Here is a 57,671-nt window from a genome sequence, read left to right as displayed (position 1 = left end):
GCTGCTCTGCCAACGCACTGGTGCGACACTGCGTTGGATCGGCATCACCGATGAAGGCCGCCTCGCCATTGAAGAGCTGGGCGCCGTCGTCACCGATCGAACCAAGCTGGTTGCAGTCACGCATCAGTCCAATGTGCTCGGCACGGTGAACGACGTGGCAACGATCGCACGCCGGGCACGTCAGGTGGGAGCTCTTCTGCTGGTGGACGGTGCACAGTCCGTTCCGCACCAACCGGTGGACGTCCGGATGCTCAATGCCGACTTCGTGGTCTTCTCCGGGCACAAGATGCTCGGGCCGGCCGGCATCGGTGTGCTGTGGGCCCGGCAGGGCCTGCTCGACGCGATGCCACCGTTCCTGGCCGGTGGCTCGATGATCGAGAGCGTGTCCATGTCAAGCTCGTCGTTCCGGTCACCGCCACACCGGTTCGAGGCGGGCGTACCGATGACCGCACAGGCGGTCGGCCTTGCCGCCGCGGTCGGTTATCTTTCGGAAATCGGGATGGCGAACGTGGCGGCGCACGAGAGCGAGCTCACCGCTGTCGCCCTCACCGGTCTTTCGGCGATCGGCGGTGTGAGGATCATCGGGCCGAGGACGACCGATGAGCGTGGAGGATGCGTCTCGTTCACGGTCGACGGGGTGCACGCTCATGACGTCGGGCAGGTACTGGATTCTCTCGGCGTCGCGGTCCGCGTGGGCAACCACTGCGCACGGCCCGCCTGTCAGCGGTTCGGCGTCACTGCGGCCACCAGGGCGAGCTTCTACTTGTACAACGACAGCGATGAGGTGGAACGCATGGTGGACGGTGTCAGGCGTGCCCAGCAACTGTTCGGCGCGGGAGGCAGGCGATGACCGATATCGATCCAATCATCACCAGCTCGGAGCACACGGGATTGCTCCACCATGCCGATCGGCACAAGTGGAACGAAAAACATCGGGCGGCAGCCCCTTCCTACGAACCCCATCCACTCGTCGGACAGAGCATCACCGCAGGGCTCGACAGTGGTCCAGTTCTCGAACTGGCTTGCGGGATTTCGGGCAGCGCCCTGTACCTAGCCGGACTCGGCTTCGACGTCACGGTGGTCGATGTGTCGGACATCGCGCTGCTGCGCCTCATGGCCGAGGCGCGACGCCGAGGGATCGAGCAACGGATCACCCCCGTGTTCGAGGATCTCACCACCTTCACTCCGCCCGTCGACGCCTTCTCGCTGGTTCTCTGCACCTGCTACTGGAACTCAGACCTGTTCGCGCGCGCGTGCGCAGCCGTAGCGGTCGGAGACGGACTTTTGGCATGGGAGGCCGTATCCGATGCAGAACATGGGTTTCGGCGGTCATGGTGCGTAGGTCCCGGGGAACCCGCTGCGCTTCTGCCCAACGGGTACGTCGTGGTGCAGGAAGAAGATGTGCCCAGCGGCAAACATGACTCACGTCGGGTGCTCGCGCGTCGCGAAGTCGGTTGATCAAGGAGCGCGGGTGCGTGCCGACGGCGCGGCCAGCCGCACGGCCTGGTCCAGCGAGCAGGCCGTGTCCGCGCCACACTCGGCAAGCCCTGCCCAGTCGACGGGATCAACGAACGATGCCGTAGCACAGATGATCTTGACTACCGAATCCTTGGCGCCATGCTTCAACACGCTGCGTCGTCGACCGGGCTCAGCTCCTCGTACGCCGCCGTCCACCCGAAACCGGCGACCGTCAAGGTCGCGGCATGGGCAGCGGCGCGCAGCTCTTGGATCACACAGTCGGGCTTGAAGCGCCGTGCCGGACCAGCGACCGTGATCGCCGCCACGATCTGCCTGCCGGGCCCGAAGACAGGTGCTGCGACGGCTGCCACTCCGGCGGTCAGCTCCTCCTGTTCGAAGGCCAGTCCGTACCGCCTCACGCACGCGAGTTCAGCGGCCAGCTCAGAACGGCTGGTGATCGTCTGGCTGGTGACAGGTCTCAGTTCACCGTCGTTCGTGTAACCGGCGAAGGCGAGCAAGATCTTGCCTGCGGCACATGCATGCGCGGGCAGCACCGATTCCGGGCAGGCGTTGAGCAGCGCTTGCCTGCTGCTGTGCAACCGCTCGAGGACGCGGACACAACCACGATCGAGTACTGCCAGGTGCACGGCCTCCCGCACGCCCGTGTAGAGGTCGAGCAGGCACGGGAGGAGCCGTCGCCGCAATGCGTCGACATCGTGACGGACGCTCAACCGGGCCAGATGAGCATAACGACTTCCGGGCTCGTAATATGCGCCTTGACGATGAACGAAACCGGCCGCCACGAGGATGCTGACAATTCGATGAGCAGTCGATTTGGGCAGCCCTGACCTCCGCGCCAGTTCTGACAAGTTGACCACACATCTATCCTCGTCGAACACGTTCAACACGGCGAGCGCCTTCTCGACAGCACCTAATGCCGAATCTGCGGCACGTATCACATCGATCTCCAGCGGTCGACTCAACTGAACCAATACTGGCAGAGCGTCAGGGTCGCATTCCGATCCATTCGTGTCCGTCCGGAGAGAACTCTTTCTTCCAGATAGGTGTTTCTTGCTTCAACAAGTCGATGCAGGTGCGGGCGGCTTCAAAAGCCTCCGCGCGATGGGGTGCTGAGGCTGCGATGATGACGGCGGCTTCACCGATCTGAAGGCTACCGGTCCGGTGGGCGATCCCGACGCGCACGCCGTCGGCGATCGCCTCACATCGTTTGATGATCTCCAGAAAGGTCCTGATGACCATGCTCGGATATGCCTCGTATTCGAGCTCCGTGACCGACCGCCCATCGTTCGTGTCGCGCACGAGTCCAAGGAAGACGACTACGCCACCCTGACCTGGTCCGGCGACCGCAGCCAGAGCCTCGTTGAGGTCCAGTGGCTGTTCGGTCAGCCTGCAGTACGGATCCGACCCGCCGGCGACAGGAGGGATCATCGCCACCACATCACCGTCTGACAGGCGCTGTGAGGGTGAGGCCATCTCCTCGTTGACGGCAATTTTGACGATGTGACGGACAGCGTCAAGGCCGGCGTACTTTCCGCACAGCTGATCCATGAAGTCACCGACAGTCGTTCCGTTTGTTGCGCCGACTGTTTCTTGACGGGTTCCGGTGAACTTCTCCCGCAGTGCACCGAAGTACAGAACCTGGATCTCGATGTCGTCCACGACGTCTCCTGTCATCACTGGGTGATGCCGCAACACGGGCAAGTTTCGGACTCGGGAAGGCGGACGAAGTGACCGCTGCGTCCCCCGGTCTTCTCCTCGAGCTGAATCGCCGTGATGACCATCGATCGGTCGACTGCCTTGCACATGTCGTACACGGTCAACGCGGCAGCGGCGACGGCGGTCAGAGCTTCCATCTCAATACCGGTACGGCCGGTAACCGTCGCTGTTGCGCTGATCGCCAGCCGACCTGGAGCGGCAACGTGGAAGTGAACATTGACAGCGTCGAGCCCAAGCGGATGGCACATCGGAATTATTTCACCCGTCTTCTTGGCCGCCATGATTCCGGCGACCCGTGCGACCGCAAGCACATCACCTTTGGCCGCGCGACCGGATGTGATGAGCTCAAGCGTTTCCTGCTTCATGATGACGGCTCCGGACGCCGTCGCGGTCCGCAAAGTCACCGGTTTCGCGGAAACATCCACCATGCGTGCGGCGCCGGTCGCGTCCAGGTGTGTCAGACCACCGTTTGCAACCTCTGATGCTTTGTTTTCATTCGACATGGACGGCTCCGGTGGCCGTCTGGAACAGCTGCTCCAGGCGGTCAGCGAGTGCTGCGTCGCGCACAGTTATGCAGTCCATCTTGTGCGTCCAGAGATCCACCCGGACCAACCGCTTGTTCTCGATCGCAATGTTTGGGTGGTGGTGCGCTTCTTCAGCGAGTTCCGCGATCTGGTTGACGAACTGGACGGAGTCCGGGAACCGTTCGAACCGGAACACCCGCCGTAGTCTCTCCTCGTCCAGCTGCCACAGCGGGTAGTGCTGAAGCAGGGCTGTGATCTCCTGCTTGCTCAACGCGGTGGCCGTGCCACAACAAGCGGAATGGTCCACACCGACAGTCATTCGCCGCTCCGGGGCTCATCCAGGCCGGTACCTTGATCTCCGGCACCCCCGAACCGGCCGTTACGGGAGTTACAGATCATCATCGGGGTACAAGGGGCTCGGGCAGCTAGGGATTCTCCCTAATAAAGCTCGTCCGGGCGGTAAAAGGCCTCGATTGGACACCATGAGCTCACCGTTTGGGCAAGATCGCTGACCTTTGGGGCACAACCTGCTTCATGCTGTTGGCAACGCCTTGAGGCGCTGGTGAGCAGTTGCTGTTCAGTTCGCAGGATCGATAAACGCAGGCCGGAGTTGCTGTTCCACTCGTTGGAACGCTCGGCCGTTCGTTCCCTGACAGTTGTCATCGTGTGGACGAAGTATCGAAGGATGAGCATTGCCACCATGCGTGCAATGCCGTCCTTCCGACCCGTCGATGGCGTGGCGTTGATCGTGCTGGACCAACCGCAGGTGGAGAGCACCCGCGCCAGCTCGTCAGTCGGTCTCGGGACTCTTCGTGGCGGGCGGGATGGTTCAACAACCGGCAGATTCCACACACCCCCCGGCTGCCGGAGCGGCGAAGGAGGATTCCATGACCAGGGATTCAATGCTCGTCCGGGAGCGAGCTGGCCACCGCGAGCGGCGGACCGCGGACGCCCGGTGCCGGAACCAGGTTCTCAGGTGCTCGCTGAGCTTGTCCTTCCCTTCCAGCACGCGTTTGACCCTCAGTTCTGTTCTGGCTGGGTTAAACGCCGCCGGCGCTCGTTGTGCACTGACGCATGGAGTCGTGTCGTGATAAGCGTGGCAGACCTCACGAAGACGATCTCGACCAACGCTGGGCCCGTGCGAGTGCTCGACGGCGTCAACCTCGAGGTGGGTGTCGGGACCGTGGTCGGTGTCGTCGGCCCCAAGGACGGAGGCAAGTTGGCGCTCGCGCGGTGCATCGCGCTGCTGGAGCGTCCGGACAGCGGCGCGATCTACCTCGATGGCACTGATCTGGTTCCACTACGTGGCACCGCCTTGCTCACAGCCCGTCGACGGATCGGCGTTGTACCCAAGAGAGAGTCTCTGCTCCGACACCGTTCCGTTGCGGGCAATGTGGCCTTCCTGCTGGAGCACCCGGAGATGCCACGACGGCAACTGCACTCGCGCGTGACGGCGTTGCTCGACCTCGTCGAGTTGAGTGACAAGGCCGACTGGCGCATCGACAAACTTTCCGCAGCCGAACTGCAGGCTGTCGCGTTGGCGCGCGCTGGCGCCGGGTCCGTCTGTGCTGCTGATCGACGAGCCGACTTCCGCACTGAGCGCGGAGTGCGCCGCCTCCGTGATGACCACGTTGGACCGGGTACGTGCCGAACACGGCGTGACCGTCGTGGTCGTCACGCAAGACGCGTCGGTTGTTCGCTCGATCTGTGACGACGTGGCACTGTTGGAGAGTGGCAAGGTGGTGGAGCACGGCAAGGTGCTCGACCTTGCCATAGATCCTGACAGTCGCATCGCTTCGTCCCTGTTGCCCACTGTGCGCAGGACGACTGCCGCTGACGGCGCGTTCGATCGTGTGGCCGAGGTGCTGCTGGTGGGGTTCGCGGCAGTGGGTTCGTTGCTGCCTGAGGTCGGCACTCGGTTTGGAGTGAGAGCTGAGGTGATCAGTGGTGGCTTCACCCGGCTCGGAGACACGCCGGTGGCGCGGTCCCTCATCGGTTTCACCGGCGATCGCATCGACGCTGCTCTCGAATGGTTGCGTCGGGCCGGTGTGCCGATCCGCGTCGCCCCCTCGGTATCACAGAAGGTGCTCGTGGCATGAATCCGCCGCAGTTGCGTGCTGCCGCACAGGACACCCGCTGAGCGTCGGATGACGCCTACAGACCGGCGGTCAGCAAGAGCCGATGTACGACGTAAGGCAGTAGCAATGCTTTTCTAAATCCGTTTGCCTCGAGCCACACCCGGCTGCACACCAGTGATTTTCGACAAACGACTGTAGCTCCACAATAGCGCGCAGCTGCGCCGAAGTCACCTCAGATCACGTTCTTGCGTTTGCGCCTCCCGCTTGGACTGGCTCGTGTTCCGCCTGACGGGATGGTGGCGCTGTCGTTGACCGTTGAGCGTCAGGGTAAGTGGCGTGGCAGGCCTCTGACGACGGTCGCCCGTGACGTACGGCCACAGAGCCGTGAGGATTGGAAGGTGCGGTCCGATGCAGCCTGCGAGCAAGGGATCCGGAAACGGAGCAGTCACCGCCGGCGACGTGCGCGACGCCTACTCTAGGCCGCTGCGCAACCTTCGCATCTCGGTGACCGACAAATGCAACCTCCGATGTCAGTACTGCATGCCGGAGGAGGAATACACGTGGCTTCCCCGGCAAGACCTGCTGACGTTCGAGGAGATAAGCAGGCTGGCCGACGTGTTCATGGCGCTTGGCGTTGACAAACTGCGGATCACGGGCGGTGAACCGCTGTTGCGCCGTGAACTACCGGAGCTGATCCGCTTGCTCTCCGCCAAACAGCGGCTGCGCGATCTGGCAATCACCACCAATGGCGTGAAGCTGGTCGATCACGTGGAATCGCTGCGCGATGCCGGAATGCGTCGCTTCACGATCAGTTTGGACACGTTGCGCCCCGACCGCTTCGAGAAGCTCTCTCGCCGCACAACACATTCCGCAGTGATCGAAGGCATTCGGTCGGTGCCGGCCGCTGGGCTCACCGATACGAAGCTCGACACCGTCGTCATGAAGGGGATCAACCACGACGAGCTCGTCGACCTGATCGAGTTCGGGAAGACCGTCCCAGCCGAAGTGAGGTTCATCGAGTACATGGACGTTGGCGGAGCGACGGGATGGAACAAGAACCTCGTCTACTCCCGGCGTGAGATGCTGGGCGATCTGCAAGCGCACTACGGCCAGGTCGATGAAATCAGGGAGAACGAGTGGGCACCGGCCGACAGGTTTGCTCTGCCGGACGGCACGACGTTCGGCATCATCTCGTCGACTACCCAGCCGTTCTGCTCGACCTGTGACCGCAGCCGGCTCACGGCTGACGGCCAGTTGCTGACGTGCCTCTACGCGATCACGGGTACCGACCTGAGGACGCCGATGAGGGATGGGGCCAGCCACGAGGAGTTGTGCGCGCTGGTAGGTGGGCTCTGGTCTGGCAGACGCGATCGCGGTGCGGTCGACAGGTTGACGAAGAAGGACGAGCGATCTGTGTTCGTCGCTGTCGGTGAGCTGAAGAAGAACCCTCATCTGGAGATGCACACAAGAGGCGGCTGATTGAAGGTCGCCGCTCACGCACGCGTCCAGCGGAGTTGCCGCACTGGGTGAGTACGAGAACGGCCGGTCGCACGTGATCACAAGACTGCCATCGGACTGGAGGAATGATGATCGAGCGAGCAGGCGGAGCTCGATTTCCGGGGACACATGGGGGAGACAGCGACGCCGTGTCCCGCGCCAGAAGGATCTCGGTCGAGGTGTCCCACTCTCTGCAGCGAACCACGACGCGTCCTTCGGTCAGGCGGGACATCGGCGGCGTTGAGGCCAGCCTCTGCATCGACCGCGGCGTAGGCCCCAACAACTACTTCAGCGGCGGGACCGGTGATCACTGATGAGGCACGCGGAAGCGACGTATGACAACATCGTTGTCGGCGCTGGCTCGGCCGGCGCGCCGCTGGTTCGCAGGTTGGTGAACGCGGGACGGCGGGTGTTGTTGATCGAGGCGGGCGAACCGGTCACCCGAAGCGGGTTCGACAAGATCGAGCTCTCCCTGCGATCGTTGTGGCGTACTGAGGTGGATTGGGGCTATGACACCGAACCTCAGCAACACGCCGATGGCCAGCGACTGCATTGGCCCAGAGGCAAGACCCTCGGCGGAAGCAGCGCCATCTGCGGCCTGGTCTACACCCGCGGGCTCGCCAGCGACTACGACGGCTGGGCGGCGGCAGGATGTGACGGCTGGGACTACGCCTCCGTGGTCCGCTCGTTCGTCGCTTCGGAGGACTTCAGCGGGCCGAGATCGGCACACAGAGGTGTGGGTGGCTTGCTGCCGGTGTCGACCAACCAGAGCTCGAGCCCGGTGAGTCGTGCGTTCATCGCAGCGGCGAAAGAATGGGGCGTGCCAGAGATCGACGACTACAACACAGCTGAACCGCTTGGTGCGAGCATGTGTCAGCACACCGTCCGCGACGGTCGGCGCATGCACGCGTGGGAGGTCTTCGGCAAGGATGTCGAGAGTGAACCGGGACTCACCATCCACACTGGAGCGTTCGTCACGAAGCTTCTCTTTGCCGGCGAAAAGTGCATCGGAGTGTCCTACCAGGTCGGCGGTCAGGAGCGACGGGCCTACGCGGACGATGACATCGTGCTCAGCGCCGGTGTGGTCGGCTCGCCGCGGATCCTGCTCGCGTCAGGGATCGGCCCTGCCGACGACCTGAGCTCCCTCGGGATCGACGTGCGGGTGGATCTTCCCTCAGTGGGGGCGAATCTGCACGATCACGTCAGGTGCTCCGTGGTGTGGAGCGCGAAGAAGCCTGTACAAGCGGTGCCGGGTCTTGTCGCGGAGGCTCATGTTTTCTGGCGCAGCAAACCAGCTCTTGCTGCGCCGGACCTTCTTCCGCTCCTCCTCACCATCCCCGTACCAGTTGACGGATACCCGTTGGTGAACCAGGGATTTAGCTGCTCTCCGATCGTCGTAGGAGTGCACAGCCGGGGACGCCTTCGGCTGCGTAGTGCCGACCCCGCCGTCCCTCCCGCCATCGACCCGGCGATCTTCTCGGACACCCGTGACCTCGACGCAATGGTCGCCTGTCTCGAGATGGTGCGAGAAATCGGTGCCCAGCAAGCGTTCGACGAGTGGCGAGCGGAGGAAATCGCCCCTGGACGCGGTGTCCGCGATCGCTCACAGCTGCGCGCCTATGCCAAACGCGTCGCCGACACTCCTCACCACCCCGCAGGGACCTGTCGGATGGGGAACGACCCCGACGCCGTGGTGGACCCACAGCTGCGCGTACAAGGCGTGGGAGGTTTACGCGTCGCCGACGTGTCCATCATGCCGTCTGTGACGAGTGGTAACACCAATGCTCCGGCAATCATGATTGGGGAGCGGGCGGCCGAATTCCTTCTCAACAGTGATCTGCGCCAACGCCGCTGAACGCGAGTCCCAGCAGTGCCGGCTGCTCAACCGATGCTGTCACGGCCCGAACACCTCAGCGCATCGTTCGCCTACGAACGCGTGGTCTCCGCACTCGGCTTCCTCGCCGACGCCGACCGCTACGCCGAGAACAACAACCCAGAGGACGGCGAAAAGTTGCTGGCGTCCGCCGCGGACTTCGCCGCACAGGCAGTGACGGCCTACGGGACCGCCCGGCCTCGCCTGCAGTGACATTCGCACGCTGCCTGGTGCACTACGAGCTCCACTTCCGGTCGGTGTCCCAACGTCATCTGCATCTACGGACTCCGGATGCTGTCCGGCCGTACAGCCCGTCGAAGCCTAAGCCGGCCGCAAGCAGGCATGGTCGCGGTGAGCACCAGCACGACGTAGCCCGCACGCCTCTCCTGTCAGCGCGCCATGCCGCCCGCCCCGCAGACGGCGGCATGGCCACTCCGCTACGTCACCAGGCCACCTTCGGCGCTGGGCCGTCGCCTGACAGCTCTTCACCCCAGCGCAGCGATCAGCATCCGCTGAGCCCTCCGCCGAAACGCAAGGTGAGCCTCTATCAGTTGACCGGCCGTGGCGATCTCGGCGAGCGCGTGGCGCTGAAAGCCCGCGAGGAGGACCACGAGTTCAACATCGACGGGGGTGTGCGGGTCGACGACCGACCGGCTTGCTGGTGCACGGCTGGTCCCAGCCGGAGGAGATCGGCTGGAACTCAGTGGTCCGGACGCTCATCCGAGTTGATCCCGCCTACGAGCGCAGGGGCGGCGGCCGCGATGGCCGTCGACATCGACGAGGTGATCTACGTGGTCACCTTCAACGTTCGTTCAGGCGCTGAGGTTCAGCCGATCGTGTCGACGGTCTTTCACTGAACTGTTGTTCGAGCGGGACCAGAGGCCGTTATACCAACGTCCGCAGGCGGCGCTTCAGATACCGCTTCGCCGGAGAACACAGACGACCGTCCCTTCGGCTGCCTCTGTGCCGCCACCTAGGTGGCTGGTGTCGAACAGGGCTCTGACGGGTGTTGACCTGGTCAATGCCGGCTGACCTGCTCTGTAGTGGCGGTGGCATCCGCCTCCTCCGACTCGATCGCGTCGGCGAGTTCGTCCGGCGTCAACCGGTGCGGGTTTCCTGCGGCGGAAAGGGATCTTTGCGGAAGCTGCCGACCAGCGGACCGGGCGACAACGAAGTTGCCGTTCGCACGTCGTCATACCTGAGCCCAACGCGCCCCGTCATACTTTGGCCCAGACGCGTCTTGCGGCAAGATGCTCACGTGCCAGCCTACCTAACTCTCCCCTAGTCGCCATCTGATGACTGACTGGATCTCAGAATGTCCATAGTTGACGAAATGTCAATGGCCAATTTGCATGTCAACATCGCTATACATGAACGATCTTGACCACTTTATTGGCGCCTAAACAACGCATTCGTGGTGATCACATTCTCACCACCAAATTCACACTTCACCCGAGCGGTGGAAGGCCAGCGGGCCGCAGATGATGTACAGCAAAGCCGACATCGCCCCGTGCCTGCCAGCGGTGGCCGGAGGCGCGGTCGACACCCCCTGTCCTCAGCCGACCGAGCTCTACCGGCTACCTGGGCGCCGGCTAGGTCTGCGAGTAGTACGAGCCGCGGTACGTGCCGTCAGCCAGGCGGAAGCAGACCCGGAACTTGCCGAAGCTAGACCAGGTACCGGTGTTGACCCCGATCTCGCCTGCCGGGACAGTCGCCGATGACACGACGTTGCTGAACCAGTTCTCAGCCCAGACTTTTGAACCTGGTGCGGCGTTGTGGAGGTTGGCATGCCATCTCCATGCGCCCGCCGGTTCGATGATCCGCCACAACGTGCCGGTCGTCCCGCCCGCCCTGACGATGGCCATGCGCTCGTAGCCTGCAGCTCGCAACTGCTGGTCGCTCACCGCTTCGCCCGATGACGAAGCCTGCGACCTAACTGCAAGCGCTGAGGCCACCGACGCGATCGGATCGGCCGTGGCGGCGTCCGCCGACGCCACGGCGACCGTGGCGGAAAGGGCGAGCAACGCTCCCGGCGCTGCTGCTGTGACTCTGCAGGACATGATCGCTCCCCTGATCGACATTGAGAACCGCGGCTGGCGCCAGCCCCGGAACGAGCTGGCCCGGCCCTCTGCCTCGACCACGCGGCCACCACTTCGAGGCAGCGGTCGAGGCTTGCCAACAAAGCTGGACTGGAGGGCCAAACGGCCTAACGACATCCAGCACTCGGCTGAACACAGGTTGTAGTTGATCAGTTCCGGTGCGCAAGCGTGTCCCGGTTGCTTCAGCTCATTTGGGACCGCTAGGTTCCTGACCTGCTGGGACATGCCCGTCCCGGGACAGGTGCCGTCGGTCGAAGCATGCCGTCGGCCCGGCGTGAACGAGGTCTCGATGGCTGGTGGCCCGCAGAACGAATCCGATCCGGTGCGCAGCCTGGCCAACGCGCTCAGCACTCTGCAGCGGAACTCCGGACGTCCGCTGCGGTCGCTGGAATCCGAGATCCACGTGAGCGACTCGTCGCTGTCGCGATACCTGCGCGGGCACTGTGTCCCGCCATGGGACGTCGTGCGCGCCCTGTGCATGGCCCTGGGCGCGGACCCCGCCGAGTATCGGGCGCGCTGGGAAGCGGCCGAGGCGGTTCAGCCCCGCACAGCACCGGAGCCCTCATCGGAGAAGCCGGACACAGCGCCCACCAGAACGGGCCGCGGGTGGTTGTGGGCGTTGGCCGGTGCCGGCGTTGGCACGGTGCTGGGCAGCGTGATCACCCTGGCGTTCGTCTCGACGGCCACCGCTCCAACACCGACGCCCTCGGGCATGGACGGTTCGGCGGGCCTGGTCTCCGCACCTGGGGGGAATCGCATCTTCGTCAGCAGGGCCACCGGCGCTTGCCTGGATGACAGCCTGGACGGCGGGCTCAGAACTTATCGCTGCAACGGTATGAGCTACCAGCGGTGGACACCGCAAGACGCCGGGGATGGCACCTATCGGCTAAGCAATCACGCGACGGGCGCGTGCCTGGACCTCAGCTCCACAGGGCTCCGCAGCGCCGCATGTGCCGAAATAGATTCGCAGCGGTGGAAAATCACGGTCTCGCAGGACGCCGCCGAAGTCCGCAGCACGGTCAATGATGCGTGCCTGCACGACAGCAGCGCAGGCCTACAGCTGGCTCCATGCGATCGGTCCCGCAACCAGCAGTGGGGATGAGCAGCGACGAAAGCCAAGCGCCGATGCCTGAGGCAACCGGCGACATCCCACCCCGAACACCCGTACCACCTGCATAAACCACTACAACGTCGAGCACTACGCGGCGTAAACCCGCATGGCCGGTACGGGAGCGCGGTGTGGGGACGGTCGCAGTCGCCGGGCACGACGCCGCGGTCGATCAGATCGGCGCTCAGGCTGGGCAGGTACAGCGCCGCGATCGTCTGGACGGCTTGGACGACGACGACCGCGCCGACGACTCGCCGGTACGGCCGCAAAGTGACCTGGAGCAGGCGAAACAGCACGGCAGCTCACACGGGTAGGAGTGGAGGGATGTCCGCTCACCAAAACCGAATTGATCTTCGGTTTTAGCGTCGAGCGAACGCTAACACAGCGCCCCGGACGCCAGATAGCCGCGATGAGGTGGCCTCTGTCGCCGCCGAGACCACGAGCGGACCCCAAAGACCGGGTCGCCGAGCTCAGCTGTCGTCAACGGCTGCCCAGACCACGAAGGACGATCGCCGCGGTACCCGCACATCGACCGGCGTACCGCACCTGCGGTACGCCGGATGACCGCACCAGGCCGACGTTCGGAGCAACCGCGCCGAGGAGTCTTGTCGGCGTTGGTGATTGCCGAGGAAAGGCTCGTGTCGTGAATTCTCTGGCCCGTTGGTGTTACCGGTGGCGGGGCACCGTCCTGGGTGGGTGGCTCGTCGGTCTTGTGGCGTTGGCCGCCCTGACCGTGGTGTTGGGCACGGGATTCACCGACGAGGTGGAACTCCCCGACAGCGAGTCCTCCACCGCCTACAGCTTGATGGAGGAAGCCGGTGGGCCTTCGTCCGCCACACCGGTCACCAGGGGCACGATCGTCTGGCACACCGACTCCGATGTGGACTCACCGCAGGTTCGCGAGCGGTTCACCGACGCGCTTGCGGAGATCACCGCGATCCCAGGCGTGAAGCAGGTGGTCAGCCCCTACGCCCCGGCGGGTAGTGCCCAGCTGAACACCTCTGCGGACACCGCGTACGCGACGGTCGTGCTCGACAAGGACGCCGACACCGAACCGGTCACGCAGGCCGCGCAGGCGTTGCGCGGCAACGGGGTGCAGGTCGAACTGGGAGGGCAGGCGTTCACCGAGCAACCTGGTGGATCACGCGGTGGCGAAGCCGCCGGGATCCTGGCCGCGCTCGTGCTGATGCTGCTGGTCTTCCGCTCGCTCTGGGCGTCGCTCCTCCCGATCATCACCGGTCTGATGGGCGTGGGTGTCTCACTGCTCGTCGTGCTCCTCGGCTCACACGTGGTGGACGTGGCCGCCACGAGCTTGACCATGGGTGCGCTCATCGGCTTGGGCGTGGGCATCGACTACGCGTTGTTCATCGTCAACCGGCACCGCAAGTCGCTGCTCGCCGGTGAGACGGTCCCGCACTCCATCGCTCGAGCGGTCGACACCTCGGGACGCGCCGTCGTGTTCGCCGGCATCACCGTCATCATCGCCCTTCTCGGCATGTTCGTCGTCGACCTGGGCATCCTGACGAGCATGGCGCAGGCCGCCGCCGTGACCGTGCTGTTCACCATCGCCTCGGCGATCACGCTTCTTCCCGCACTGCTCGGCATGGTGGGTCTGCGGGTGTTGTCACGAAAGCACCGCAAGGCCATCGCAGCGGGCCGCTTCCCGATCGCGGAGAGCAAGGACGGCGGCAACGGGTGGACCAATCGCTGGAAGGCGCTGGTTCAGCGCTTCCCGCTGCGCGCCGGCGGCATCGCGCTAACCTTGGTCGTGCTGTTGGCCTCGCCGGTGCTCGGCATGCGGGTCGGCGACTCGGACGCGAGCAGCGAACCGGTCGGTTCACCCGCTCGCGCCTACTACGACACGATGTCCGATGCGTTCGGCGAGGGGTTCGACGCTTCACTGCTCCTGGTGGCGCGCACACCGGACAACGCCTCGTCCGCCGCCTTCACCGACCTCGTGAACAAGCTCGGATCCACGCCGGGAGTCGCCTCGGTCGCAGCCGCTCCCGTGAAGGCCGGTCAGCAGGTCGCCAGTGCCACCGTGGTGCCGACCAGCAGCGCTCAAGCAGAACAAACCGCCGATCTGGTGGAGACCTTGCGGACGCAGGTCATCCCCGCCGCCCGGTCCGGTTCGGCTCTCGAGGTCTACGTCGGCGGCAGCACCGCCAGCAGCATCGACCTCTCCACCGCGCTGATGGACAAGCTGCCGCTCTACCTGGGGCTGATCGCCCTGCTCGGTTTCCTGCTGCTGGCTGTGGCGTTCCGCAGCATCCTGGTCCCCCTGGTGGGCGCGGTCAGCAACATCGCCACCATCGCCGTCGGATTGGGTGCGGTCACCGCCGTCTTCCAGCACGGCTGGGGCTTGTCGCTGTTCGGCATCGGCGGCAGCGCACCGGTGATGTACCTCGTCCCAGTGCTGATCGTGGGCGTGGTGTTCGGCCTGTCCATGGACTACCAGGTGTTCCTCGTGAGCCGAATGCACGAGGAGTGGAACCGGACAGGCGACAACGACCGCGCCGTCGGCACCGGCATGGCCGAGACGGCCAAGGTCATCGCCGTCGCGGCCACGATCATGCTCTGCGTGTTCGCCTCGTTCGGGTTCAGCGGTCAGCGCATCGTGGCGATGATCGGAATCGGCATGGCCATCGCCGTCGTGGTCGACGCCTTCGTGGTCCGGCTGACCCTGGTGCCGGCCATCATGACGCTCATCGGTCGCGCCAACTGGGCTTACCCCCGCTGGGCTGACCGGATCACGCCGAACCTGTCGGTCGAGGGCCCCGCGAAGCACGCAACCGCCACGCCTGCGGCAACCGACGTGCCCGGCACCGAGGTCAGGCCGTTCTCGGACTCTGATCACGCTCGCCTCGGTTAGGCGCCGGGGTGGTGCCACCGCTGGACCAGATACGACTGCAAGCGGTGGCACCGCCCGAAAACCTAACTCTGTTTCTATTTTCGCCACGATCAGGATAGGGTGCCCGCTGTGACGACCTCGTCCCACCGACGCGGCCCCTACGCCAAGACCGCCGCCCGGATCAACGGCATCCTCGACGCGGCCGTGGAACTGTTCGCGACGAACGGCTACCGGTCAGCGACGATGAAGGACATCGCCGAGAAGGCCGGCATCAGCCAGCCCGGTCTGCTGCACCACTTCCCCGGCAAAGCGGACGTGCTCATCGCGTTGCTGCGGCGGCGGGAGGAGCGCGCTCTCATCCGGGCCGCCGAGAGCGACGACCTGCCGGCCGTCGATCGCATCCTCACCATCGTCCGGGACCTCGAGGACAACCGGACGCTGATCGCTCTGCACTGCGTTCTCGCCGCGGAGGCGACCTCACCAGAGCACCCGGCCCACGAGTTCTTCAAGCTGCGTTACCACCGCATTCAGGAACGCGCGACGTCGAGCTTCCAGCACCTGCTGGAACAGGGCCTCCTCCAGCCCGGCACGGACCCTGCCCGGCTGGCCCGCACCATGGTCGCCGTGCTCGACGGGCTGCAGCTCCAGTGGCTGCTGGCACCGGAGTCGGTCGACATCACGGCTGAACTCCGCGCGTTCCTCTCCAGCCACATCGTCAACGCCTGACACGCGTCCTTCCCGAACCGTCCCGGAGAACCGGGACGGTCGGCGAGTGACGTCCTCCTCATGATCAGATCAGGAGCTTCACGAGCATGTTCGACAACCTCAGTGTCATCGTCACCGGCGGTGGCGCCGGCATCGGCCGGGCCGCCGGCCTCAAGTTCGCCGGCCAGGGCGCGCGGGTCGTCATCGCCGACATCGACGCGACTGGTGCGGAGTCCGCCGTGCGAGAGATCGAGGCCGCCGGTGGCGTCGCTGTAGCCGTAATCGGCGATCTGAGCGACCAGCAGGTGGTCGACCGCGTCGTCGCCACCGCCGTCGAGCAGTTCGGCGGAATCGACGTGCTGGCCAACGTCGCGGGAGTCATGGACGCCATGACCGCCACCGCCGACGTCACCGACGCCGAGTGGGAGCGGGTCATCCGGATCAACCTCACCGCCCCGTTCCTGCTCAGCCGCGCCGTACTGCCGCACATGCTGGCCAAGGGCAAGGGCGCCATCGTCAACACCGCCTCGCAGGCGGCTTTGCGCGGCAGCGCCGCCGGTACCGCCTACACCGTTTCCAAGCACGGCATCGTCGGCCTCACCAAGTCGCTCGCGGTCATGTACCGCGCCCAAGGCATCCGCACCAACGCCGTCGCACCCGGCGCCACCCGTACCGCCATCACCAGTGGTCTCACCATCGAGGGCCACGGCCCCGGCGCACTGCGTCCCTACATGGCGGGCATGGGCCGGGTCTCGGAAGCCGACGAGCAGGCCGCGGCGATCGTGTTCCTGGCCTCCGACGCGGCGAGCAACATCAACGGCGTCGTGCTGCCCGTCGACAACGGGTGGGCGGCGGTCTGATCAGGCCGACGAGCGCTCGACGATCTCGGTCGCGGCGGATTCCGCCACGAGCCCGGATTCCTGGCCGGACAGGCCGTTGATCACGGCGGTGGCCCGGCGACGGGCCACCTCGTGCAAGCCGAAGCGGATCGTGGTCAACGGCGGGTGGATGAGACCAGCGGTGGGGATGTCGTCGACCCCGATGACAGCGAGGTCGTCGGGAACGGTGAGTCCGCGGGCACGAGCGCCGGCCAGGACCGCGATGGCCACGTCATCGTTGAACGCGCAGATCGCCGTCACCGACCGCCCGATCCACATGTCCACGGCGAGGGCGGCCTGCTCGGTGTCCAAGGGGGCGTCCAAGGCGAGGGGAGGATCGATCCCGGCTTCGGCGCAGGCGTCGGCGACGCCGCGCAGGCGTTCCTGCGCCATGGGCTCCAGACCGGAGGGTCCGGGCAGAGCGACGCCGAGGTTCCGGTGGCCCTTGCCGATGAGGTACCGGGCCTGCATGAGGCCGATCGGGCGCGCCGCGGGCGACTCTTCCACAGCGGACGGCAGCACGACGGCCGCGCCAGCCCGCCGCAGGTCCTCGGCGGTCTCTTCATCGAACGGGTCGAACCCGACGACGGCCGAGGCACCGACGGTCGCGCACACGTCGGCTACCGACCGCCCGTTCGCCCCAGCGAGGTGGGTCACCAGCGTGAGCCCGTGCTCGGCGAGCGCCGAGGCCAACTCCTCGACGAACCGACTGATGTTCGTGCCGATCGGCAGGTCCGGGATGGACAGCAGGACGATGTCGCTGCGCCCCGCGGCCAGTGCGCGCGCCGAGGCGTGCGGCCGGTAGTCGAGGCGCCGGGCGGCCTCCAGCACCCGCAGCCGGGTCGCCTCGGGGATCGACTGCTCGGCGCGGTTGTTGAGCACGAAGCTGACCGTGGTCCGGGAAACGCCTGCGGCGCGTGCGACGTCTGAACTGGTAACACGCTTGGCGGATGGCGTCATGATCTCCTCATCACACGGTGCTGCCCACTGGCAGCACCCCATCGTAATGCCGTTCATAACTCGCGTTAGCCCACCTCGGCACGATCACAACTAAAGCGCGTTACTGGTTTGTTACAGCCCTTCGTATTGCCGTTCCGGCGACACCTGCCGTTAACTCACTAACGCGCGTTATCTACAGAGTCAGTCCTCACTTCGGCGCCCGGTCTCCACCACGCGTCAGGCGAGTGCCCGTGGAGGTCCCGATGAACGGTGAGCACAACAGAACCGAAGTCCTGGCGTCCCTGACGCTCCGGGAGAAGGCCAGCCTGCTGTCCGGGGGATCGGCATGGGCAACCACCTCCGTGGACCGCGTCGGCATCCCGTCGACCATCCTGACCGACGGCCCCCACGGCGTGCGCCTGCACGACCCGGAAGCGCCGCACTTCGACTTCAGCCGGAACCTGCCCGCCACCTGCTTCCCCACTGCCGCGGCGCTGGGCTCCAGCTGGGACGTCGACCTGCTCACCGAGATCGGCGAGGCGCTGGGGACCGAGAGCCGCGCCGCGGGTGTCGGAGTCCTGCTCGGCCCTGGGGTCAACATCAAGCGATCCCCGTTGTGCGGCCGCAACTTCGAGTACCTGTCCGAGGACCCCCTGCTGGCCGGCCACCTGGGCGCAGCGCTCGTGCGCGGCATCCAGCACAGGGGTGTCGGCGCGTCGGTGAAGCACTTCGCGGCCAACAACCAGGAAACAGATCGGATGCGGGTCGACTCGGTGGTCGACGAGCGCACCCTTCGGGAGATCTACCTCGCGGCGTTCGAGCACATCATCACCACTGCCGCGCCCTGGACGGTGATGGCCGCCTACAACAAGGTCAACGGCACCCATGCCGCCGAACACCCCTGGCTGTTGACCAGCGTGCTGCGGGAGGAGTGGGGCTTCGACGGCGTGGTGGTGTCGGACTGGGGCGCGGTGGCCGACCCGGTGGCCGCTGTCGCCGCCGGGCTGGATCTGGAGATGCCCTCCACCGGCGGTCTCAGCGCGCGACGGATCGTCGAGGCGGTGGAGTCCGGGCAACTGGACGAAGCAGTGGTCGACCGCGCGGTGACCCGTCTGCTGGGCCTGCTCGACCGCGTGGCGGAGGGCGCCCGCGAACCCGCGCCGAACGTCGATGTCGAGCAGCACCACGCGCTGGCCCGCCGCGCCGCCGCCGAATCGGCCGTGCTGCTCAAGAACGACGACGCCATCCTGCCGCTGGACCCCGACGCGCACCTGGACATCGCCGTGGTCGGGGAGTTCGCGCGGACGCTGCGCTTCCAGGGCGGGGGCAGCTCGCACGTCAACCCGACCAGGACCGAGAACGCCCTGGACGCCCTGCGATCGGTCGCCGGTGAGCACGTGACCCTGTCGTTCGCCCCCGGCTTCCCTTCCTCCGGAGAACAGGACCGGAGCCTGCTCGCTGAAGCCGTGGCCGCTGCCGCGTCCGCCGACATCGTGCTGATGTTCCTCGGCCTGCCCGAAGAGGCCGAGTCGGAGGGCTGGGACCGCGCGGATCTGGACCTGCCGGCGGTGCAGCTCCAGGCACTGCGGGCTGTGGCGCAGGTCAACGACAACATCGTGGTCGTGCTGGCCAACGGCGGCGTCGTCCGAGTCTCGCCCTGGGCGGAGCACGCCAAGGCCGTGCTGGAGACCTGGCTGGGTGGCCAGGCAGGCGGCGCGGCAGTCGCCGACCTGCTGTTCGGCCGCACCAGCCCATCGGGCCGGCTGGCCGAGACGATCCCACTGCGACTCGAGGACACGCCGTCCTACCTCGACTTCCCCGGCACTGCTGGAACCGCGCACTACGGCGAGCGCCAGTTCGTGGGCTACCGCTACTACGACCGGCGCGACATGGCGGTCGACTTCGGCTTCGGGCACGGACTGTCCTACACCACCTTCGGTTACTCCGACCTGCACACCGAAGTCATGAACGACTCCCCGGCGTGGCTGCGGCTCACCGCCGCCGTCACCAACACCGGAGCGAGACCGGGCAAGGAGGTCGTGCAGGTCTACATCGGTGCGATCGACTCACCGGTGGAGCGTGCGGTGCGCGAGCTGAAGGCGTTCGCGAAGGTCGATCTCCGCCCCGGCGAGTCGACCACTGTCGAGTTCGCCCTGACCATCCGCGACTTCTCCTACTACAGCACCGCGCACGGCGACTGGGTGTGCGAGGGCGGTGAGTTCGAGATCGCCGTCGGTGCCTCGTCGCGCGACCTGCGCCTGACCACCGCCGTCACGGCACCCGACACCCGACCGGTCGCTGCCCTGCGGTCCGACTCCACCGTCGGCGAGTGGATGGCCCATCCGATCGGCGGCCCGCTGCTCAAGCAGGTGCTGAGTGCGGGCTCCGGCTCGGGCGTGGCCTCGGACCCGGACATCGCCCGCATGGTCGGGTCGCTACCGCTGAACCGCCTGCTCGCGATGAGCGGCGGCCGGCTGGTGATCGACGTCGACCAGCTCGTCGCCCGAGCCAACGGCCATTCCGCCTGACCTCCACATTCACCAGGAGCAGATCTTGTCCTTTCCCGACGGCTTCCTCTGGGGTGCGGCTACCGCCGCCCACCAGGTCGAAGGCAACAACACCACCAGCGACTTCTGGGTGCTGGAACACACGCCGGAGTCGATGTTCGCCGAACCCAGCGGGGACGCCTGCGACCACTACCGGCGCTACCGCGAGGACATCACCCTGCTCAGGGACCTCGGATTCACCAGCTACCGGTTCTCGATCGAGTGGGCACGGGTGGAGCCGGAGGACGGGCACTTCTCGCGCGCCGCGATCGAGCACTACCGCGACGTGCTGAAGACCTGCCACGAGCTGGGCGTCACCCCGGTGGTGACGCTGCACCACTTCAGCAGCCCGCGCTGGCTGATCACGCTCGGCGGCTGGGAGTACGACGGCACGCCGGAGCGGTTCGCCGCCTACTGCCGCGTGGTCATGGCCGAGCTCGGCCCGCTCATCCCCTGGGTGACGACGATCAACGAGGCCAACATCGCCCCGCTGGTGCGGATGCTCATGGGCGGCTCGACGGGCGACGAGGCGGTCCAGGCACCGGTGGGCGTGCAGGACGACCCGCTGGAAGCACTGCGGCGCAGCCGGAAGTCGGCCGCCGAGGCGTTGGGCACCGCACCGGACGAGCCTCACCTGTTCCTGTTCACCTTCAGCACCAAGGGTCAGGACGTGGTCAAGCGCGCTCACGTCGCAGCTCGCCAGGTCATCCGCGAGGTCAGTCCGGACACGAAGGTCGGAATCACCCTGGCGCTGCAGGACTTCCAGCCGCGGGACGGCGGCGAGGCCGCGGCGGACGCGCGGTGGGCCGAGACCTTCGACGACTTCCTGTCCTCGATGGAGGGTGACGACTTCCTCGGCGTGCAGAACTACAGCCGGGCGCTCGTCGGCCCGGACGGCGGACTGCCCGCGCCGGAAGGCGCCGAGATGACGCAGATGGGGTACGAGTTCTACCCCGAGGCGCTGGAGAACGTCCTTCGGCGCGCGGCATCGGCCGGCTTGCCGCTGATGGTCACCGAGAACGGCGTCGCCACCGACGACGACACCCGCCGCGTCGAGTTCATCACCAGGGCCGTGGCCGGCGTGGAGCGTTGCCTGGCCGACGGCATCGACGTGCGCGGCTACTTCTACTGGTCCGCCTTGGACAACTTCGAGTGGATGCTCGGCTACCGGCCCACGTTCGGCCTGGTGGCCGTGGACCGCGAAACCCAGCAGCGCACCGTCAAGGACAGCGCCCGCCACCTGGGCGCCATCGCACGGCGCAACTCCCCGGCCTGACGACAGCGGGCCACGCAACAGGCACACCTCTCCTCTCCCGAATGCCTCACCAGAATTCGACAGCGAGGTCACCATGGCATTCACACCAGCTGAACCGCCGCCCACCACCGACCCGCGGGTCGACCCAGTGGCTCCCCACGTCGGTAATCGGGGGCACGGGGACGAGCCGCCCAAGGCACCCGCCGCGTACGTCTGGATGATCGTCGCCGCCACGTTCGGCGTCTACATGGCCTTCGTGACTCCCATCGCGTACTCGTTGGCGGTCAAGGTCTCGCAGTTGGCGCCGGACAACGAGGAGTACCTCGGCTACGTCACCGGAGCCGGAGGTGTGGCCGCTGTGCTGGCCGCCCCGTTCTTCGGCAGGCTGAGCGACCGGACGCGCTCCCGGTTGGGCAGGCGCCGGCCGTACTTCATCGCGGGCACCGTGATCGGTGTACTGGCACTCGTGATCTTGGCTTCGGCTCCGAACATGATCGTGCTCGGCGTGGGCTGGGTTCTCGCTCAGGCGAGCTGGGGCACGATCGTGTCCTTGCTGCTGGCTTCGCAGGCCGACAGGCTTCCCGTGTCCCAGCGCGGGAAGGTCGCGGGGCTGAGCGGAATCGTCCAGCAGATGGCCCCGGTCACCGGCGTCCTGCTCAGCGGCGCGCTGATCGGGAACAACCTGCTGCTGTTCTTGGTGCCCGGCGCCCTGGGCGTGGTCGCCATGACGTTGTTCGTGTTGCTGGTCCACGAACCGGACAGCCGCGGCCTCGACCTGCCGTCCGAACCTCTGACCTTGTCGGCGATCGTGCGCACGTACACGTTCAGCCCGCGCCGGAACCCCGACTTCGCCTGGAACTGGTCCGGCAAGTTCCTGTTCGTGATCGGCCTGACCTTCAACACGACCTTCACCACCTTCTTCCTGGCCGACCGCATGGACGTGACCGTCGAGGAAGTGGCGGGCCTGGTCGCGGTGCTGGGCGGCGCCGGTGTCGTGGCCGGGATGCTCGGTGCGATCGGTGGCGGGTTCCTGTCCGACAGGTTGCGCCGCCGCAAGGTATTCGTGCTCGCGGGTGCCATCGTGTTCTCGGCCGGCGTCGTGCTGATGGCCATGACCCACAGCATGCCGTTGATCATCACCGGCGCTGTGCTGGGCACTTTCGGCATCGGCATGTTCAGCGCCGTCGACCAGGCGCTCGCGCTGGACGTCCTGCCCGAGAGGGAGACGGACGCCGGCCGCTACACCGGTATCTACGGCTTCTCCACCTCCATCCCGCAGGCCATCGCCCCGCTCATCGCGCCCTTGTTCCTGGCGGTCGGCGCGAGCGGCGGGGACAAGAACTACACGCTGCTGTACCTGGTCGCGGCGGCCTTCACCCTGGCAGGCGGCCTGGTCGTCGTGCTGCGGGTCAAGTCCGTCCGCTGACACCACCCACGAGGAGCACGAGTGATCCGCACGTCCTTCAACGACGGCTGGCAGTTCCGGCGCAAGGTCAGCACCTTCGCCGAGTCCGCGGGCCCGCCGGTCCCGTTCGAGGCGGTGACCCTGCCGCACGACGCACTGATCCGCCAGGAGCGGATCCGGCCCGAGACCGACCACGCGGCGGCCGGCGCCGTGGCCTACTTCCCGGGTGGAACCTTCGAGTACCGCAAGACCTTCCCGGTGTCCGAGGACCACCGGGGCCGGCGGGTGCTGCTGGAGTTCGAGGGCGTGTACCGGGACGCGGTCGTGTACGTCAACGGCGACTACGTCGGCCAGCGACCCTACGGCTACTCCGGTTTCACCGTGGACGTCGGCCCGTACCTCAAGTACGGGCACGACAACGAGGTCCGCGTGGAGGCCCGCGCTCACCAGGATTCCCGCTGGTACTCGGGCGCGGGCATCTACCGCGACACGTGGCTGCTCGTCGGCGACCTCGTCCACGTCGAACCGGACGGCATCCGGGTCACCACCCCGCAGATCGACGCCGAGCGCGCCGCGGTGGAAGTCGCCACGACCGTCGGGAACGACTCGATCGTGATCAGGACGGTCGAGGTGATCACCGAGATCCGCGACGCCGCAGGGGAAGTCGTCGCGTCGCGCACCGACCCGCTCACCGTGCTGCCCGGCACGCGCGCCATCTCCCGGCAGCGGCTCTACGTGCGGGACCCGGCGCTGTGGAGCCCGGACTCGCCGGCGCTGCACTCGGCACAGGTGGTCCTGCGGGAAGGGGACGGCGAGGTCGACAGCGACTCGGCGGTCTTCGGCATCCGCACGCTGAGCCTGGACCCCGTGCGCGGCCTGCAGGTCAACGGCGAGACGGTGAAGCTGCGCGGCGCGTGCGTCCACCACGACAACGGCGTCCTCGGCGCGGTCAACGCCGCGCGCGCCGAGCACCGCCGAGTCGAGATTCTCAAGGCAGCCGGGTTCAACGCCATCCGGATGTCGCACCACCCGATGAGCCGGGCGATGCTGGATGCCTGCGACCGCTTGGGCGTGCTGGTGGTCGACGAGACCTTCGACGTGTGGACCTCGGCCAAGAGCGCGTTCGACTACAGCCTCACCTTCCCCGAGTGGTGGGAGCGCGACGTCGAGGCGATGGTGGCCAAGGACTTCAACCACCCCAGCGTCGTGCTCTACTCCATCGGCAACGAGATCCCCGAGGTCGGGTCGCCGGCCGGTGCCGCGTGGAGCCGCAAGCTGGCCGAGAAGGTGCGTTCGCTGGACAGCACGCGGTTCGTCACCAACAGCGTCAACGTCACGCTGGCCGTGATGGCGGATTTGGCCGAGATGCGCGAGCGGATGAGCCAGGCCGCTTCCGAGGAGCAGGGTGGTGGCATCAACACGCTGATGGCGACCGACGCGGGCGCGATGATGAACAAGATCGCCGCCGCGGACTTCGTCACCCAGCGCACCGCCGAGGTCTTCGCCACCGTGGACGTCGCCGGGATGAACTACGCCGACAGCCGCTACGAGATGGACCACGAGCTGTTCCCCGAGCGGATCATCCTGGGCACCGAGACCTTCCCCACGCGCGTCGACGTCAACTGGAACCTGGTCCAGCGGTTCGGCCACGTCATCGGCGACTTCACCTGGACGGGGTGGGACTACCTGGGTGAGGCCGGCATCGGACGGCAGCAGTACCTGACACCGGAGTCACCACGACCCGAGCACGTGGGCCCTTACCCGTACCTGGTGGCGCAGTGCGGAGACATCGACATCACCGGCTACCGCCGCCCCGCGTCGTACTACCGCGAGATCGTCTTCGGCCTGCGCGCCGCGCCCTACCTGTCCGTGCGGCGGCCGAGCACCCACGGCCTCACCGCCTTCGGGTCGCCGTGGGCGTGGAGCGACAGCATCGCCAGCTGGACCTGGCCCGGCTTCGAGGATTCGCCCGTCGTGATCGAGGTCTACAGCGATGCCGACGAGGTGGAACTGCTGCTCAACGACCGCTCACTGGGCCGTCACCCGGTCGGGCCACCACACCGGTTCCGCACCGAGTTCGAAGCCGGGTACGAACCAGGTGAACTGGTGGCCGTGGCCTACCGCGACGGTGAGGAGACCGGACGCCACACACTCCGGACGGCGACGGGCCCGGTGCGACTGCGGGCCGAGGTGGAACGCCCGGTGATCGCGTCGACCGGCGGCGACCTGGCCTACGTGGCGCTCACCCTCACCGACGAGCACGGCACCACTTTCACCTCAGCCGACCGGCCGGTGACGTTGGAGGTCTCCGGCGACGGCGAGCTCCTCGGCTACGGCAGCGCCGATCCGTCCACCGAGGAGCGGTTCGACTCCGTCGAGCGCCGCACCTGGGACGGGCGCGCACTGGCTGTGCTCAGGCCGACCACGGCAGGCAAGGTCCGCCTGATCGCCACCGCCCCCGACTGCGAGCCGGTCGAAGTCGTCGTCACCGTCGAGCAGTGACCCAGTGGAGAACAACAACACCGTGACCACCATCGACCGCGAAGCAGTGGTCCGCCGCCACGACGTTCGATTGCAGGCGCCCGACCCGGCACACGTCATATCCGTGGGCAACGGCGACTTCGCCTACACCGCGGACATCACCGGCATGCAGACCTTTCCCGCGTACCACGACCAGGCCACCGCGATGGCGGAGCGACGCCTGGCCACCAACACCGCGACCATGTCCACGTGGGGCTGGCACGCCATGCCCAACCCGGACGGATTCGCCCTCACCGACGCCCTGTCGACCTACGACACGGCCCGCGGCCCGGTCGAGTACGCGGACCGGTTCAGCATCACCGCGATGATGCGTGGACAGGTGCCCGAGGAACACCGCGCCGGGACGTGGCTCAACGCCAACCCCCAGCGGCTCGACCTCGGTCGCATCGGCCTGCTGCTGCGCCGGGGACCCGACGCGGCGCCGGAGACCGACCCGACCGCGCTCGCCGGCGCCCGCCAACACCTCGATCTCTGGTCGGCTTCGCTGACCAGCACCTTCGAGTACAACGGGCACAGCGTCCGGGTGACCACGGTCGCCGACCCGCACAGCTCGCGTGTCGCGTTCCGCATCGAGTCCGACGGCCTCGTGGACGGAACCGTCGCGGTGGTGCTGCGCTTTCCCTACGCCAGCGACGGGTTCTTCCAGACCTCGGACTGGACCAAGCCCGATCGGCACCGCACCATTTCGTCCACAGTGGATGATCGAGCCCACCGGTTCGACCGGCTCCTCGACGACACCGCGTACTCGATGCGGCTGGACCACTCCGGAGGCGAGATCGCCGCGACCGATCGGCCGCACGAGTACGTGCTCACAGCGACCTCCGCAACCTTCGACGTCGTGGTGGGCTTCTCCCCCGGCGACGCCGAAGAGTTCGGGCGCGGCGACTTCGAGGCGGTCCGGGACGCGGCGGCGGTGTGGTGGCGGCAGTTCTGGACCTCCGGCGCGGCGGTCGACTTCGCGGGCAGCACCGACCCTCGCGCGCACGAGCTGGAGCGCCGCGTGGTGCTGTCCCAGTACCTGACGGCAGTGCACTGCTCAGGCACGACCCCGCCGCAGGAGACCGGTCTGGTGACCAACTCGTGGCAGGGCAAGTTCCACCTGGAGATGCACTTCTGGCACGCCGCGCACTTCGCCACGTGGGGCCGCCCGGAGCTCCTGGAGCGAAGCATGGACTGGTACCTGTCGATACTGGGCCAGGCGCGCGAAACGGCGCGGCGGCAGCGCTACGACGGCGTGCGGTGGCCCAAACAGGTCGGCCCGGACGGCCGGGACAGCCCCAGCGACATCGGCGTTTTCCTGATCTGGCAACAACCGCACCCGCTCTACCTGCTCGAGCTGCTGCACCGTGGCCGCGACGAAGAAGGCCGGGCGCACTTGCTGGACCACTTCGCCGACCTGGTCGAGCAGACCGCGTTGTTCATGGCCTCGTTCGTCCAGGAACGCGATGGCCGCTACCACCTGCCCGCGCCGCTGGTGCCGGCGCAGGAGTTCTACGACGCCAAGAGCACCGAGGACCCCACCTTCGAACTGGCCTACTGGTGGTGGGGGCTCGAGATCGCGCAACAGTGGCGCGAGCGGCGCGGGCTGGCACGGCACGAGCACTGGCAGCGGGTCCTGGACGGCTTGGTCCCACCCCACCAGGACCGCGGTGTCTACGCCGCCATCGCCACCGAGCCGCACCTGCGCCGCGACGACCACCCGTCGATGCTGTGCGCGCTCGGCGTCGTGCCGGCCACGCCCCTCGTGGATCCGGCGACGATGACTGCCACGCTGCTGGACGTGCGCGGCAACTGGGACTGGGACAGCGCGTGGGGCTGGGACTTCCCGGTCATGGCGATGACCGCCACCCGCGTCGGCCGCCCCGACCTCGCCGTGGACGCGCTGCTCACCGACACCGTCAAGAACACCTACCTGCCGACCGGTCACTGCCCGCAGATCGGCAGCCTGCTGCCGCTCTACCTGCCGGCCAACGGCGGCCTGTTGGCGGCGGTGTCGCTGATGGCCGCCGGGTGGGAGGGCGCCGAGGACGACTGCCCCGGCTTCCCGCGCGACGGCAGCTGGTCCGTCAAGCACGAAGGGTTCACCCGGTGGCCGTGAACAACCGCCCCGTCCTGCCCGGCTTCTTCCCCGATCCCTCGATCTGCCGCGCGGGTGAGGACTTCTACCTCGTGAACTCCTCGTTCGAGTACCTGCCGGGTGTCCCCGTCCACCACAGCCGCGATCTGTTGCGCTGGGAACACATCGGCAACGTGCTCGACCGGGACGACCAGCTCACGCTGCCCTCCGGCAAGGGCGGCAGCGGGATCTACGCGCCGACGATCCGACACCACGGCGGGTTCTTCTGGATGGTCACCACGAACATCTCGCAGTTCGGCAAGGGGCACCTGATCGTGCACGCGGATGACCCGGCCGGTCCGTGGAGCACTCCCGTGCACACGGACGGTGCTGTGGGCATCGACCCCGACCTGGCGTGGGATCTCGACGGCACCTGCTACCTGACGTGGAAGAGCATGTGGCCTGTGCCGGGGATCGTCCAGGCCGCGATCGACCCCGTCACGGGAACTCTGCTGTCCGAGCCCCGCGCGTTGTGGGCGGGCACGGGCTTGGCTCATCCGGAGGGACCGCACCTGCACCACCGCGAAGGCTGGTGGTACCTGGTTGTCGCCGAGGGCGGGACGGAGCGAGGGCATGCCGTGTCGGTAGCCCGCTCGCGGTCGATCAGCGGGCCGTTCGAGACGCACCCGGCCAACCCCGTGCTGACCCACCGCAGCACCGACCACCCCGTGCAGAACACCGGCCACGCGGACCTCGTCGAGTTGCCGTCCGGAGAGTGGGCCGCGGTGCACCTGGGCGTGCGGCCGCGGGGCTTCAGCCCCATGTTCCACGTCAACGGGCGGGAGACGTTCCTCGTCGGCGTCGACTGGGAGGACGGCTGGCCGGTGTTCGCCGAGGACCGGTACACCGCGCCGGAACCGGACACCGGCTTCGAGGACGACTTCGGCCCGTCCGGGTTGCACCCCCGGTGGATCTCCCCCGGCGCGCACCCGCACGGCTTCACCGCGCCGGCCGGCGACGGTGGTGTCGTGATCACACAGCACCTGTTGGGCGTTCGCGCACGCGACGACCAGTGGCAAGCCGATGCCCTGGTCGAGGGTGACGCGCGTCTGGTGCTGCGCCTGGACGACCGGCACCGGATGAGCGTCGAGGCGCACGGCGACTCCCTGGTGGCCCGCGCGGTCATCGGCGGTCTCGACGACGTCCTCGCCAGCATGCCGCTGCCCAGGGGCCCGGTGAGGCTGTGCGTGCGTGCGGTCGCCGCTCCACAAGGCCCCGATCACACGGGTGGCCCTGATCAGGTCGAGCTGGGACACCTCGGTCCGGACGGGTTTCACCGGCTCGGCGACCTCGACGGGCGTTACCTCTCCACGGAGGTCGCCGGCGGCTTCACCGGTCGCGTGGTCGGTGTCGAGCCGCTCACGGACGTCGCGGTGCTGCGGCACTTCCGCTACAGCCCAACGCTCTCCTGAGCCGCACCGCAGATGAAGGGCTCGGTCCACTGTGGACCGGGCCCTTCGTCCACGGTGTCCTACTCGGCGGTTCCGTTGATCATGATGGTCGTCTGATCACGTACGTCGGCGCTGCTCAGCGCCGCCATGACGGTCACCTCGCCCGATTCGACACCGCGGCGGCCGTCGAGCATCGTGTAGAACAGCCGCTCCACGGGCGCATCCAGCGTGATCTCCGCCGACTCCCCCGCCGCCAGTGCGATCCGGGCGAATGCCAGCAGCTGCCGGACCGGGCGCACGATCGAGGCAGCCTCGTCGCGCGCGTAGAGCTGCACGACGGTTTCGCCGTCCACGTCACCGGTGTTGGTCGCGGTCAGCCGTGCCCGGATGTGCCCGTCGGCCAGCTCGACAACGTCCGGTCCGCTGAACGCCACGTCGAACGACGTGTAGGACAGGCCGTGCCCGAAGGGGTAGAGCGGACTGCCGTCGAGCAGGTCGCCGTAGCCGTGGCGGGTACCGGTGGGGTGCTCGTAGCCGCTGCCGTAGTGGTGCCCGTGGTAGAGCGGGATCTGCCCGACGTGGCGGGGAAACGTGCTGGGCAGCCTGCCGCTGGGGTTGGTCGCGCCGAACAGCGCGGCGGCGACGGCGTTCCCGCCCTCCTCGCCCAGCAGCGGGGCCAGCAGCACGGCGTTGGAGGCCACCGCGGCCTCGGTCAGCACCAGCGGGCGACCGGAGACCACGACGGTCACCAGCGGCTTGTCGGTGGCCGCGAGCAGCGCCAGCAGCTCCTCCTGATCACCCGGCAGCACCGGGTTCGCGGTGGACTGCCCCTCGCCGGCGGTGTTGTTGCCGACCCAGCCGGTGCGCTCGCCGACAACGGCGATCACCACGTCGGCGTCGGCGACCGCGGCTTCGACCTCGGCGGCCACCAGCGGCGCGTCCGGATCGACCTCGAAGCGTCCCAAGGGCGCGTGGGCGATCGACGGGTCCACCGCACGCAGCGCCTCCAGGACGGTCGGCGCGTCCGGGTGCATCTGGTGGGCGATGTCCTCGAACACCGGGTCCATGCCGGGCATCCGCACCTGGAACAGGTCGGTGAACACAAATGTCGCCGGGTCCACACCCGCGACCTGGCCGCTCATCACCGCCCGCATGCCCAGCGGCACCTCGGCGTTGGACACCGAGGTGTAGGCCCCGAAGTGGACGCGCAGCTCGTGGGCGGCCGGACCGACGACGACGATGCGCTTGCCGGCGGACGGGAGCGGCAGCACGCCGTCGTTCTCCAGCAACACCAGGGAGCGGTGCGCCATGGCCTGCCGAACCTCCGTGGCCTCCACCGGGTCCGGTGCGGCAAGCCGGCGCGGCCGGGTGCCCAGGTCGGGGACGAGGCCGAGCCGGGCCTTGACGGCCAGCACGCGGGCCACCGCGGTGTCCACGACGCGCTCGTCCACGCGGCCCGCGGCGACCTCGTCGGCCAGGTGCCGGTAGTGGACGTCGCCGGGCAGCTCGACGTCGAGCCCGGCGGTGAGCGCCTGGGCCGCGGCCTGCCCCTCGGTGGTGGCGGTGTGGAAGAAGCGCTTGAGCAGAGCCACGGCGTCGTAGTCGCTGACCGCCAGCCCCTCGAACCCGAGCTCGTCGCGCAGCAGTTCGGTGAGCGCCCAGTGGTTGGCCGCGACCGGCACGCCGTCGATCTCGTTGTAGGAGTTCATCACCACACGCAGATCGGCCTCGGTGATGGCGCGGCGGAACGGTTCCGCGTACTCGTCGACCAGGACGCGGCGGCCGAGCTGGGTAGCCGCCTGGTTGAGGCCCCCCTCGGAGCTCCCGTAGCCCAAGAAGTGTTTACCGGTGGCCAAAACGCCGTGCTCGCCGTCGCGTCCCTGCAAACCGCGCACGAACGCGACGGAGAACCGCGCCGCCAGTTCAGGGTCCTCACCGTAGGTCTCGTGCACGCGGCCCCAGCGCGGGTCACGGGCGATGTCCATCACCGGGGAGAACGCCAGATGCATGCCCGAGCGGCTCATGTGTGCGGCCGACACCGCGGCCATCCGCTCGACCAGATCCGGATCCCAGGTGGCCGCCTGTGCCCAGGCGGTCGGGAACTGGTCTCCGGATGCGTGCAGGAATCCGTTGACCGCCTCGATGTGCACGAGTGCGCCGATGCCGAAGGGGGTCAGGTCGCGGACGGCCGCCTGAACCTCCTCCAAGGAGGCGGTCAGCCGGTCGATGTCCTCGCCGAGGAACCAGACCATCGACAGGTGGCCCACGCCGTGAGGGCGCAGCTCGGGCAGTCGCGTCGGGTCGAGCCTCGCCGCGGTCTCCGTGCGCACCAACAGGTCGGTGACGGAGAAGCCGCCGAGCTGGGCGACCTTCTGCTCCAGGGTGAGGCGGGAGACCAGCTCAGCGATCTTCTCGCCGTCCCAGGGGGTGCTCGACACGTGCGCTCTCTTTCGACGGGGCCGTCCAGGTGCAGCACCGCGACGACCAACAGGATCAATTGCTAATCGGACTTCGCTTTTCGGTGACGACAAGGTAACACCAAAACCTAAGGACGTTAAGGTTTTGACGGGACCTCAGAGGTGGCCCGACCTGCGCATCCACGAGAAGGCCAGCCACCCGACCGGGATGCGCGACCAGAACGTGACGAGCCGGTAGAGCACCGCGGCCGCGAGCGCGACCGGCGGCTCCAGCCCCACGGCGGTCAATTGCGCCGCCAGCACCAATTCGGCGACACCCACACCACCCGGCACCGGCACCGCACCGGCGAGCAACCCGCCCAGCGCCACCACGAGCACCAGGTCACCGAACGGGACAGCTCCGCCGAATGCCCGGACCGCAGTCGCCAGGGCAGCGGCGGACCCGAGGTTCACCAGCAGACTCCCGGCCACGGCGGCGAACACCCGCGCCGGGCTGGCCAGAGACAGCCGGAACGCGGCACAGGCGCTCACCAGCATGCGGCCCGTGCGACGTCCCCACGAGGTGAGACCCAGCAGGACCGCGACGCCGAGCAGCACCACCACGACACCCACGACCACGGGCGCGGAGAGCATCGAACCGGCTGACCGCACCGCGTCCGCCGCCGACCCCGACGACGCCAGGCCGGGGACCGCAACCGCGACGGTCACCAGGAGGGCCATGACCTGCGTGGCACCGACCACCCCTGCCGCGTCCGCAACGGGCACGCCACGCCCGCGCAGGAAGCGGACGTTGGTGGCCATGCCGCCGATGTTCGCGGGTGTGACCAGATTCCCGAAAGCCCCCGCCAGTTGCGCCACGGCGGTGAGCCGCCACGGCAGGCTCACCGGCGCGGCGGCCCGCAGCGACAGCACATTCCCCAGCAACGGCAGCAGGAACACCACAAGAGAGGCGGTGATCCATCCTGCGTCCGTGCGTCCGAGCACCTCCATCAGGGCATGCCAGTCGACCTGCCGGACCAAGGCCACGAGGGCCACGACGACGACGGCCGCGGCGACGACCCGCAGCAGCAGGTTCACCACATCCCGGCCGGCTGCCGCCGGGAACGTCTCCACTCGACTGTGCGTCACGTCCACAATGCTTGGTGAACAGCACCCCAGAAACGTCGGGCCGCAGCGGTATCCGGGCGTACCGCGTCCGCGGTACGCCGGACAAGCGGTCAGGAGTCGGCCCGTTCGTGCGACGCGGCGAACGGCGCACAGCTGCGGCACCGTCCAACACAAACCCCCGGCGCCACGGTCGTTCCACGCCGGTCCTCACGTGGCACAACCTGCCGTTGACCTTCCGCCCCTCGCCGAAGCATCGCAGCACGCTACTTGCGCGCGTTACGTCACTCGCCGTAACGTTCGAGCCAAGTAACGCGAGTTAGTAGTTCGTCGAGGAGTTTTCATGCCGAAGCGTCATGCCCCGGCCCGCACCGGCTGGTTCGTGTCGTCGGACGATTCGCTCAACCGGATGCACGACGACGCGGTGTGCTCCTCACATGACGATCTCACCGTCATCGGTACTGCTGCGGCGTTTCTCCACGACCTGCACGACGTCACCATTCCGCAGCCGGATGAGTACGTGGTGAGCTGGCCGCGGGCGCTGTACCGCGAGCACGGCGACATCGAGGTGTTGCGCAGCCACTATCCGGCGATGAGCGCCCTTCTCCGCCAATCGGAAGGCCTGCTCAACGAGTACGGCGTGTGGACCGGTCCTCCGATCGGCAGCATGCTGACCGACGCCGAGCCCTGTCTCGTCGCGACGGCACTCGTGCACGAGATGGCCAGCGAAGTGGCCCGGACAGCGGTGCTGCTCGGGCACAATTGGGACGCCACACACTTCGCCTCCCTCACCGAACGCGTGCGTACCGGGTTCCGCCGCGAGTTCACCAGCGCATCAGGCCGAGTGATCACGGACTCGGCCATCGCGTACGCGCTCGCGATCTCGTGCGGTCTGCTCGACGCCGACCAAGTCGACGCGGCCGGCGCTCGGCTCGCAGACCTGGTGGCGCGAGCGGGATACCAGCCCTCCGCCGGAACGCCGGTGGTGCTGCGCGCGCTGAGCGATACCGGTCACCTCGACCAGGCCTATCGACTGCTGGCCGCGGCCTCGTCCGCTCCCTGTCACGTCTCGGTCGTCGACTGGCTGCACCGCGTGGTCGGTGGGATCAGAGCCACCGCGCCGGGGTACCACCGCGTGCGCCTGGCTCCTCGTCCCGGTGGTGGGCTCACCTCAGCGCAGACCGTCCACGACACGGTCCGGGGGCGGGTCTCGACCGAATGGCACGTGCTGGACGGTGCGGTCCGCTTCGACATCGCGGTTCCCCAGGGCAGCACGGCAACGGTCGTGTTGCCGCTGCACCCCGACGGAGTGAGTTTCGAGATCGGGGCTGGTGCGCATTCGTGGCTCTACCCGACCGCCGAGCAGCCCGCCGACCGACCGCTGACCGTGCCCGCCCCACTGCCCCAACCCGCCTGATCGTCATCGGCAGACCGCCTCTTCGAGCAGGGGCAGCACCGCCCGCACCTCGTAGAACCCGTCGGCGCGCATCCGCGTCGTGCACGAACCGCCGGCGATCTCGGCCCGCTCGCGCATGCCGATGAGGCCGTGACCGGTTCCCTCGCCCTGGTGCCCGTGCCTGGCGGGATTGACCACCGCCAAGTCCACACTGTCGGGTCCGTACGTCAGGCGCACAGTCGCGCAGCGCCGGGTGCCGTGCTTACCCGCGTTGGTCAGAGCCTCCTGCACGATGCGGTATGCCGCGAGGTCTGCTGCGCCCGCCAGCGGCCGGACGGCTCCGTTCCGCTCGAGCACGACCTCGAACCCGGCGGATCGGAACGAGTCGATGAGGCCGTCCACCTGGTCGAAGCCCGGCACGGGGTGACGACTCTCCGGCGGGTCGTCGTCCTGGCGCAGCAGGCCCACCGTGGCGCGCAGTTCGTCGAGCGCTGCACGGCTGGTTTGCTTGATGTCGGCCAGCGCCCGGCGTGCGCGGTCGGGGTGCGTGTCCAGGAGGTGGTGCGCCACCCCTGCCTGGGCGTTCACGAGTGTGATGTGGTGGGCGACGACGTCGTGCAAGTCGCGTGCGATCCGAACTCGCTCGTCGTGGACCCGTCGACGCGCCTCCTCTTCGCGGTTGCGCTCGACCTCGCGCACCCGTTCGCGGGCCTGGCGGCGGAACGCCCGGTTGTTGCGCACCGCATCCCCCACGGCGATGGCGATCACCACGTAGTTGGCGGGCAGGACGTTGCGGACGTCGAGCAGGTGATTCGGCAGCCACAGCACGGAACTGGCGGTCAGGAGCACGATCGCGGCAGTGGCCGCAGGCCACGTCACACGTCGATCCGCACGGGTCGCCAGCGTGTAGAGCGCCAGGGCACTCGCGGTGTCGACCACGACCGCGTGCGGAGAGCCGAACGGCAGCGCAGTACCCAGCAGAACGACGACCCACGCGACGGCCGCGGGGTGGCGGTAGCGCCAGAGCAGGACGACAGCCGCGGTGAGTGAGATGACGAGCTGCCAGCCGTCAGGCTTGCTCCAGTCACCCTCACCTCGGTAGGACAGCTGGAACATCGACGTCAGGACGACGAACAGGGGCGGGAGCACCACGTGCCACCAGCGCGGCGCGGGATCGCGTTCGAGATCCACTTCAGCGCACCGAAGGCCGCTGACCACGCGGTGAGACGAGCCCGCTCTCGTAGGCGAACACGACCAGCTGCGCCCGATCCCGTGATCCGGTCTTCATCATCGCCCGGTTCACGTGGGTCTTGGCGGTGGCGGCGCTGATGAACAGCTTCGCCGCGATCTCGGTGTTGGACAGACCCGCGCCGACCAGGGCAGTGATCTCGCGTTCGCGGGTCGTCAGCTCGCCGAGCTCTGCTCGCACGTCGACCGACCGCGCTTCGGGCTGGGACAGGAACCGCGCGATCAGGGCGGTCGTGGCCGCGGGCGACAGCAGCGACTCACCCTCGGCGACCGTGCGGATGGCCTGGAGCAGCACCTCGGGGTCAACACCCTTGCCGAGGAACCCGCTGGCGCCGGCGCGCAGGGCAGAGGCCACGAACTCGTCGGTCTCGAAGGTGGTGAGCACGAGGACCTTCACCCCGCCGAGGTCCTCGTTCGCGGTGATTCGCCGGGTGGCCTCGATGCCGTCGACGCCGGGCATGCGGATGTCCATGACGACCACGTCGGCCTGAGCTTCGCGGGCTCGGTGCACCGCCTCTTCACCGTCGGACGCCTCGCCGATCACCTCCATGTCCGGCGCGGAATCGATGAGCAGCCGGAAGGTCGCCCTGAGCAGGGCTTGATCGTCGGCGAGCAGAACGCGAATGGTCACGGACAGGCCTTCCTGGGCGGCACCAGGGCGGTGCCGTCGAAGTGATGATGGTGCGAGTCACCTGATCCCGCCCGTCCACGACGGCTGATCTCGCCTTCGTTGACGCCGACCACAGGCTGTGCTTACCTCATCAGTAACGCGCGTTAGTTTACCTGAGCACCGCTTTCACCCGACCGCACGCGACCCGGAAGGACCGTTGATGAGCACGCGCCTCGGGGCGACCACCGAAAACATCACCATCGAGGGCAGGCACGGTCCCATTCCGATCCGCGTCTACACCCCGCCGGACGGCCATCCGACCGCTCCTCTGGTCTGGGTCCACGGCGGCGCGTTCTGCGCAGGCGACCTCGACCAGGCCGAGTCGCACGCCCCCGCCCTGACGGTGGCCTCCGCCGGCCGCACCGTGGTGACCGTCGACTACCGGCTCGTGCCCCGCTTCAGCTGGGTGGGCAAGCAGAAACCCCTCCCCCTGACCGGAACCCGCTTCCCGATCCCCCTGGACGACGTCAGCGACGCCTTCGCATGGGCGCGCGAGCAGTCCCCGACCGGTGAGGCCGCACTGGGCGGAGCCAGTGCGGGCGCATGCCTGTCCGCGGCGACGACCCTGCGGTTGAGGGACGCGGGCGAGCCGGTCCCGTCCCGTCTTGTGCTCGCCTACGGCACCTTCCACGCCGCCCTCCCCGCCCTGTCCCCGCACCTCAAGTCCCGGCTGCGCGGCCGGCACGGCTTCCTCCAGTTCCGCGCGAGCACGGTGGACAGGATGAACCTCAACTACGCGGGCACGGCCGAGGCGATGTCCAATCCCCACGCCTTCCCCGGCGGGGCCGACCTCACCGGCTTCCCCCCGGCGCTCCTGCTCGACGCCGACCACGACTCGCTGCGTGCCTCCAGCGAGGAGTTCGCCGCCGAGCTCACCGCCGCCGGCGTGCCGGTCGAGCACCACGTCGTACCAGGGTCGCGGCACGGCTTCCTAGACAAGCCGTCACGCCCTCACTTCGACACCGGCGTGGGAGTCGTCCTGAGGTGGATGGACACACCGCCACAGCCGTAGGCAGCTGTTCGACGAGGAGCATGGATGACCCAAGCCTGGGCACATGAGCGCATCCCCCGCAGGAACAGTTCCAAGCGACGAGTCCTCAGGACGCCGGGTTCAGGCGACTGAGTCCACGTCGCCTGGACCGCTAGCCGGCGGACACCGACCACGCGGCGAGGTCTTCACCGAGCGCGCGCAGAACCGCCACCGGGAGACGCCCGAACGCGGCGAGGTCCACGAAGCTGAACGTCGGCGGCATGCCGAGGTGCTCGGTCCGCACGAGAGCCGGCACGTGGCGCTCCAGCACCGGCCGTGCCGTCGGGTCGTCGAGCAGTTCGAGGATCGGACCGGCGAGCAACGCGGCCCCTGGCAGATCAGCCATCGGCGGCAGCGGCTCGGCCGTGGCAGCGGCGACCGCCGCCTGGGCACGCACCAGCAGGTGTTCGGGGCCGGGTTCGGCGTCGAAAGGGATGCCGAGGCGTTCGAACTGGCTGCGCGGGCCGTCGCTGTCGTGCATCAGCCGCGCCAGCAGACGCAGCATCTTCAGCTCCACGTCGTCGTCGGCGAGGGGGTAATGCTGGTGGGGGTCCTCCTGAAGGTCGAACAGCAGGGTGCCGTGCTGCCAGGAGTTGATCAGCGCTGACGTCGCGGGCATCCGCATCGTGCGCAGTCCCTTGGTGAAGGAGAACGGCTCTGCGGGTTCCCAGGGCTGCAGCTCCGTCACGCTGAACCTGGCGCGCATGTGCGTGGGCATCAGCGTGTACTGCTCGAGCGGAGCGTTGGCGGGCTCGACGGAAGCGCGCATGTACACGTAGCGGCCGTCGGTCACGTTGACATGGCCGCCGTGGATACCGAACAGCGCGCCCTCACGCACGGCCCGGTCATCGTCCAGCACGACGGCGAGATCGGTGCCCTGCATGTCCGGGGTCGGGTCGACGCCGAAGTAGCGCAGCACCGTCGGGGCGATGTCGATCGTCTGGGCGAGCGCGCCCCTGCGGGTGTCGCGATCACCCGTGCGCGGGTCCCACAGGAACATGGGCAGGTGCACCAGCTCGTTGAACCAGGGCTGCACGGTCTTGGCCCACCACCCGTGCTCGCCGAGCAGGAAGCCGTGGTCGGTGTTGACGATCAGCATGGTGTCGTCCCACATGTCGTGAGCGTCCATGAAGTCGAGCACCCGGCCCAGCGAGCGGTCGCACATGGACACCAGCGCGGCGTACTCGTAGCGCGCGTGCTCCACCTGCTCCGCGGGTTCGGTGACCTTCCGGTAGCCGGGCCAGTCGAACTCGGGGCCGTCGTAGTCGTGCGGGTAGATCTCCTTGTACGGCTGGTGGCTGAAGAAGGGCTCGTGCGGGTCGAACAGCTCGATCTGGAGCAGCCAGCGGTCAGCCGAGGCGTTGGTCTCCATGAAGTGCAAGCCGGCGTCCACCGTGCGTGTCTGGGAGTGCTCGGCCTCGGTGGCCATGTAGGCGCGGTTGACCAGGTCCTGCCGCCGCATCCCTCCATCCGGGGCGCTGACGCGGGGTGCGTTCACGACTCCCTTCCACGGGTCGCCTTCCTGTCCGCGGAAGAACTCCCAGGTGGTGTAGCGGGTGTGGTAGGTGGCGCCACCGTCCTCCCAGTAGTGCGGGTGGTCAGAGGCGAGGTGAGTGTGCACTCCGGCGGCGCCGAGCAGCTGGGGCATGGAGTCGTCGAACGGTTCGAGCGGTCCCCAGCTGCGGTGCAGGAAGTTGTAGCGGCCGGTGTGCATCTCGCGCCGCGCCGGCATGCACGGCATGGAACCGGCGTAGAAGTTGTCGAACGTGGTGGCTTTGGCGGCGAGGCGGGCGAAGTTCGGCGCCTGTACGAAGGTGTCGCCGTAAGGGGCGAGCATGTGCCGGTTGAGACTGTCGAACATGACGATGATCGCCTTCACGGCGTTCCTCCTGAGGGGCAGCGCTCACCGCGCCCCCGGTGGCCTGGGGACGCCGCAGTCCTGATTCGTTCCTGCAAGTGATCAGCGGGGTGCGGGGGGCGTCTCCCCGAGCAGGGTGGCCCGCAACGCCTTGCACGACGCGACATGAGCGTCCATCGCAGCGACACCCGTCTGGTGTGCCCACTCTCCGACGGTGTCCGCAAGGCGCTCGTCGAACGACAAGGAGGGCAGGCGGGAAACGCGGCGGTCGCGGAACCGGTAGCGGGCGATCTCCTGCTCCCGGGTCGTGATCTCGGTGTCGAGGAGCGTGATCACGTCTTCGGTGGTCATGAATCCCGCGAAGGTGAGCCGCGCCGAGAACTCGGGCTCCTGGAACCGGGCCGGCGGCTGGTAGGGCCCTGTGAGCCAGTCCAGGAATGCCGAGGTTCCCGCCGTGGTGACGCGGTAGACCTTGGCGTCCTGCGCGCCTGGCCTGGGCTCGACGGCGTGGCTGATCCAGCCGTCCTCCTCCATCTTCGCCAGTGAGCGGTAGACCTGGCTCATCTGCGTTTTGGAGCGGAAGACACGACCGAAGCTGTCGAGGTGCTTCTTGAGGTCATAGCCCGTGCCGGGTTTCTGCAACAGCACCCCGAGCAGGACGTGTTCCAGTTTCATCGCCCGGCTCCCAGCATCGCGGTGCGGCATCCATCACGAAAGTCTATGACACTTGTGGAAGACCATGACACTTGTGGACTATGTGTGTCAACGACGCCCGGAAGCGGTGACACCCATGCACCTACCTGGTTCCTGCTGCGCACCTACTGCCGAAGGCCCTCGCGGTCTCCTTCCGGCACACCAACCTGGGCGGGGGCGGCACGACATCGAGCAGCGCGCCGTCCCCGCCGGCACCTTCAAGATGGGTGACGCGCGCGGCGACAGCCGTCCTGGCGACGGCGAGGGTCCTGTGCACGAGGTCACGCTCCCGGCTTTCCACATCGACGCCGTCACGGTCACCAACGCCGACTTCGCACGCTTCGTCGAGGACACCGGCCACCGCACCCAGGCCGAGGAATTCGGCTCTTCGGCGGTCTTCCACCTCGCGGTGGCGGCATCGGCTGACGACGTCCTCGGCCGCTCCCCCCGGACGCCGTGGTGGCTGGAGGTGCGCGGCGCCGACTGGCGACATCCGGACGGTCCCCGCTCGGACGTCCAGGACCGCCTCGACCATCCGGTAGTGCATGTGACGTGGCACGACGCGCAGGCCTACTGCCGGTGGGCCGACCAGCGCCTGCCCACCGAGGCGGAGTGGGAGCGCGCCGCGCGCGGAAACCTGGACGGCGCACGCTATCCGTGGGGCGACGAGTTGATGGCACCGGACGGCTCCTGGCGGCTCAACATCTGGCAGGGCCGCTTCCCGGCCGACAACTCCGGCGAGGACGGCTGGACCACCACCGCGCCGGTGCGCACCTACGAACCGAACGGCTTCGGCCTGTGGCAAATGGTGGGCAACGTGTGGGAGTGGTGCCAGGAGGTGTTCGACCCCCGCTCCCACGCGACTGGGCACGCACGGCCTCCGACATCCAGCGACGACGGCAGCAACCTGCCCCGGACCCTTCGCGGCGGCTCCTACCTGTGCCACGACTCCTACTGCAACCGGTACCGCAACGCCGCCCGCTCGGCGAACACACCGGATTCCTCCATGGGCAACGCGGGTTTCCGCACGGTGTCACGATGACCGCGCCGCGCTTCCCACGCCGGGTCTACGACCACGGCGAAGAACCGGACCCCCGGTTCACCCTGGCCAACGAACGCAACTTCCTGGCGTGGATGCGCACATCCCTGGCCCTCCTCGCGGGCGGTGTCGCCCTCGAGGCGCTGACACCGCCGATACACCCCGTTCTGCGCCTGACGGCGTCGACGCTGCTGCTGGTACTCGCCCTCGCCGTTCCCGCCTCGGCGTGGTGGGGGTGGAGCACCACCGAACGCGCACTGCGGCAAGGACAAGCCCTCCCGGCGAGCGGCGCGACGACCCTGCTGGCGATCGGCGTCGGCATCGTCGCGACGGTGCTCCTGCTCGGGATCACCTTGCGGTGACCGGCTCCCCGTTCGACAAGGGACTGCAACCGGAGCGAACGACGCTGGCGTGGCGACGCACCGTTCTCGCCGCCGCGACCGGCTTCCTCTGCGCGCTGCGATTCCTGCCCCCTGCGCTCGGCACATGGGCGGCGTGGGCGGCGGTAGTGGGACTGGTGTCGTGCGTGGTCCTGTGGCACTTGGCCGAGCGGCGCTCGAGACTCACCTACCGCGCCTTGCTGTCCGGACCGCGACCACTCCTGCCGGGGGCGGTCTTATTGCTCCTGCTGGCACTCGTGCTCGCGGTGCTGGCGTCCTCCGCTCTGATGTGGACGGTCACGAACAACCAGGCCACAACGAGCGCAAGCCTGCGAACGGGATGCCGGCCACTTGGGCATGAAGCACAGCACCACGCTCCCCATACGTCTCTGGAGGGACACACACGCCTTCGTCGTCGACTTGTCCACTAGCCGTCTTCCTGTTTCATGCGGGGCCGCAGACCCTTGGTATCGCGCGTTAGTTGTGGCACTCTCTCGAAGTAACGCGCGTTACTAAGTCGCGGTGCCCTCAATGACGAGAGGACGAGAGATGTCCGACAGCAGTGCGTCGAGCACCCATGAGGGTGGCGCGGTCATGGATCCGCCGGCCACGCCCATCGACCCGGCCCAATCCCGGGACATCGGCAAGCTGCCGCCGTTCTTTTCGGCGATCTTCTCGACACGCGCCGTCTCGCTGGCAGTCAACGTGCTGGTCGTGACCCAGCTGACGTTCTACGCGACGAACTCCATCGGCCTGTCGGCAGGTTTGATCGGGGGCCTGTTCCTCCTGGCCAAAGTCGTCGACGCGGCCACGGACATCTTCGTCAGCTTCGCGGTCGACCGGACCCGCACTCGGTGGGGCAAGGCCCGCCCCTACGAACTGCTCATCATCCCGATCTGGCTGCTGACGATCGCCGTCTTCAGCACGCCCGACATGGCGCCGTCGTGGCAAGCGGCCTACATCTTCGTGCTCTTCCTGCTGATCACCTCGGTGTGCCAGACGTTCCTGAACAAGTCGGAGGGGCTCTACCTCAAGCGAGCCATCCGGGGCGAAACGCGCTACGCGAAAGTGCTTTCGCGTCAAGGGGTCATCATCGTCATCTGCGCCGGCGTCGGACATGCCTTGCTGCCGCAGCTGATCGCACTGTGGGGGAACCGGCCGGGCGGATGGACGCTCATCGCCACGGTGTACGCCGTGCCACTGATGATCCTGGGCCTGGTGCGGTTCTTCTTCATCAAGGAGACCGTCACCGCCGATGAGCTGGCCGCCGAACAGAACGTGTCGTTCCGCGACGGACTGCGCAGCCTCATGAGCAACAAGTACGCGTTCGTCCTCGCCGGCATCGTGCTGGCCGCGAACATCATCATCACCGGCAACGGCGTGGTGGGGACCTACTACTTCACCTACATCCTCGGCAACGTGCAGTTGCTGTCGCTCATCACCGCGGCCGGAGCCGTGACACCGTTCATCTACCTCTTCTTCCCCCTGGCAGTGCGCAAGTTCGGCGCCATCAACTTCGTGCGCGTCGGCCTGGCGATCGCCGCCCTCGGCTACGCACTCGTCGTGCTCTCGCCGCGATCGCTCGGCATGGTGGTGTTCGGCCAAGTGCTCGGTTCCCTGACCACCATCATCACCATGCTGGTCGGCTACTTCGCAATCCAGTGCATGGCCTACGGCGAGTGGCGCACCGGTCACCGCAGCGATGCCGTCACGACCACGGTGATCAGCTTTTCGGCTCAGGTGGGCCAGGGTGCGGCGTCGGGCGTCATCGGAGTCGTGATGGGTGTGGCCGGCTTCAACGGACTGGTCGCCACCCAGACTCCCCGGGCAGAAGAGGCGATCATCGGGCTGTACTCGACGGTCCCGCTCGTGCTGACCCTGCTCATGTTCGGCCTGACGTTCCTGTACCGCCTCGACTCCAAGAGCGGTGCGGTCAACGCGGACCTCGCCGCGGACATCCACGCCGGGACCAGCGCGCTGAAGCTGTGATCTGCACTCGAGCACCGCACGTCGCGCCCCGTTGCACGGCACCTGCCCGGCAACGCCTCATGACGTGCGTCTTCCGGGCTTCGGCCTGATCGAACACCGAAAGGAACGCACACCGTGGAGAAGAGCATCATGGTCAAGAGCTTCAGCGAGCGGGCCAAGGACCGCCTGTACGAAGCGTGGGACGCCTGGAAGCCGGGGTACGAGGACTGGATCGAGTGGTCCAACAGCCTTTACGCGCCCGATGCCGAGATGATCGCCATGGATGGCGACGCGCCGGAGAACTTCCGCGACTACCAGGCGAAGATGAAGCACTTCCGCGACCAGTTCGACATGAAGATGGGCGTGATCGAACGCTGCATCGTCGCCGACGGCGTCACCGCGCACACGTACAAGATGTACATGACCCCCAAGGGGCAGGGGGAGGACAAGACGGCAGTGATCGCTGTGACGGAGTTCAACCACTTCGCGGACGTGCCCGGCTACGACAAGCCGATGGTCGTGAAGCTGGAGCTCGTCACCGCCGGATCGCTGTAAGGACCTCACATGTCAGCTCGGATTCATCTCCTTCCCAACTCACGCTGCACCATCGGGGAGAACCCGCTGTGGGATGCGGAGGAGGACCGGCTCTACTGGATCGATGTCGCCGCAGGAAACATCTTCTGCGGCACACCGGACGGCCGCGAGGTGCGACTCTGGCGCTTCCCCTGGGGCACGATCTCCTCTCTGGCACTTCGAGCCTCGGGCGGAGCGATCGTCACCGCGGCCAACGGGATCCACCTGCTCGACCTCGACACCGGCGAAATCGACACCCTGTTCCAAGTGGACAGCAAGCCCGGTGTCGGCTTCAACGACGCGAAAGTGGACCGTCAGGGCAGGCTCGTCACCGGCCTGGTCGACGGCACGCAGCTGCAGACCGCACCGGGCAGTTCCACGCTCGTCGAAGCCGCGGGCCTGTACCGCGTGGACCACGACCTCGAGGTCCGGCCGCTGGCTGAAGGGTTCATCGCGAGCAACGGTCCTTCGTTCAGCCCGGACGGCACCATTCTCTACTGGAACGACAGCTGGGCACTGCGGACCTACGCGTTCGACTACGACCCCGAAACGGGCGTCGCGTCGAACCGCCGGCAGTTCGCCGACTTCATCGACCCGACTCAGCCGGTGCAACCCATGCCCGACGGATCGACGGTGGACGAGGAGGGCTTCCTTTGGACGGCCGCCCTCTACGCCGGAGAGATCCGGCGTTATGCGCCCGACGGCACTCTCGACCGAAGGATTTCACTTCCTCTGATGAAGCCGCTCGGCGTCGCTTTCGGCGGTCCGGAGATGGAAGTCCTGTACGTGACCACCATGGGCGACGCCGGTTTTCCCGGTGATCCTCTTCAAACCGGCGTGCTCGACGGCAGCATCCTGGCCCTGTCCGGGTTGGGCGTGAGGGGCATACCCGAAAGGCGTTTCGCAGGCTGAACACAGCTGCGACACACACCCTGTACCGCCGTTCTTCTCCGACTCGTCGGGCGGCTGCGCAGTCGGACGCGGGCACAGCGCTGCCCGCGTCCGACTTGCTCACGGCGCCATCCCGTCGACTCAACGAGGAGCCACATGACGAAGAAAAGTGCCGGCGCGGATCTCGACGTTCCCGAGCCGGAAACGCCCACGCTCCGCCACCGCAATCCCAGGCGACGAGTTGTCAAGATCGCGGCGATCAGCTTCTGCGTCCTGCTGTTGATCAGCCTGGTCGGCGCGGCAGCCGTGCTCTACTTCATGGGACGGGACCACCCGAAGCAGTGGGAGTCGCGCGTGGACGCCATCCGGCAACGCTTCGCCGCCGGCTATCCCCAGGGCGAGGTGTTGCTCACCGGCAGCTCCTACATGGAGTACTGGCGCACCTCAGCTGAAGACCTCACACCTCTCGCAACGACGAACATCGGCATTGGCGGCACCAAGGCCGGCGACCACATCGCCTACTTCGACCGGATGATCGTTCCGTTCGCCCCGGCCGCATTGGTGGTCTACATCGGCTCGAACGACATCAGCGGCCTGCCGTTCTTCTCGAAATCCGCTGACGAGACCGTTTCGCTGGTCGAGCACTACCTCGACCTCGCACGGACACGCCTGCCAAAGACGAGGATCTACTACATCGCGATCACCGAGGCCCCCTCACGCGAGCGCGTACGCCCCGAAATCCAGAAGGCGAACCGCGCCCTCGCCGATCTGGCACGCTCTCGAGGCGACTTCACCTTCATCGACACGGCACCCGCTCTGCTCCGGACGGATGGCTCAATCGACCACGCCCTCTTCGCCGATGACCGCCTCCACCTCAATGCCGAGGGCTACCGCCGGTTCGCCACCGCTGTCAAAGCAGGCTTGTGCGGCGAACGAGCCGAGTGATGCACCGGAGGATGCCCTTAGCAACGCAGTCGGTACGGCATCAGCCGCAACCCTGCCCATGGACAACGACTGGGCGGCGGTCTGACGAACGCCACATCCCTGGGGCATTTATCCTGCTGGCCAGTGCTCCGCACCACCGGAGTGATCAGCCGCCCGGCACCTCGCCGGGCATTGCCTGCCGGAGCCCCAGGGATGAGTCGTACCAGAACAGACGCCGACGACGCGGGAACCAGCCGCGGCCGCACCCGCACGGGACAGATCGAGACCACTCGACGGCGCATCCTCGAGACCGCCGAGCGCATGTTCGCCGAGCACGGCATCTTCTCGGTCTCCAACCGGCAGATCAGCGACGAGGGCGGCCTGGGCAACAACACGGCGGTCAGCTACCACTTCGGCAGCAAGGCCGAACTCGTCCGCGCCATCTACCAGCGCCACAACGAACCGATGGAGCTCATCCGCGAGGAGCTGCTGAACCGGCACGCCGGCAGCGAAGACCTCCGCGACTGGCTCGCCTGCATGGTGCACCCGTTCACCGACCACCTGGCGTCACTCGGCGCGAACAGCTGGTACGCCCGCTTCATCGCCCAGCTCATGACAGAACCGAAACTGCGCGAACTCGGCCTTGTCGACGTGGGCAGGACGCCTCAGCAGCGAACGATCGCCGACGCGCTGCACCGATGCCTTCCTCACCTGACTCCGGCCGTGCACGCCGAACGCGACGAGATGGCCCAAGCGCTCATCGCGCACATGTGCGCACGGCGCGAACAGGACCTGCCGGAGGACAGCGCCGCGGCCTGGAAAGCAACAACCTCCAGCCTCATCGATGCCCTCGCAGGCCTGTACATGGCGCCAGCCACCCCGCTCGACTGATCAGCACCCCTTGGCCGTCCCACCACTGCCACCCGCCTGCTTTAAATCAATTGATTGACTTAAACTATGGAGGTACCCGCCCTTCGAACCAGCTACCAGCGGAGAGTTGATGAGCACGATCACCGCACCTTCACATCGGAAAGTGCTGCAGGCTCTCACCGGCCTGTTGCTCGCTCTGTTCGTCTCCACACTGAGCAGCACGGTGGTGGCGACAGCGCTTCCGCGCATGCTGGGCGACCTGCACGGCTCCCCGACCCAGTACACCTGGGTGGTCACGGCCACTCTGCTCACCGCGACCGTCTCCACTCCGATCTGGGGCAAACTCGCGGACCTCTTCGACAAGAAGGTCCTCGTCCAGGCTTCGGCGGTGGTCTTCATCGCCGGATCGCTCGCGGCGGGCCTGGCGCAGGACGCCGGTCAGCTCATCGCCGCGCGTGGTCTGCAAGGCGTGGGCGTCGGTGGGCTGCAGGCCCTGGTCCAGATCGCCATCGCCGCGATGATCCCGCCTCGCGAGCGAGGCCGCTATGCCGGTTACCAGAGCAGTGTCACCGCCCTCTCCACAATCGGTGGCCCGCTGCTGGGCGGTTTCATCGTCGACACCGCGTGGCTCGGCTGGCGCTGGTGCTTCTTCATCGGTGTTCCCGTCGCTCTGGCCGCGCTGGTGCTGCTGCAACTGACGTTGCGCCTCCCGGTCGTCCGCAGGGAGAACGTCCGGATCGACTACTGGGGTGCGGCGCTGATCACCGGCGGAGTCAGCCTTCTGCTGATCTGGATCTCGTTCGTCGATGACGGCTTCGCCTGGGTCTCCTGGCAGACCGCGGCCATGGTCGGCGGAAGCCTGCTGCTGCTCGGATTCGGGGCGTGGGTGGAGACCAGGGTCGCGGAACCGATCGTGCCGCCACGCATCATCACGCAGCGCACCACCGCGCTCGCCGTCCTCGGCAGCCTCGCCGCCGGTACCGCCATGTTCGGTGCTGCGGTCTTCCTCAGCCAGTACTTCCAGCTCAGCCGCGGCCACACCCCGACGGAGGCGGGCGTGCTCACCATCCCCATGATGGCGGGCATCCTGATCTCCTCCATCGTCGCCGGCCGCCTGCTCAGCCGCACCGGCCGCGTCAAGCCCTTCCTCGTCATCGGCGCGGTGAGCCTCGCCGTGGGCTTCGCCTGCCTCGGTTTCCTGGACGAGACCACCCCGCTGGTGCTCGTCGCCGTGCCGATGTTGCTCATCGGCACCGGCGTCGGCATGACGCTGCAGAACTTCGTCCTGGTCGTGCAGAACGCCGTTCCGCTCGCCGACATCGGTGCCGCCAGCGCGACCGTGTCGTTCTTCCGCTCGCTCGGCGGCACGATCGGCGTCACCGTTCTCGGCGCCGTGCTGGCCCGTCAGGTGGCCCACCACACCGCGGCGGGCCTGACGGTCCCGGCCGCCTACGGTGAGGCGACCGGAACCGTGTTCGCCATCTCCGCCGGTGTCGCGGTGCTGGGCGTCGTCGCCGCCGTCCTGCTCAAACCCGTGTCTCTGCGCACGAGTCTCGACATGTCCAAGAAGGACTGAACCCGCCGGTGCGCGGTGTCCAACCGCGCACCGGCGGTGGTGGTCAGCGGATCAAGCGCACAACGCTGCCTTCTCCGTTCGCGGAGACGTAGATCGTCCGGTCGGGCCCGACAGCCACTCCGGCGAACGGCACCGGCACCCCCGCACCGGGATGGACGCGGGTGCGCCCCGGCGGCAACCCGACCGCGAGGTCCTCCGCCTCGACACGGCGTTCGCCTGTGACGAGGTCGATCGCGAGCAGCCTCCGCGCCCCGGTCTCCACGACGAAGAGCTCGCCGGCGCTCACCGCGATGCCCTGCGGCTGATCCAGCCCTTCTGCAACCGGCACGAGGGCGCCGTCGTCGATGCGCGCGACGACCCCTCGTTGCTCGTCGCTGACGTAACAACGGTCCTCCGCGTCGACCGCGACGTCGACCGGAAACCCCATGCCTTCAGCGAGAACGGTGAGGCCGTTCTCGCCGTCGATGCCGACCACACGACCCGCACCGGACTCTGCTACCACGAGCACGCCGTCGGAACGCAGAGCCACACCATTGGGGCGCGCGAGGTTCTCCGCCCGTGTCCTGAGTGACCGGTTCTCCGGTTCATACGTGCGCACCACTCCGGACTGCGAGGCCAGGTGCACTCGGCCGCAGTCGTCGGTTGCGACGCCGTGGCTCGACAGGAGAAGCTCGCGGGTGTGCGCCTCGCCGCCGGTGACCGTCGCCAGCCGGAAGTTGTCCCCCGCGTACACCGTGCCGGAACGGTCGACCGCCACGCCGTAAGGACCGACAAGACCCTTCGGCACGATCACCCGTGCGCGCCCGTCCGGCGTCAGCTCCGCGATGCCACCCGCCGCGAAGCTCGACACGAACATGCGGTTCTCGGTGTCGAACGCCGCGTTGTCCATTCCGGACAGATCACCGGGAACGACAGTGCGCCTGCCGGAGGAGAGGTCGATCCGCGTGACGATCCCGGCCTCACCGCGCGACAGCACCGTCAGCTCCCCCGACAGGTCGAAGCGCACCGCCACCGGCTGGTGGACGTCCCGCGCGACCAGTTCGGCCGGACCGCCGTCCGGAGACACGCGGTGCACCTCGTTCGTCACCATGTGCGGGTAGTACAGATACCCGTCGGGGCCGAGCTGCATCGCGTTGCCGAACGCCAGTCCCTCGGCCAGCACGACGGGTTCCCCACCACCGGGGAACAACTCCAGCACTCGTCCGCCCATGCACATCTCGTTGACGAACAGCCTGTTGCCGGCGCAAGCGATACCGTTGGGCGATGCGACGCCCTCGGCAACGAGGGTGAACTCGCCGTCCGGACTGCGCCGCCACACCCGTCCTGGCACGAGGTCCGTGATGTACATGGAACCGTCGGCGCCGAAGGCCAGGTCGTCCGGCGCCTGCACGGGACCGTCCATGTCGACGACGGTGTCGACCTCGCCGTTGCCGAGGTCCACCGCGCTGATCTTGCCGGCGACGAACTGGGCGACGTAGAGCCTTCCGTCCGGTCCGAACGCGATGCCGTTCGATCCCCACAGCGGGCTGGGCGGGGTGAGCCGTTCGACAGATCCTCTGGCAGAGCGAGGATTCACGGCCTTGCCAAAACGGCCGTCAGTTCGCATCGCCGAGCACCTCGTCGATGCCGTCGCCGGAGCGCCATTCGCGCAGCAACTGGTGGAAGGCGGCCGGGCCGGGCCCGTAGGTCTGTCGGGGACCGCGCGGTTTGCCCTCGCCGTTGTAGTAGCCGGGCGTGCACTCGAGGTCGTAGCGCCCGCGGTCCGGCGAGTTCGCGCGCACGGTCTCCACCCACGCGCGCTCCGCCTCAGCGGTCGGTTCGATGCACTTCACCCCGCGCCGACGTGCCTGTGCGACCAGCTCGCCGATGTGGATCGCCTGCTCGTCCAGCACGTGCGTGAAGTTCACCGAGGGCGCGTTCTGCAGGGACCCGAGGTGAAAGAGGTTCGGGAAACCGTTGCTGCACAACCCGTGCAACGTGCGCACACCGCCTGCGGCCCACGATTGCAGCAATCCGGAACCCTCCCTGCCGTAGATGGGCAGGCGGCCGGTCATCACGTCCGACATACCGACTTCGAAACCGGTGGCGAAGATGATGCAGTCGACCTCGTACTCGACGCCGCCGACGACGATCGCGTTTTCGGTGACCCGCTCGATGCCACCGTGGTCGGCCGTGTCGACCACGGTCACGTTGGGGCGGTTGAACGTCTGCAGGTACTCGTCGCTGAACGTCGGCCGCTTGCAGCCGTAGCGGTACCAGGGCTTGAGCAGCTCGGCCGTCGCCGGGTCCTCGACGACGGCGTCGACGCGGGCGCGCAGCTCGTTCATCTTCCGGAAGTCGAGCAGCTCCTCGATCCGCTCCCACTCCGCCGGGTCCAGGTGCGCGTTGGCGTCCGTCGGGACGATCTTCGAGAGCAGCCGGCCGCTCGCCGTCCACGCGTCGTCCACCAGGTCCACGTCCACCTCGTGACCCGTGACGAGGGCCTGGAAGTTCTCCCTGCGCCGGGCTTGCCAGCCGGGTTCGAGCGAGGCCTCCCACTCCGGATCAGTGGGGCGGTTGCCCCGCACGTCCACCGACGAGGGCGTGCGCTGGAAGACGTACAGGTGCCCGGCGTCACGCCCCAGGTGCGGCACCACCTGGATGCCCGTCGCCCCCGTGCCGATCACCGCCACGCGCTTGTCCGCCAGCCCGGTCAGCCCGCCGTCCGCGTCCCCGCCCGTGTAGCCGTAGTCCCAGCGGCTCGTGTGGAACGTGTGCCCCGCGAAGTCCTCAATGCCGGGAACGCGCGGCAGCTTCGCGTGATCGAGCGTGCCGTTCGACACCACCACGTACGTCGCGCGGACCTCGTCGTCGCGGTCGGTGCGCACGAGCCACTCACCGTCGTCCCACCGCAGCTCCCGCACGCCCGTCTGGAACAACGCGTCCGCGTACAGGCCGAACGTCCTGCCGATGGCCATCGCGTGCTGCCGGATCTCCTCGCCGGGCGAGTACTTCCACCGCGGGACGTACCCGACCTCCTCCAGCAGCGGCAGGTAGACGTAGGACTCGATGTCGCAGTGGATGCCCGGATACCGGTTCCAGTACCAGGTGCCGCCGAAGTCCCCCGCCTTCTCGATGACCCGGATGCGCTCCAGTCCCGCCTGCCGCAGCCGCGCACCCGCCAGCAGCCCACCGAACCCACCGCCGATCACGACCGCGTCCACCCGGTCGCGGACCGGCTCCCTGGACTCGGGCGTCGAGTAGGGGTCCTCGGCGTAGTAACCGAACTTTCCCTCCGCACGCTGGTACTGCCCACTGCCATCGGGCCGCATCCGCCGGTCCCGCTCCGATCGGTAGCGCTCGCGCAACGCCTCCGGATCGAAATCGAGCTCGTCAGGGATCCGCAAGGGGTCCAGTGTCACCGTGCCGCCCTTTCACTGAGACGCCTCTCAAGACGTCAGAGTTTAAATCAATTGACTGACTTAAATGTACACGTCGTGACCTTCCGAAGGCAGCCGGTAGCGCCCGCATGACTCAGCTGCGGCGAGCGCGACTACGTGGGCCCAGCCCAACCCAGCCAGGCGCCACGCCTCTGTCATCCACCAGCGCTCGGACCGCAAGGGCGAGCGCATGCCGCGCCGAACTGACCGACGCCGGTTGCGACGTAGATGAAGTGACACGGGCGTTTACTTGAACCCTCAAGTGATCTAAGGCACCGATTAGTTGACGCTTCAAGTCATACGACCTACAGTTAGTTGAAACGTCAAGTCATCTGGAAGGTCGGCACCGTGAACGTCACCCTGTGGATCATCGCTAGCGTCCTGGCCGTCGCGTTCCTGCTCGCCGGCGCGATGAAGCTGGCCCAGCCGAAGGAGAAGCTGGCCGCATCGGGCATGGCCTGGACGGGCGACTTCTCCGCCGGCGCGGTGAAGGGCATCGGCGCCGTGGAGGTGCTGGGTGCGATCGGTTTGATCCTGCCCGCGGCCCTGGGCATCGCCCCGGTCCTGACCGCGCTGGCAGCTACCGGCCTAGCGGTCACCATGCTCGGCGCGGCGATCGTGCACGCCCGGCGCAAGGAAAACCAGATGATCGGCGTCAACGTCGTCCTGCTGCTCCTGGCGGCCGTCGTGGCCTGGGGCCGGTTCGGCCCCTACGCCTTCTGATCCCGTTCCGACACGCCACGTCAATCAACGTCACGAATTTGTGGAGACCGTCATGCGCGCATTCAACGTCCCCGAGTCCGGTGCCCAGCCCGTCGTCTCCGACCTGCCCGTCCCGGAGGTCACCGACGGCACGGTCCTGGTCCGGGTGAAGAGCGCCGCCCTCAACGCCATCGACAACGGCCTGGCCACCGGCATGATGGCCGCGATGCTCCCGCACGCCTACCCGCTGGTGGTCGGCCGCGACGCGGCCGGAGTGGTCGAGGCGGTCGGCGCCGGCGTCGACCACGTGGCGGTGGGCGACGAGGTCTTCGGCCACGTCCTGCTCGCCCCGCCCGTGCAGGCCGGCACCATCGCCGAGTACGCGCTGCTCCCGGCCGCCGCGGTGGCGGCCAAGCCGGCCGGGCTGGGCTTCGACCAGGCCGCGGCGCTGCCGCTCGCCGGTGCCGCCGCGTTCGACTCGGTGCAGGCCCTCGACGTGCAGCCCGGACAGGTCGTCCTGGTGACCGGTGCCACCGGCGGCGTGGGCTCCTACGCCGTTCAACTGCTCGCCGCCCGCGGCGCCACCGTCGTGGCCACCGGGACCGCCGCCGACGCCGACCGGCTCACCAGCCTGGGCGCCACGACGGTCGTGGACCACACGTCGGACACCCCGCTCGCCGAGCAGGTCGCCGCCTCCTACCCCGACGGCGTCGACGGTCTCATCGACCTGGTCTCCTACAGCCCCGACGCACTGGCCTTGGGCGCGGTCCGCAAGGGCGGCAAGGTCGCCAGCACCCTCAACGCCGCCGACGAGCAGGTCCTCGCCGAGGCCGGGCTGACCGGCAGCAACATCATGGCCGCCCCGGTGCGAGAGGTCCTCGAACCGCTGGCCGCGCAGGCCGCCGAGGGCACCCTCAAGGTCGACATCACGCAGGTCCTGCCGCTGGAGCAGGCCGGCGACGGCCTCGCGACCATCGCCTCGGGTGCCGCGCGCGGCAAGATCATCGTCAACATCGCCGACTGACGCCCGCGATCACATCACCCTCGCTGTCCGAAGTGGACGGCCTGCCCAGCTCAGCGAAAGGACCCACCGATGATCGTCGTCACCGGCGCCACCGGCCAGCTCGGCCGCCTCGTCGTGCAAGACCTGCTCACCCGTGTTCCCGCCGATCAGGTCATCGCGGCCGTCCGCTCACCCGAGAAGGCCGGCGACCTCGCCGAGCGCGGTGTCCAGGTCCGCGAGGCCGACTACGACCGCCCGGACACTCTCAAGACCGCGTTCGAGGGTGCCGACAAGGTGCTGCTGATCTCCGGCAGCGAGGTCGGCCGCCGCATCCCGCAGCACCAGGCCGTCATCGACGCCGCCACGGACGCCGGAGTCTCCTTCCTGGCCTACACCAGCGTCCTGCACGCCGACACCTCCACGCTGCCCGTCGCCCCCGAGCACAAGGTCACCGAGGAAGCGATCAAGGCCAGCGGCCTGACCTACAGCCTGCTGCGCAACGGCTGGTACAACGAGAACTACATCCCGGCTGCCCAGCAGGCCGCCGCGACCGGGGCCATCATCAGCAGCACTCACGACGGCCGCGTCGCCGCGGCCTCTCGCGCCGACTACGCCGCCGCGGCGGCCGTGGTGCTCACCGAAGACGGCCACGCCGACAGCGTCTACGAACTGACCGGCGACACCGCCTGGTCCATGGACGACCTCGCCGCCGACGTGACCGCGCTCGCCGCCACCCCCGTCACCCACCAGGACCTGTCCACCGAGGCCCACACCGCGGCGCTGACCGAAGCCGGTCTGCCCGAGACGGTCGTGCAGATGCTGGTGTCGATCGACTCGAGCATCGCCGACGGCCAGCTGGCCCGCACCACCGGCGACCTGGCCCGGCTCATCGGCCGCCCCACCACCGCACTGCGCACGACCCTCGCCGACGCCCTCGGCAACTGAACAACCGCACCACCGCCCACCCCCGAACGAAACAGCGACCCGTCACCCCAGGAGCGTCACATGTCCACCCAGTCGTCCTCGGCCACCTCCTCAGCGCCTGCCGTGCGGTCGAAGCCCGGCCGGGCTGCCGTCGCCGGGCTGCTGCTCGCCGGCATCGTGGTCGCGAGCATCGCCAACGCGCTGATCGCCTTCGCCGCCCGCGCCGCCGGCGCCTCCAGCGAGTTCCAGCCTCTGCAGCCCGGAGCGTTCATCACGTTCACCGTCCTGGGCCTCCTCGTGGGCGCGGCGGGCTGGGCGGTGATCCGCCGCCGGGCCACCGACCCGCGCGCCGTGCTGTCCTGGCTGGTTCCCGTCGTGCTGGTCGTGTCCTTCGTGCCCGACCTGCTCATGTTCGTCAGCGACTACACCCCGCACGCCGACACCGCCGGGATCATCGGGCTGCTGGTCATGCACGTGGCCGTCGCCGCGGTGGCCGTCGCCACCTACCTGCGCGCCCTGCCCCTGCACACCACGGCCCGAAGCTGATCCCATGAACGCAACAGCCGCAGCCGGAGTTGAACCGTCAAATTATCCTGCGGGAATGAGCACCGACGAGCCCCGCTGGCTGGACGACGAGGAACAACAGACCTGGCTCGCCATGATCAGCATGACGGTCAGCCTCCCCGCCGCTCTGGACGCCCAACTGCAGCGCGACGCCGGCATCTCCCACTTCGAATACCAAGTCCTCGCCGGTCTGTCCATGTCACCCGAGCGCACCCTGCGGATGAGCGACCTGGCCGGCTTCGCCGAAGCATCCCTGTCCCGCCTCTCCCACACCGCCAAGCGCCTGGAAGGCAAGGGCTGGCTCACCCGCACCCCCGACCCCGCGGACGGCCGGTTCACCCTCGCCACCCTGACCGACGACGGCTGGGACAAGGTCGTGGCCACCGCACCAGGCCACGTCGCGGAGGTGCGCCGCCTGCTCATCGACCCCCTGACCAAAACGCAGGCCCGGCACCTGCGCGAGATCAGCCGCCGGGTCAACGACGCCATCAACCCCCAGCGCACCTGCCCACCGATGCTCGGCACCTGACCGGCAGCAATGCCGACTCCGCCCCCGATGCGCCGGGCGATCTCGCCAAAATGCCGCTGCCGAGTCACGGTGAGAAGATCGAAAAATGGCAGCTCACGGCGTCGCGATGGCCGTCTGCGAGATCGGGCTGGGCGCACTCGGGCCATGCTCCTCGAGCCGCTCACGACCTGATCGTGGCGCCACTGGCCGCTCTCGGCCTGATTCTGGCGCCAGTCAGCACCGCGATCACCCGCGCCCGGAACGGGACTCCCATGTCCGGCGCAGATGTGGTTCTGCTCGTCGTGGCGTGGGCCGCTTCCGGCCACTACACCTCCACCAACTGACTTCCGCGATCCACCCTCACGGAAAGGCATGTTCACCATGCGCGCAGTCCGCTTCCACCAGTACGGCGACCCGAACGTCCTCACCGTCGAAGACACCCCCGAACCCCACGCCGGACCAGGACAGATCCGGATCAAGGTCCAGGCCACGAGCGTGAACCCGATCGACTGGAAGACCCGCGCCGGCTACCTGGCCGAGATGATGCCGACCACCTTCCCCGCGATCCCCGGCAGCGACGCGACCGGTGTCGTCGACGAGATCGGTGAAGGCGTCGATGGCGTCAAGGCCGGCGACCGCGTGTTCGGCCTGGCACAGGGCACGGCCGCCGAGTACGCGGTCCTCGCCGCCTGGGCGCCCGCACCCGATGCCTGGACAGTGGAGCAGGCCGCCGCGGCAGGCCTGGTCTCCACCACTGCCATCGGGGGTCTCGACGCCCTCGGTGACATCTCCGGCAAGACCGTGCTCATCGAGGGCGCCGCCGGCGGCGTCGGTTCCACCGCCGTGCAGATCGCCGTCGCCCGAGGCGCCACGGTGATCGGCACCGCGAGCGAGGCCAACCACGAATTCCTGCGCGACCTGGGCGCCACCCCCGTCACCTACGGCGAGGGCCTGGCCGAGCGGGTCACCGCAGTCGCCCCGGACGGCGTCGACGCCGCACTGGACACAGCAGGCTCCGGATCGCTGGCCGACATCGTCGCCCTCGTCGGTGACTCCTCGCGCGTCGCCACAGTGGCCGACTTCGGTGCCGGCGCCCTGGGCGTCACGCTCGTCGCGGGCAACGCCAACGCCACCGCGAACCTCGCCGCTGCATCCCGCCTCGGGGCGACCGGCGCCTACACCCCACGCGTGCAGGCCACCTACCCGCTGGAAAAGGCCACCGACGCACACGCACACGTCCAGGGCGGCCACACCCAGGGCAAGGTCATCATCACCCTCTGACCGCACACCACACTCCTGGCCCGAGCACTCGCCCGGGCCAGCAACATCCGTTCGTGACCGGTCCCCTCCACACCCGATCCGGGCGCGCTGGCGGTATCACCTGTTCGCCGGCCAGCCACAAGGCAACAGCTTCCGGATCCAGCACTCGTCGAGGACTCCCTGGAGCCGCCGGAACGCTCACGAACTGGTGAGACTCCGTGCTGCGTCGTGCGACGGCAGCGTCTGTTCCAGCAACAGTGCTTGCACGCCAGCGCTCGTGCTGAGCTGACTTCACTGCTCGCTCGGCGCTTTCGCCGGGCAGCGACCGTCGTCGATCTTGCGCAGGACCTTCTCCCCCGCCTTGACGAGTGTGGCGAGCTCGCTTGCCGTCAGGTCGTCGATGAGCAGGCGTCGTACCCCGGCGACATGTCGGTCATCTACATGGACCGGTCCGGGGTCGGCCGTCGAGCGCCGCCGGGAACTTCGTCATCATCGCGGCGAACGACGGCCACACATCACGCTCCTCTGATGTGAGCCACTTCACGCGCCCTTGTGCCAGGCAACGAGAAACAAACGCAGTCACTTGACGGTTCAAGTGAGCATCGCGCTTAATTGAAGCTTCAAGTTACTTTGAGGAGCACCACCATGAACGACATCTTCAACCCGGCCCGACCGGCCGGCGCCTACGACGACCTCCTCGCCGAGGTGCTGCCCCTGGCCCGCGAGCGACGCGACTGGCAACCCTCCGACGGGCCACTCCCCTCGCTCTTCGTGAGCCACGGAGCGCCCCCGACCCTCGACGACCCCGAGTGGCTGCGCGACCTGTTCGACTGGGGCCAGACCCTGCCCAGGCCGCGCGGCATCGTGATGGTCTCCGCGCACTGGGAGAACGCCCCCCTCGCCATCTCCGCCACCACCGCCGGGACGCCCCTGTACTACGACTTCGGTGGCTTCCACCCGCGTTACTACACGCTGCAGTACGCGACCCCCGACGCCACCGAGCTCGGCAATCGCGTCGTGGGCGCACTCGCTGACGGCACCCCCATGCACCAGTACGCCGACCGCGGACTCGACCACGGCGCCTTCATCCCGCTGATGGCGATGTTCCCCGCAGCCGACGTCCCGGTCGTCCAGGTCAGCATGCCCAGCCTCGACCCCGAAGCGCTGCTCAAGCTCGGACTGCGGCTTCGCGGCCTGCGCGAGGAGGGCTATCTCGTCGTCGGCTCCGGTTTCATGACCCACAGCTTCGCCGTCATGCGGAGCCCCGACCTGGTCACCCACAACCGCGAGTTCGACGCCTGGGTCAGCGAGACCGTGAGCCGCGGCGACGTCGACGCCCTCATGGACTACGAGCGCAAGGGACCCGGCGCCCGGATCGCCCACCCGACCGCCGACCACTTCGTGCCCCTGCTGCTGGCCGTGGGCGCAGGCAACGAGCCCGGCACCGGCATCACCACTCCCATCGAGCGCATCACGATGGGCAACTCCATCCGCTCACTGCAGTTCGCCTGAACTCCGCACACCGGAGACAGCGACACCCGTGACCATCGCAGTGTTCGGAGCCACAGGCCACTCGCCGGAGGTCACCGACACCGCGACCGACCCGCCGGTGCTCGGAAGTTCCCGCATCGACGACACTCGCGGGCCGCGGCA

General features: G+C 67.8%; 51 protein-coding genes and 1 pseudogene (1 of these 52 only partly in view). 37 read left to right on the top strand and 15 right to left on the bottom strand.

Annotation, left to right across the window (positions count from 1 at the left end; translation table 11 throughout):
- Positions 1–850: the 3' portion of a SufS family cysteine desulfurase gene (locus AB0M48_RS12760; protein WP_363839884.1), read on the top strand. The gene continues 443 nt to the left of window position 1, outside the view; 850 of the gene's 1,293 nt are visible here — the last part of the coding sequence; its start codon lies off the left edge, out of view; the stop codon is at positions 848–850.
- Positions 847–1,458 (top strand): class I SAM-dependent methyltransferase, encoded by a 612-nt coding sequence (locus tag AB0M48_RS12755; RefSeq protein WP_363839881.1) that lies wholly within the window; start codon positions 847–849, stop codon positions 1,456–1,458. Before AB0M48_RS12760 ends, AB0M48_RS12755 begins: the two co-directional genes overlap by 4 nt.
- Positions 1,459–1,622: 164 nt before the next feature.
- On the opposite strand, the gene AB0M48_RS12750 is transcribed toward AB0M48_RS12755, so the two are convergent.
- The 5 genes from AB0M48_RS12750 to AB0M48_RS12730 form a co-directional block, all read right to left on the bottom strand.
- Positions 1,623–2,441, bottom strand: a complete 819-nt coding sequence (locus AB0M48_RS12750; RefSeq protein WP_363839877.1) for an IclR family transcriptional regulator C-terminal domain-containing protein — start codon at positions 2,439–2,441, stop codon at positions 1,623–1,625.
- Between the two features lie 22 nt (positions 2,442–2,463).
- Positions 2,464–3,138 carry a molybdenum cofactor biosynthesis protein MoaE gene (locus tag AB0M48_RS12745; RefSeq protein ID WP_363839874.1) on the bottom strand — a complete coding sequence of 225 codons (675 nt, stop codon included), beginning with the start codon at positions 3,136–3,138 and terminating at the stop codon, positions 2,464–2,466.
- 14 nt (positions 3,139–3,152) lie between these two features.
- Positions 3,153–3,698: a cyclic pyranopterin monophosphate synthase MoaC gene (gene moaC, locus AB0M48_RS12740; RefSeq protein ID WP_363839871.1), complete on the bottom strand. Its 546-nt coding sequence runs from the start codon at positions 3,696–3,698 to the stop codon at positions 3,153–3,155.
- Positions 3,688–3,990, bottom strand: coding sequence for a 4a-hydroxytetrahydrobiopterin dehydratase (locus tag AB0M48_RS12735; protein WP_363839868.1), 303 nt, complete (start codon positions 3,988–3,990; stop codon positions 3,688–3,690). Before AB0M48_RS12735 ends, moaC begins: the two co-directional genes overlap by 11 nt.
- Before the next feature lie 167 nt (positions 3,991–4,157).
- Positions 4,158–4,496 carry a hypothetical protein gene (locus AB0M48_RS12730; protein WP_363839964.1) on the bottom strand — a complete coding sequence of 113 codons (339 nt, stop codon included), beginning with the start codon at positions 4,494–4,496 and terminating at the stop codon, positions 4,158–4,160.
- Between AB0M48_RS12730 and AB0M48_RS12725 the strand changes: the two are divergent.
- The 6 genes and pseudogenes from AB0M48_RS12725 to AB0M48_RS12700 all read left to right on the top strand — a co-directional run.
- Positions 4,405–5,208 (top strand): annotated as a pseudogene (locus tag AB0M48_RS12725) (ATP-binding cassette domain-containing protein); the annotation flags it as partial. The gene AB0M48_RS12730 and the pseudogene AB0M48_RS12725 sit on opposite strands and share 92 nt — an antisense overlap.
- A 76-nt stretch (positions 5,209–5,284) precedes the next feature.
- Complete coding sequence (locus AB0M48_RS12720) at positions 5,285–5,818, top strand: NIL domain-containing protein (RefSeq protein ID WP_363839865.1); 534 nt, start codon at positions 5,285–5,287, stop codon at positions 5,816–5,818.
- Positions 5,819–6,205: 387 nt separating this feature from the next.
- Positions 6,206–7,276 (top strand): GTP 3',8-cyclase MoaA, encoded by a 1,071-nt coding sequence (gene moaA / locus AB0M48_RS12715; protein ID WP_363839861.1) that lies wholly within the window; start codon positions 6,206–6,208, stop codon positions 7,274–7,276.
- Between the two features lie 331 nt (positions 7,277–7,607).
- On the top strand, positions 7,608–9,149 hold the full coding sequence (locus AB0M48_RS12710; protein WP_363839858.1) for a GMC family oxidoreductase N-terminal domain-containing protein: 1,542 nt from the start codon (positions 7,608–7,610) through the stop codon (positions 9,147–9,149).
- A 33-nt stretch (positions 9,150–9,182) separates the two neighbouring features.
- Positions 9,183–9,380, top strand: a complete 198-nt coding sequence (locus AB0M48_RS12705) for a hypothetical protein (protein ID WP_363839855.1) — start codon at positions 9,183–9,185, stop codon at positions 9,378–9,380.
- A gap of 212 nt (positions 9,381–9,592) precedes the next feature.
- Positions 9,593–10,024 carry a hypothetical protein gene (locus AB0M48_RS12700; protein ID WP_363839852.1) on the top strand — a complete coding sequence of 144 codons (432 nt, stop codon included), beginning with the start codon at positions 9,593–9,595 and terminating at the stop codon, positions 10,022–10,024.
- 735 nt (positions 10,025–10,759) lie between these two features.
- Here AB0M48_RS12700 and AB0M48_RS12695 read toward each other — a convergent pair.
- Entirely contained in the window at positions 10,760–11,191 is a 432-nt protein-coding gene (locus tag AB0M48_RS12695) for a hypothetical protein (RefSeq protein ID WP_363839849.1), read from the bottom strand.
- Positions 11,192–11,540: 349 nt separating this feature from the next.
- Here AB0M48_RS12695 and AB0M48_RS12690 point away from each other — a divergent pair, with 349 nt between their 5' ends.
- From AB0M48_RS12690 to AB0M48_RS12670, 5 genes are all read left to right on the top strand, one after another.
- Positions 11,541–12,368, top strand: a complete 828-nt coding sequence (locus AB0M48_RS12690; protein ID WP_363839846.1) for a ricin-type beta-trefoil lectin domain protein — start codon at positions 11,541–11,543, stop codon at positions 12,366–12,368.
- A gap of 137 nt (positions 12,369–12,505) precedes the next feature.
- Positions 12,506–12,688: a hypothetical protein gene (locus AB0M48_RS12685; RefSeq protein ID WP_363839843.1), complete on the top strand. Its 183-nt coding sequence runs from the start codon at positions 12,506–12,508 to the stop codon at positions 12,686–12,688.
- Positions 12,689–13,017: 329 nt separating this feature from the next.
- On the top strand, positions 13,018–15,246 hold the full coding sequence (locus AB0M48_RS12680) for an MMPL family transporter (RefSeq protein WP_363839839.1): 2,229 nt from the start codon (positions 13,018–13,020) through the stop codon (positions 15,244–15,246).
- Between the two features lie 108 nt (positions 15,247–15,354).
- Positions 15,355–15,951 (top strand): TetR/AcrR family transcriptional regulator, encoded by a 597-nt coding sequence (locus AB0M48_RS12675; RefSeq protein WP_363839836.1) that lies wholly within the window; start codon positions 15,355–15,357, stop codon positions 15,949–15,951.
- Positions 15,952–16,037: 86 nt separating this feature from the next.
- On the top strand, positions 16,038–16,790 hold the full coding sequence (locus AB0M48_RS12670) for an SDR family oxidoreductase (RefSeq protein ID WP_363839833.1): 753 nt from the start codon (positions 16,038–16,040) through the stop codon (positions 16,788–16,790).
- On the opposite strand, the gene AB0M48_RS12665 is transcribed toward AB0M48_RS12670, so the two are convergent.
- Positions 16,791–17,768, bottom strand: coding sequence for a LacI family DNA-binding transcriptional regulator (locus AB0M48_RS12665; protein WP_363839830.1), 978 nt, complete (start codon positions 17,766–17,768; stop codon positions 16,791–16,793).
- Between the two features lie 242 nt (positions 17,769–18,010).
- Between AB0M48_RS12665 and AB0M48_RS12660 the strand changes: the two genes are divergently transcribed.
- The 6 genes from AB0M48_RS12660 (at position 18,011) to AB0M48_RS12635 (ending at position 29,022) form a co-directional block, all read left to right on the top strand.
- A complete protein-coding gene (locus AB0M48_RS12660) occupies positions 18,011–20,275 on the top strand; it encodes a glycoside hydrolase family 3 C-terminal domain-containing protein (RefSeq protein WP_363839826.1) in 2,265 nt (754 codons plus the stop codon).
- A gap of 25 nt (positions 20,276–20,300) precedes the next feature.
- Complete coding sequence (locus AB0M48_RS12655; protein ID WP_363839823.1) at positions 20,301–21,569, top strand: family 1 glycosylhydrolase; 1,269 nt, start codon at positions 20,301–20,303, stop codon at positions 21,567–21,569.
- A 73-nt stretch (positions 21,570–21,642) separates the two neighbouring features.
- Positions 21,643–22,974, top strand: a complete 1,332-nt coding sequence (locus AB0M48_RS12650; RefSeq protein WP_363839820.1) for an MFS transporter — start codon at positions 21,643–21,645, stop codon at positions 22,972–22,974.
- 21 nt (positions 22,975–22,995) lie between these two features.
- Positions 22,996–25,455 carry a glycoside hydrolase family 2 TIM barrel-domain containing protein gene (locus tag AB0M48_RS12645; protein WP_363839816.1) on the top strand — a complete coding sequence of 820 codons (2,460 nt, stop codon included), beginning with the start codon at positions 22,996–22,998 and terminating at the stop codon, positions 25,453–25,455.
- 4 nt (positions 25,456–25,459) lie between these two features.
- Positions 25,460–27,592 (top strand): hypothetical protein, encoded by a 2,133-nt coding sequence (locus AB0M48_RS12640; protein ID WP_363839813.1) that lies wholly within the window; start codon positions 25,460–25,462, stop codon positions 27,590–27,592.
- Positions 27,583–29,022, top strand: coding sequence for a family 43 glycosylhydrolase (locus AB0M48_RS12635; protein ID WP_363839811.1), 1,440 nt, complete (start codon positions 27,583–27,585; stop codon positions 29,020–29,022). The genes AB0M48_RS12640 and AB0M48_RS12635 overlap by 10 nt, the downstream gene beginning before the upstream one ends.
- Before the next feature lie 59 nt (positions 29,023–29,081).
- On the opposite strand, the gene AB0M48_RS12630 is transcribed toward AB0M48_RS12635, so the two are convergent.
- Entirely contained in the window at positions 29,082–31,439 is a 2,358-nt protein-coding gene (locus AB0M48_RS12630) for a glycoside hydrolase family 3 N-terminal domain-containing protein (RefSeq protein ID WP_363839807.1), read from the bottom strand.
- Positions 31,440–31,574: 135 nt separating this feature from the next.
- The gene (locus AB0M48_RS12625) at positions 31,575–32,546 is read right to left on the bottom strand and encodes a lysylphosphatidylglycerol synthase transmembrane domain-containing protein (protein WP_363839804.1); all 972 of its coding nucleotides are present in this window, start codon (positions 32,544–32,546) and stop codon (positions 31,575–31,577) included.
- Between the two features lie 319 nt (positions 32,547–32,865).
- Between AB0M48_RS12625 and AB0M48_RS12620 the strand changes: the two genes are divergently transcribed.
- On the top strand, positions 32,866–33,939 hold the full coding sequence (locus AB0M48_RS12620) for an alpha-L-rhamnosidase C-terminal domain-containing protein (RefSeq protein ID WP_363839801.1): 1,074 nt from the start codon (positions 32,866–32,868) through the stop codon (positions 33,937–33,939).
- Between the two features lie 3 nt (positions 33,940–33,942).
- Here AB0M48_RS12620 and AB0M48_RS12615 read toward each other — a convergent pair whose 3' ends face one another.
- Positions 33,943–35,109, bottom strand: coding sequence for a histidine kinase (locus AB0M48_RS12615; protein ID WP_363839798.1), 1,167 nt, complete (start codon positions 35,107–35,109; stop codon positions 33,943–33,945).
- Position 35,110: 1 nt separating this feature from the next.
- Positions 35,111–35,797: a response regulator transcription factor gene (locus tag AB0M48_RS12610; protein ID WP_363839795.1), complete on the bottom strand. Its 687-nt coding sequence runs from the start codon at positions 35,795–35,797 to the stop codon at positions 35,111–35,113.
- Positions 35,798–35,996: 199 nt separating this feature from the next.
- Here AB0M48_RS12610 and AB0M48_RS12605 point away from each other — a divergent pair, with 199 nt between their 5' ends.
- A complete protein-coding gene (locus AB0M48_RS12605; RefSeq protein ID WP_363839792.1) occupies positions 35,997–36,848 on the top strand; it encodes an alpha/beta hydrolase in 852 nt (283 codons plus the stop codon).
- Positions 36,849–36,978: 130 nt separating this feature from the next.
- Here the strand turns inward: AB0M48_RS12605 and AB0M48_RS12600 are convergent, their stop codons facing one another.
- Together AB0M48_RS12600 and AB0M48_RS12595 are read right to left on the bottom strand one after the other, a co-directional pair.
- The gene (locus AB0M48_RS12600) at positions 36,979–38,745 is read right to left on the bottom strand and encodes a sulfatase (protein WP_363839789.1); all 1,767 of its coding nucleotides are present in this window, start codon (positions 38,743–38,745) and stop codon (positions 36,979–36,981) included.
- Between the two features lie 81 nt (positions 38,746–38,826).
- On the bottom strand, positions 38,827–39,399 hold the full coding sequence (locus AB0M48_RS12595) for a PadR family transcriptional regulator (protein ID WP_363839786.1): 573 nt from the start codon (positions 39,397–39,399) through the stop codon (positions 38,827–38,829).
- A 241-nt stretch (positions 39,400–39,640) separates the two neighbouring features.
- Here AB0M48_RS12595 and AB0M48_RS12590 point away from each other — a divergent pair, with 241 nt between their 5' ends.
- From AB0M48_RS12590 to AB0M48_RS12550, 9 genes are all read left to right on the top strand, one after another.
- Positions 39,641–40,459 carry a formylglycine-generating enzyme family protein gene (locus AB0M48_RS12590; protein ID WP_363839783.1) on the top strand — a complete coding sequence of 273 codons (819 nt, stop codon included), beginning with the start codon at positions 39,641–39,643 and terminating at the stop codon, positions 40,457–40,459.
- The gene (locus tag AB0M48_RS12585; protein ID WP_363839780.1) at positions 40,456–40,818 is read left to right on the top strand and encodes a DUF202 domain-containing protein; all 363 of its coding nucleotides are present in this window, start codon (positions 40,456–40,458) and stop codon (positions 40,816–40,818) included. Before AB0M48_RS12590 ends, AB0M48_RS12585 begins: the two co-directional genes overlap by 4 nt.
- Entirely contained in the window at positions 40,815–41,267 is a 453-nt protein-coding gene (locus AB0M48_RS12580; protein ID WP_363839777.1) for a DUF202 domain-containing protein, read from the top strand. Before AB0M48_RS12585 ends, AB0M48_RS12580 begins: the two co-directional genes overlap by 4 nt.
- A gap of 118 nt (positions 41,268–41,385) precedes the next feature.
- Positions 41,386–42,825 (top strand): MFS transporter, encoded by a 1,440-nt coding sequence (locus AB0M48_RS12575; RefSeq protein WP_363839774.1) that lies wholly within the window; start codon positions 41,386–41,388, stop codon positions 42,823–42,825.
- Between the two features lie 114 nt (positions 42,826–42,939).
- A complete protein-coding gene (locus AB0M48_RS12570; RefSeq protein ID WP_363839771.1) occupies positions 42,940–43,359 on the top strand; it encodes a hypothetical protein in 420 nt (139 codons plus the stop codon).
- A 9-nt stretch (positions 43,360–43,368) separates the two neighbouring features.
- Positions 43,369–44,289 carry an SMP-30/gluconolactonase/LRE family protein gene (locus AB0M48_RS12565; protein ID WP_363839768.1) on the top strand — a complete coding sequence of 307 codons (921 nt, stop codon included), beginning with the start codon at positions 43,369–43,371 and terminating at the stop codon, positions 44,287–44,289.
- Between the two features lie 258 nt (positions 44,290–44,547).
- Positions 44,548–45,213 (top strand): GDSL-type esterase/lipase family protein, encoded by a 666-nt coding sequence (locus AB0M48_RS12560; RefSeq protein WP_363839765.1) that lies wholly within the window; start codon positions 44,548–44,550, stop codon positions 45,211–45,213.
- Positions 45,214–45,405: 192 nt separating this feature from the next.
- A complete protein-coding gene (locus tag AB0M48_RS12555) occupies positions 45,406–46,083 on the top strand; it encodes a TetR family transcriptional regulator (protein ID WP_363839763.1) in 678 nt (225 codons plus the stop codon).
- 109 nt (positions 46,084–46,192) lie between these two features.
- Positions 46,193–47,638 (top strand): MDR family MFS transporter, encoded by a 1,446-nt coding sequence (locus AB0M48_RS12550; RefSeq protein WP_363839760.1) that lies wholly within the window; start codon positions 46,193–46,195, stop codon positions 47,636–47,638.
- Between the two features lie 43 nt (positions 47,639–47,681).
- Here AB0M48_RS12550 and AB0M48_RS12545 read toward each other — a convergent pair whose 3' ends face one another.
- Both AB0M48_RS12545 and AB0M48_RS12540 read right to left on the bottom strand, forming a co-directional pair.
- Positions 47,682–49,244 (bottom strand): hypothetical protein, encoded by a 1,563-nt coding sequence (locus AB0M48_RS12545; RefSeq protein ID WP_363839757.1) that lies wholly within the window; start codon positions 49,242–49,244, stop codon positions 47,682–47,684.
- Entirely contained in the window at positions 49,234–51,024 is a 1,791-nt protein-coding gene (locus tag AB0M48_RS12540; RefSeq protein ID WP_363839754.1) for an NAD(P)/FAD-dependent oxidoreductase, read from the bottom strand. Before AB0M48_RS12540 ends, AB0M48_RS12545 begins: the two co-directional genes overlap by 11 nt.
- A 381-nt stretch (positions 51,025–51,405) precedes the next feature.
- On the opposite strand from AB0M48_RS12540, the gene AB0M48_RS12535 reads away from it, so the two are divergent.
- The 7 genes from AB0M48_RS12535 to AB0M48_RS12505 all read left to right on the top strand — a co-directional run bounded on the left by AB0M48_RS12535 (position 51,406) and on the right by AB0M48_RS12505 (position 57,530).
- A complete protein-coding gene (locus AB0M48_RS12535; RefSeq protein WP_363839751.1) occupies positions 51,406–51,780 on the top strand; it encodes a DoxX family protein in 375 nt (124 codons plus the stop codon).
- Between the two features lie 52 nt (positions 51,781–51,832).
- The gene (locus AB0M48_RS12530) at positions 51,833–52,783 is read left to right on the top strand and encodes an NADP-dependent oxidoreductase (protein WP_363839748.1); all 951 of its coding nucleotides are present in this window, start codon (positions 51,833–51,835) and stop codon (positions 52,781–52,783) included.
- Between the two features lie 69 nt (positions 52,784–52,852).
- A complete protein-coding gene (locus AB0M48_RS12525; protein ID WP_363839745.1) occupies positions 52,853–53,707 on the top strand; it encodes an SDR family oxidoreductase in 855 nt (284 codons plus the stop codon).
- A gap of 60 nt (positions 53,708–53,767) precedes the next feature.
- Positions 53,768–54,232, top strand: coding sequence for a DUF6069 family protein (locus AB0M48_RS12520; protein ID WP_363839742.1), 465 nt, complete (start codon positions 53,768–53,770; stop codon positions 54,230–54,232).
- A gap of 55 nt (positions 54,233–54,287) precedes the next feature.
- Positions 54,288–54,779 carry a MarR family transcriptional regulator gene (locus tag AB0M48_RS12515; protein ID WP_363839739.1) on the top strand — a complete coding sequence of 164 codons (492 nt, stop codon included), beginning with the start codon at positions 54,288–54,290 and terminating at the stop codon, positions 54,777–54,779.
- Between the two features lie 360 nt (positions 54,780–55,139).
- On the top strand, positions 55,140–56,039 hold the full coding sequence (locus AB0M48_RS12510; protein ID WP_363839736.1) for an NADP-dependent oxidoreductase: 900 nt from the start codon (positions 55,140–55,142) through the stop codon (positions 56,037–56,039).
- Positions 56,040–56,663: 624 nt separating this feature from the next.
- On the top strand, positions 56,664–57,530 hold the full coding sequence (locus AB0M48_RS12505; protein WP_363839733.1) for a class III extradiol ring-cleavage dioxygenase: 867 nt from the start codon (positions 56,664–56,666) through the stop codon (positions 57,528–57,530).
- Positions 57,531–57,671 lie beyond the last annotated feature (141 nt).

This window comes from Lentzea sp. NPDC051208 (assembly GCF_040682435.1).
GTDB lineage: Bacteria > Actinomycetota > Actinomycetes > Mycobacteriales > Pseudonocardiaceae > Lentzea > Lentzea kristufekii.
This window is presented reverse-complemented; position numbering and strand designations above follow the sequence as displayed.

What these genes read in the sequence shown, in the direction of transcription:
- AB0M48_RS12755 (WP_363839881.1), top strand. Translation starts at nt 847, where the DNA reads ATGACCGATATCGATCCAATCATCACCAGCTCGGAGCACACGGGATTG.
- moaC (WP_363839871.1), bottom strand. Translation starts at nt 3,698, where the DNA reads ATGTCGAATGAAAACAAAGCATCAGAGGTTGCAAACGGTGGTCTGACA.
- moaA (WP_363839861.1), top strand. Translation starts at nt 6,206, where the DNA reads ATGCAGCCTGCGAGCAAGGGATCCGGAAACGGAGCAGTCACCGCCGGC.
- AB0M48_RS12710 (WP_363839858.1), top strand. Translation starts at nt 7,608, where the DNA reads ATGAGGCACGCGGAAGCGACGTATGACAACATCGTTGTCGGCGCTGGC.
- AB0M48_RS12705 (WP_363839855.1), top strand. Translation starts at nt 9,183, where the DNA reads ATGCTGTCACGGCCCGAACACCTCAGCGCATCGTTCGCCTACGAACGC.
- AB0M48_RS12700 (WP_363839852.1), top strand. Translation starts at nt 9,593, where the DNA reads ATGGCCACTCCGCTACGTCACCAGGCCACCTTCGGCGCTGGGCCGTCG.
- AB0M48_RS12670 (WP_363839833.1), top strand. Translation starts at nt 16,038, where the DNA reads ATGTTCGACAACCTCAGTGTCATCGTCACCGGCGGTGGCGCCGGCATC.
- AB0M48_RS12665 (WP_363839830.1), bottom strand. Translation starts at nt 17,768, where the DNA reads ATGACGCCATCCGCCAAGCGTGTTACCAGTTCAGACGTCGCACGCGCC.
- AB0M48_RS12660 (WP_363839826.1), top strand. Translation starts at nt 18,011, where the DNA reads ATGAACGGTGAGCACAACAGAACCGAAGTCCTGGCGTCCCTGACGCTC.
- AB0M48_RS12650 (WP_363839820.1), top strand. Translation starts at nt 21,643, where the DNA reads ATGGCATTCACACCAGCTGAACCGCCGCCCACCACCGACCCGCGGGTC.
- AB0M48_RS12620 (WP_363839801.1), top strand. Translation starts at nt 32,866, where the DNA reads ATGCCGAAGCGTCATGCCCCGGCCCGCACCGGCTGGTTCGTGTCGTCG.
- AB0M48_RS12605 (WP_363839792.1), top strand. Translation starts at nt 35,997, where the DNA reads ATGAGCACGCGCCTCGGGGCGACCACCGAAAACATCACCATCGAGGGC.
- AB0M48_RS12595 (WP_363839786.1), bottom strand. Translation starts at nt 39,399, where the DNA reads ATGAAACTGGAACACGTCCTGCTCGGGGTGCTGTTGCAGAAACCCGGC.
- AB0M48_RS12590 (WP_363839783.1), top strand. Translation starts at nt 39,641, where the DNA reads ATGGGTGACGCGCGCGGCGACAGCCGTCCTGGCGACGGCGAGGGTCCT.
- AB0M48_RS12585 (WP_363839780.1), top strand. Translation starts at nt 40,456, where the DNA reads ATGACCGCGCCGCGCTTCCCACGCCGGGTCTACGACCACGGCGAAGAA.
- AB0M48_RS12575 (WP_363839774.1), top strand. Translation starts at nt 41,386, where the DNA reads ATGTCCGACAGCAGTGCGTCGAGCACCCATGAGGGTGGCGCGGTCATG.
- AB0M48_RS12565 (WP_363839768.1), top strand. Translation starts at nt 43,369, where the DNA reads ATGTCAGCTCGGATTCATCTCCTTCCCAACTCACGCTGCACCATCGGG.
- AB0M48_RS12555 (WP_363839763.1), top strand. Translation starts at nt 45,406, where the DNA reads ATGAGTCGTACCAGAACAGACGCCGACGACGCGGGAACCAGCCGCGGC.
- AB0M48_RS12550 (WP_363839760.1), top strand. Translation starts at nt 46,193, where the DNA reads ATGAGCACGATCACCGCACCTTCACATCGGAAAGTGCTGCAGGCTCTC.
- AB0M48_RS12545 (WP_363839757.1), bottom strand. Translation starts at nt 49,244, where the DNA reads ATGCGAACTGACGGCCGTTTTGGCAAGGCCGTGAATCCTCGCTCTGCC.
- AB0M48_RS12530 (WP_363839748.1), top strand. Translation starts at nt 51,833, where the DNA reads ATGCGCGCATTCAACGTCCCCGAGTCCGGTGCCCAGCCCGTCGTCTCC.
- AB0M48_RS12525 (WP_363839745.1), top strand. Translation starts at nt 52,853, where the DNA reads ATGATCGTCGTCACCGGCGCCACCGGCCAGCTCGGCCGCCTCGTCGTG.
- AB0M48_RS12520 (WP_363839742.1), top strand. Translation starts at nt 53,768, where the DNA reads ATGTCCACCCAGTCGTCCTCGGCCACCTCCTCAGCGCCTGCCGTGCGG.
- AB0M48_RS12515 (WP_363839739.1), top strand. Translation starts at nt 54,288, where the DNA reads ATGAGCACCGACGAGCCCCGCTGGCTGGACGACGAGGAACAACAGACC.
- AB0M48_RS12510 (WP_363839736.1), top strand. Translation starts at nt 55,140, where the DNA reads ATGCGCGCAGTCCGCTTCCACCAGTACGGCGACCCGAACGTCCTCACC.
- AB0M48_RS12505 (WP_363839733.1), top strand. Translation starts at nt 56,664, where the DNA reads ATGAACGACATCTTCAACCCGGCCCGACCGGCCGGCGCCTACGACGAC.